Here is a 57,671-nt window from a genome sequence, read left to right as displayed (position 1 = left end):
TTTTAGTTACCTCGGCAGATGCTTTGATTACTTGGGCACGTACCGGTTCTTTAATGTGGATGAGTTTTGGTTTGGCTTGTTGTGCTATCGAAATGATGCAATGCTCAATGCCTCATTATGATAATGAGCGTTTTGGATATGCACCACGAGCTTCACCCCGTCAGTCAGATGTAATGGTAGTTGCTGGTACGCTCACAAATAAGATGGCGCCTGCTTTAAGAAAAGTGTACGATCAGATGCCAGAGCCACGTTATGTGATTTCTATGGGATCATGTGCAAACGGTGGGGGATATTATCATTATTCCTATTCAGTAGTGCGGGGATGTGATCGTATCGTGCCTGTTGATATATATGTCCCAGGGTGTCCACCTACAGCAGAGGCATTATTATACGGCATATTGTTGCTACAGAAAAAAATCCGTCGTACCGGATCCATAGAGCGATAGAGAGTTTTCTTGTCATGGTGGATGAAACATTGGTTGAGCTTGCTGCTTATTTGGAAAACAAATTAAAAAATAAGCTTGAAGAGACAGTTCTTGCTTTTGGTGAATTGACCATTGTGGCACGTCTTGATGCAATTATCGATGTCTTAATGTTTGTTCGTGATGATTCTCGCTGTCAATTTGTTAATCTTACAGATATTAGTGGTGTGGATTATCCTTCTCGCGATAAGCGCTTTGATGTTTCTTACCAATTGTTATCTCCTCGTGAGAATTTACGCTTACGTGTAAAAGTTCGTACAGATGAAAATACTCCTGTTGCTTCAGCTTGTACGGTTTATCCTGGCGCAGAGTGGTATGAACGTGAAACGTATGATATGTATGGGATTTTATTTTCAGGACATCCGGATTTGAGACGGATTTTAACAGATTATGGGTTTGAAGGATATCCTTTACGCAAAGACTTTCCTGTGACAGGATTTGTTGAATGCCGTTATGATAATGAAGCAAAGAGGGTGATTTATGAGCCTGTTGTTTTGCGCCAAGAGATGCGTAATTTTGATTTTCTTTCTCCTTGGGAAGGAGGGCAGTATACTTTGCCATGTGATGGGAAAGCAGATGAAAAAAAATAATATTGGTTTTGATGAGGCGTTATATTAGAGTATTGTATTTCTTAAGTAATTAAATATTTTTTAGCGTGATAGATTTTTTGATATTTGATATGAAGTTTTTTAAAAAGCAAGGGGTTGATTGTGGCTGAGGTCAATGTTCGAAACTTTAATATCAATTTTGGTCCGCAGCATCCTGCCGCGCATGGGGTTTTGCGCATGGTTCTGGAGCTGGACGGTGAAGTTGTTGAGCGTGTAGATCCACATATTGGGTTGTTGCACCGCGGTACTGAAAAATTAATGGAAACAAAGACTTATCTCCAAGCTGGTCCTTATCTAGATCGTTTGGATTATGTTGCTCCTATGAATCAGGAACATGCTTTTGTTCTTGCTATTGAAAAGTTATTAGATATTAAAGTTCCTAAAAGAGGGCAATTAATACGTGTTTTGTTTTCTGAAATTGGGCGTATTCTTAATCATTTGCTTAATGTAACGACACAGGCAATGGATGTTGGCGCTTTAACACCACCGCTTTGGGGGTTTGAGCAACGTGAAAGGTTGATGATTTTTTATGAGCGTGCTTGCGGTGCTCGTCTTCATGCAAATTATTTTCGTCCCGGTGGCGTGCATCAAGATTTACCAGAATCTTTAGTTGAAGATATTGGTGATTTTATTGATCCATTTCTTGTTTCTCTCGGAAAACTTGATGCGCTTGTGACCCCAAATCGGATTTTTAAGCAGCGTAATGTGGATATTGGCGTTGTAAGTATTGATGAAGCTTGGGTACGCGGTTTTTCTGGGGTTATGATTCGTGGAGCTGGTGTTCCGTGGGATTTGCGTAAAAGTCAGCCTTATGAATGTTACGATGAAATGGAATTCGATATTCCTGTAGGTAAAAATAGCGATTGTTATGATCGCTATCTTATTCGTATGGAAGAAATGCGTCAATCAGCGAAAATCATGCGCCAATGTGTGGAGCGTTTACTGAGTACTGAAAAAAATGGACCGGTTTCGAGCTTGGATCGCAAAATTGTACCACCGAAGCGGAGCGAAATGAAAAGCTCGATGGAAGCACTGATTCATCACTTTAAACTCTATACGGAAGGTTTTCATACACCTCCTGGAGAAGTATATGTTGCTGTGGAAGCTCCGAAGGGTGAGTTTGGTGTTTATCTTGTTTCTGATGGAACCAATAAGCCTTATCGTGTCAAGTTGCGTGCTCCTGGGTTTGCTCATCTCCAAGCTATGGATTTTTTAACCAGAGGTCATATGTTGGCGGATGCTACAGCTATTTTGGGTTCGATTGATATTGTTTTTGGGGAGGTTGATCGCTAATGTCCGTACGCCGTCTTGCAGATGATGTTTATCAGCCTGCTGAGTTTTCTTTTACAAAAGAAAATCAGATATGGGTAAAAAATACTATAAAAAAATATCCTGTCGGGCGTGAGCAATCGGCTGTAATTCCATTATTAATGCGTGCTCAAGAACAAGATGGTTGGGTGACACGTGCTGCGATTGAGCATATTGCTCAGATTCTTTCCATGGCTTATATTCGTGTTCTGGAAGTTGCTACTTTTTATACTCAGTTTCAGCTTAAGCCTGTTGGAACAAAAGCGCATATTCAAGTTTGTGGTACAACGCCTTGTATGTTACGTGGTTCTGATGAATTGATTAAAGTTTGTCAGAAAAAAATTCATCATGAACCTTTTGCGACCAATCAGGATGGAACCTTATCATGGGAAGAGGTGGAGTGTCTTGGTGCTTGTGTTAATGCTCCGATGGTTATGATTTTTAAAGATACTTATGAAGATCTTACGGCTGAACGGCTTGAAGAAATTATTGATGCATTTGAAGCAGGTAAAGGTTCTAAGATAGCGGTTGGTCCGCAAAATAGTCGTAAATCGTCGGAACCGATTAGTGGTTTAACTTCTCTTATTGATGATGAGAAAGAAAAAAAGATCTCTCAAGTCTTCACCAAAAAAGGATAAGGAAAGAATGGGAACATAATTAAGTATTTTTCTTGAAAAAATATTTCATTATTCTACCCATGATGGCAACATTTAACGAAAAGTAAGAAGTCTTGAAAAGATATTTAAAATTTGCATTTGAGGAAAAGCGGAAAATGCTATGGGTAATAGAAAAAAAGGTGGGGTATGCTAGCTGATAAAGATCGTATCTTCACCAATATTTATGGCTTAAAAGACAAATCATTAAAGGCTGCGATGTTGCGTGGGCATTGGAATGGGCTGAAAGAGATGATTGACAAAGGTCGTGATTGGATCATTGACGAAGTGAAGGCATCGGGTTTACGCGGTCGTGGTGGTGCTGGTTTTCCTACTGGAATGAAGTGGTCCTTTATGCCAAAGCAGAATGATGGGCGTCCTCATTATTTGGTTGTCAATGCCGATGAATCTGAACCTGGAACTTGTAAAGACCGTGATATTTTACGTCATGACCCCCATACTTTGATTGAAGGATGTGCAATCGCTACTTTTGCTATGGGAGCCAATGTTGCTTTTATTTATATTCGTGGTGAATATATTCGTGAACGTGAAGCGCTTCAAGCTGCCGTTGATGAGTGCTATGATGCGGGTTTACTTGGCAAAAAAACGAAATATGGGCATGCTTGTGATATTGTTATTCATCATGGAGCTGGTGCTTATATTTGTGGTGAAGAAACGGCTCTTCTTGAAAGTCTTGAAGGAAAAAAGGGACAACCTCGGCTTAAGCCACCATTTCCTGCCAATATGGGGGTTTATGGCTGTCCAACAACAGTAAATAATGTAGAGTCTATTGCCGTTGTTCCAACGATTTTGCGGCGGGGTGCTTCGTGGTTTTCATCAATCGGACGAGCAAATAATGTTGGAACGAAATTATTTATGGTTTCAGGGCATGTTAATGCACCTTGTACATTTGAAGACGCTCTTGGTATTTCATTCCGTGAATTAATTGAAAAACATACGGGGGGGATTCGTGGTGGATGGAATAATCTTTTAGCAGTTATTCCAGGGGGGGCTTCTTGTCCAGTCGTTCGTGGTGAGGATATGATCGATGCGATCATGGATTTTGATGGGATGAGAGATGTCGGGTCTTCTTTTGGCACAGGGGGAATGATTGTTATGGATAAATCAACCGATATTATCAAGGCAATTTGGCGTATAGCTGCTTTTTTCAAGCACGAGAGTTGTGGTCAGTGTACACCGTGTCGTGAAGGGACGGGGTGGATGATGCGTCTTTTAGGGCGTATGGTTGAGGGAAGAGCGCAAAAACGCGAGATTGATCTTTTGTTTGAAGTGTCTAAACAGGTTGAAGGACACACTATTTGTGCGCTTGGTGATGCTGCAGCATGGCCTGTACAGGGGTTGATACGTAATTTTCGTCCGGAAATCGAGCGTAGAATTGATGAATACACGCGAAATGTCGTCCAAAGCAAAAATATTGCTTTAGAAGCGGTTTAATAAAGGATTTTGTTCTAAGAGCAACCGAATGCAAATTTAAAGTGGTTTATCCGCAGGTTGGATGGGTGATGATAAATATCAAAGTTGATGGCAAAGAGATTGAAGTTCCTGATTACTATACGCTGCTTCAGGCAGCTGAGGCGGCTGGGGCAGAAGTTCCACGTTTTTGTTTTCATGAATCTTTGTCAATTGCTGGAAATTGTCGTATGTGTTTGGTTGAGGTTAAGGGCGGTCCTCCAAAACCTCAGGCTTCTTGTGCTATGGGGGTTCGTGATTTACGATTAGGTCCTAACGGTGAAGCACCTGAAATTTTTACCAATACGGCGATGGTAAAAAAAGCACGTGAAGGTGTTATGGAATTTCTTCTCATTAATCATCCTTTGGATTGTCCAGTGTGTGATCAAGGGGGAGAGTGTGATCTTCAAGATCAAGCAATGCTTTATGGACGAGATTGTTCTCGTTATACAGAAAATAAACGTGCCGTAGAAGATAAATATATTGGACCACTTGTCAAAACTGTTATGACACGGTGTATTCATTGTACACGGTGTGTTCGTTTTACAACGGAAGTTGCAGGTATTTCTGAGCTTGGTTTGATCGGTCGTGGTGAAGATGCTGAAATTACGACGTATCTTGAAAAATCTATGACATCTGAATTACAGGGAAATGTTATTGATCTTTGTCCAGTGGGAGCTTTAACTTCAAAACCTTATGCGTTTCATGCCCGTCCGTGGGAATTGGTCAAAACAGAATCGATTGATGTGATGGATGCGCTTGGTAGTGCTATCCGTATTGATAGCCGCGGTCGTGAAGTTATGCGGATTATGCCGCGTACGAATGAAGATGTAAATGAGGAATGGATTTCTGATAAAACGCGTTTTATTTGGGATGGATTACGGACCCAGCGGCTTGATAGACCCTATGTACGTAAAGACGGAAGACTTCAACCTACCAGTTGGACAGAAGCTTTTGCAAAAATTAAAATGGTGATCTCTAAAATTTTGCCAGAAAAAATTGGAGCAATTGCGGGGGATCTTGCTTCTGTTGAAGAAATGTATGCCCTTAAAGCATTGCTGAGCTCGTTGGGTTCAACGCTTTTTGATTGTCGTCAAAGAGGGGGTGCTTTATCGCCTGAGTTTGGGCGTTCGAGTTATATTTTTAATCCTACAATTGCGGGTATTGAACAGGCTGATGCTCTGCTTATTGTGGGATCTAATCCACGTCATGAAGCTGCTGTTTTAAATGCGCGTATTTTAAAGCGTCAACGGATGGGAAATTTTCCTATTGCATTAATTGGGGAAAAAGTCGATTTACGTTATCCTTATTCTTATCTTGGATCTGATAGCGATACATTAACGACACTTATTCGTGGAGAGAATGTTTTTTTTAATGTCTTAAAAGAAGCAAAGAGGCCCCTTATTCTTATTGGAGAGGGAGCAATTTCAGGAAATGAAGGTTTATCTGTTTTAAAAAACCTTGCTAAATTAGCGGATGATATTGGTGCTCTTAGTGAGACATGGAATGGATTTGGGGTTCTTCATAATGCTGCTTCGACTGTTGGAGGACTGGACATAGGCTTTACTTCTAAACTTGGGGTTGCCAATATACTTAAAACCTGTGAAGTTTTATTTTTACTTGGTGCTGATGAAGTAGAATTAGCCGATACAAAAGCTTTTACAGTTTATATTGGGAGCCATGGTGATAATGGTGCGCATGCTGCTGATGTTATTTTGCCTGCATCTGCTTATACTGAAAAATCAGGGCTTTATGTGAATACAGAAGGGCGTGTTCAAATGACAAATCGGGCTGGTTTTGCTCCAGGGGAAGCAAAAGAAGATTGGGCTATTTTGCGGGCTTTATCAGATATTTTAGGACAAAGGCTTCCTTTTGATTCTCTTTCTCAATTAAGACAATGCTTGTTTAATGATTATCCACATCTTTGTGCCGTTGATGATATACTACCTTCTGATATAAGTGATCTTAAGGCGCTTGGTTCAAAAATGGTTTCTCTCGAGAGTCAAACATTTACTTCTATGGTTAAAGACTTTTATTTGACAAATCCGATAGCACGTGCTTCTGCCGTTATGGCTGAATGTTCGTCTCTTGCAAAAAACCGTGTTATGCAAACTATAGAGTAAGGGCAAAGGAAAAGGAATAATGATGTATGATTTCTTTATGACTTGGCTGTTGCCATTACTTATTATCGTTGGAAAAACACTGCTTCTTTTAGTCGTTCTTTTGATCTTAGTTGCTTATCTTCTTTACGCAGATAGAAAGATTTGGGCTGCGGTACAATTGCGTCGTGGACCAAATGTTGTTGGTCCATGGGGATTGCTACAGTCTTTTGCGGATTTAATTAAATTTGTTGTGAAAGAACCTATTATCCCTGCAGGTGCAAATAAGGGTGTTTTTCTTTTGGCTCCTTTTGTTTCAGCGACACTTGCTTTATCAACTTGGGCTGTTATTCCTGTCAATGAGGGTTGGGAGGTTGCGAAGATTAATGTTGGCTTGCTTTATATTTTAGCCATTTCATCTCTTGAAGTTTATGGTGTTATTATGGGGGGATGGGCATCAAATTCAAAATATCCTTTCTTAGGAGCTCTTCGTTCGGCAGCGCAGATGGTTTCTTATGAAGTTTCCATTGGTTTTGTACTTGTGACCGTTATTTTAGTGAGTGGTTCGTTGGATCTTACAACAATTGTTCTTAAACAAAGTCATGGTTTTGGTACAACTCTTGGTCTTCCTTTTAACAGTTTTCTCGATTGGAATTGGTTGGTCCTTTTTCCAATGTTTATTATATTTTTTATTTCTGCGCTTGCAGAGACAAACCGTCCTCCATTCGATTTGGTGGAAGCAGAATCTGAACTTGTGGCTGGTCATATGGTAGAATATTCTTCAACACCTTACATGCTCTTCTTTCTTGGTGAATATGTTGCTATTGTTTTAATGTGCGCATTAACAACCATTTTATTTTTAGGCGGTTGGCTTCCTCCCTTAGATGTTTGGTGGCTTAATTGGGTTCCTGGTATCATTTGGTTTGTTTTAAAAGTCTGTTTTGTATTTTTTTGGTTTGCTATGGTTAAAGCATTTGTTCCACGTTATCGCTACGATCAGCTCATGCGGCTTGGTTGGAAGGTTTTTCTTCCTCTCTCACTAGCAATGGTTGTGATAACTGCTGCTTTTTTAAAGTTTATGGATTTCGTTTAAGAGGAGATTTTACGATGTCAGGTTTCATTCAGGCGGCAAAATCACTTCTTCTATTGGAATTTGTGAGTGCTTTTTTCTTAGCTATGCGTCAATTTTTTTCACCAAAGCCCACGATTAATTATCCTTATGAAAAAGGTTTTGTATCTCAGCGTTTTCGCGGTGAGCACGCATTGCGTCGCTATCCAAATGGTGAAGAACGGTGTATTGCTTGTAAATTATGTGAAGCGATTTGTCCTGCTCAAGCAATTACAATTGAAGCTGGACCACGGCGCAATGATGGTACACGTAGAACTGTCCGTTATGATATAGACATGGTTAAATGTATTTATTGTGGTTTTTGTCAAGAAGCCTGTCCGGTTGAGGCTATTGTAGAAGGTCCAAATTTTGAGTTTGCGACGGAAACACGTGAAGAACTTTATTATGATAAAGAAAAGCTTTTATTGAATGGAGATCGCTGGGAGCGAGAAATTGCTCGAAATATATTGATGGATGCGCCTTATCGTTAAGTGTATCGTTAAATGAGGTGTCGGATATTTTTCCGATAAATTGTAATCTGGTATGAAGTTTATACCAATTGTTTGAATAATTAAGGAGAAGCCTATGCTAACAGATCTAGCGGCGGCATTTTTCTATTTGTTTGCTTTTATTATGCTAACAAGTGCAGTTATTGTTATTACAGCACGCAATCCAGTGCATTCTGTTTTGTTTTTAATCCTCGCATTTTTTAATGCAGCAGCTTTGTTTTTACTTGCAGGAGCAGAGTTTTTGGGGCTTATTCTGCTTGTTGTTTATGTTGGAGCTGTCGCTGTTTTATTTTTATTTGTCGTTATGATGCTTGATGTTGATTTTGCTGAGTTAAAGAGTGGAACTCTTCGGTATGCTCCGATTGGAGCTCTTATTGGCATTATTATCGCTATAGAATTGATTGTTGTTTTTATGAGTAGCTATTTTTCTCCAGTCTTGAGAACGCATGTTGCGCAACCTATGCCAGATTTAGCGCAGCGAACAAATACACAAGCATTAGGTGATATTCTCTATACGGATTATGTTTTCTATTTTCAAATTGCTGGAATGATTTTATTGGTTGCAATGATTGGAGCTATTGTTTTAACACTTCGTCATAAATTAGGAGTAAAGCGGCAATCTATTGCGGAACAAGTTTCTAGAACGGTAGAAAGTGCCATTGAAATCAAACAAGTTGAATCAGGCAAAGGTATTTAAGGGGGGCTATGTAGATGTATATTGATATTACTCATTATCTCACTGTTTCTGCTTTGATGTTTACAATTGGTATTGCTGGAATTTTTCTCAACAGAAAAAACGTGATTATTATCTTGATGTCCATTGAGCTTATGTTGCTTTCAGTTAATCTCAATTTTGTTGCATTTTCAGCTTTTCTTCATGATCTCGTTGGTCAGGTATTCGCTTTATTTGTCTTAACTGTAGCAGCTGCTGAAGCTGCCATTGGTTTAGCAATTCTTGTCGTTTTTTTCCGTAATCGTGGTTCCATTGCGGTTGAAGATGTTAATGTAATGAAAGGCTAACCAGTGATGTATTATACGATTGTATTTCTTCCTCTTTTGGGTTTTCTCATTGCTGCATTAGGTGGGAAAACGATAGGAGATCGTGCGAGTGAATTGATAACATGTAGCTTTATGGTGATTGTTGCCATATTGTCGTGGGTAGCCTTTTTCAGAATTGCACTTGGTCATATTCCAGCGATTGATATATTGGTATTACATTGGATAACTGTTGGTGACTTAAGCTTTAACTGGGCTTTACATGTTGATACATTAACAGCTGTCATGCTTATTGTTGTAAACAGTGTTTCGGCATTGGTGCATATTTATTCAATTGGTTATATGCACCATGATCCTTCAAGGTCCCGTTTTTTTTCTTATCTTTCTTTGTTTACATTTATGATGCTTATGTTGGTGACCTCCAATAATTTGATCCAAATGTTTTTTGGATGGGAAGGTGTAGGACTTGCTTCTTATCTCTTAATTGGTTTTTGGTTTCAGCGCGATTCTGCTAATAAGGCTGCAATGAAAGCTTTTGTGGTCAATCGTGTTGGAGATTTTGGTTTTCTCTTAGGAATCTTTAGTATTTTTGTTTTGTTTCAATCGGTTGATTTTGCCTCTATTTTTGCAAAAGCTGCAAACAATAGCTTTATACAAAATATGACATTTTTAGGTTGGCAGTTTGATGGGCAGACGGCAATTACCATTACATGTCTGTTATTATTTATTGGTGCGATGGGAAAATCGGCACAATTTCTTTTACACACTTGGCTGCCTGATGCAATGGAAGGGCCAACCCCTGTATCAGCGCTTATTCATGCCGCCACAATGGTAACGGCTGGTGTTTTTATGGTTGCGCGTATGTCGCCAATTTTTGAACTTTCTTCGTTAGCTTTGACCGTGATTATTATTGTTGGAGCAACAACGGCGTTTTTTGCCGCAACTGTGGGGTTGGTGCAGAATGATATTAAGCGCGTTATTGCTTATTCTACATGCTCTCAACTTGGTTATATGTTTGTTGCATTAGGCGTTGGAGCTTATGGCGCTGCTGTCTTTCATCTTTTTACGCATGCTTTTTTTAAAGCCTTATTGTTTCTTGGTGCGGGCTCTGTCATTCATGCTGTATCTGATGAACAAGATATGCGAAAAATGGGCGGGTTACGCAAACATATAAAAGTCACCTATTGGATGATGATGGTAGGAACAATTGCATTAACCGGTGTTGGAATTCCAGGAACATTTTTCGGGACTGCTGGTTTTTTCTCAAAAGATGCGATTATAGAGTCTGCTTTTGCATCCCATAATATTGCTTCAGGGTATGCTTTTTATCTTCTGGTTTTTGCAGCCTTATTAACAAGCTTTTATTCATGGCGACTTATCTTTATGACATTTCATGGTAAGCCGCGGGCAACTGTTGATGTTATGCATCATGTACACGAATCGCCTCCAGTGATGTTAATTCCTCTCTTTATTTTATCTATTGGAGCAATGTTTGCTGGTGTTATTTTCCAACCTTATTTTTTTGGTGATTTATACGATACTTTTTGGAAGGGAGCATTGTTTACAAGCAGCCACAATCACATTCTTCATGATGCCCACCATGTTTTTAATTGGGTAAAATGGTCGCCTTTTGTAGCAATGGTTCTTGGATTTATGTTGGCCTATTTATTCTATATTGTGGCTCCTTCTCTTCCCAAGAAAATGGCGCGTATTATGCCAAGAGTGTATCACTTTCTTTACCAAAAATGGTATTTCGATCAATTATATAACTTTTTATTTGTTCGTCCTACCTTTAGAATTGGTTCTTTTCTTTGGAAAATAGGAGACGGTAAAATTATTGATGGTCTAGGTCCGAATGGTATTGCAGCACGTGTTGTTGATATTACAAATAGAGTTGTTCGAATACAGACAGGCTATCTTTATCACTATGCATTTGCGATGCTTATAGGTGTTGCATTGCTCATTACATGGATGATGATTGGGGGCGTAAACCAATGATCGATTGGCCTATTCTTTCTACGGTTACATTTTTGCCGCTTGTTGGTGTGCTTCTGATTTTATTTATCAAAGATGATAGTGAAGCAGCTCGCAATAATATACGTAATGTTGCATTTTTTACGACTATATTTGTTTTTATTATTTCTTTAATTATTTGGATAGGATTTGATTCTACCAACCCAAATTTTCAAATGGTTGAAAAGTTCAATTGGTTAGGGAATGGTATTAGCTATCATATGGGGGTTGATGGCATTTCTATTCTTTTTGTTGTTCTCTCGGCTTTTCTTTTGCCTTTTTGTATTTTAGCAAGTTGGGTGAATGTTAAGGAGAGATTAAAAGCCTATATGATTGCTTTTCTGCTTCTTGAAGTTGCGATTATTGGAGTCTTTTGTGCTCTTGACGCAATATTATTTTATGTTTTTTTTGAAGGCAGCCTTATTCCAATGTTTATCATTATCGGTGTGTGGGGTGGAGCACGTCGTGTTTATGCAAGTATTAAGTTTTTCTTATACACTTTACTTGGTTCAGTGCTTATGTTGGTTGCTCTTATGGCTATGTACTGGGAGGCTGGAACACTTGATATACCGACTTTACTAAATTATCAGTTTCCTGCTCATATGCAAATATGGTTATGGCTTGCATTTTTTGCTTCTTTTGCTGTTAAAATGCCGATGTGGCCAGTTCATACATGGCTTCCTGATGCTCACGTAGAAGCACCGACAGCGGGTTCTGTTATTTTAGCGGGTGTCTTACTCAAATTAGGTGGGTATGGTTTTCTTCGTTTTTCTTTACCAATGTTTCCTATAGCTTCAGCAGATTTTGCACCTTTGGTTTTCATATTATCGCTTATTGCTATTATTTATACGTCGTTGGTTGCACTTGTTCAAAGTGACATCAAAAAACTTATTGCTTATTCTTCAATAGCGCATATGGGGTATGTGACAATGGGCATTTTTGCTGCGAATGAGCAAGGGATACAAGGGGCTATTTATCAGATGCTCTCACATGGAATTGTTTCAGCAGCTTTATTTCTTTGTGTTGGGGTTATCTATGATCGTTTGCATACACGTGAAATTGCAGCTTTTGGTGGTTTAGTGAATAACATGCCCAAATATGCTGTTGTTTTTTTGATCTTCACTATGGCGAATGTTGGTTTACCCGGGAGTTCAGGGTTTTTGGGTGAATTTTTAACCTTAATAGGTGTTTTTCAAGTAAATAAATTGGTTGTTGTTTTAGCAACAACGGGTGTTATTTTATCGGCAGCCTATGCCCTTTATCTTTATCGGCGTGTGGTTTTTGGTTCCTTGGATAAAGAGAATTTAAAAGTATTAATAGATCTTTCTTTAAGAGAAAAATTCCTCCTTTATCCAATGGTTATTCTTACAATATTCTTTGGTATCTATCCAACGCCTATTCTTAAGGCAATGGCGTTTTCCGTAGAAACCCTCATCCATAAACTGCACTAGATAAGGGAAGAATGCACATGCAAACTGAAATAATAGCGCAATTAGTCTTAATTCTTCCAGAGCTTTTAATTGCATTAGGAGCTGTCGTGCTGCTTATGATTGGTGTTTATTCCAATACACGTGCTTCTTTAACAGTGACAGGTTTAACCATAGCACTTCTTGTGGCAACCATTATTATCCTTATAGTTTTTCCGAAAAATGGTTCATTTCAAACCAATGCGCTCGTTATCGATTCCTTTAGTCGTTATATGAAAATTTTAATGCTTATTGGTGCACTCTTTTCTCTTATCATGTCTGTTAGTTTTGCAAATGCACAAAAGTTGGATATATTTGAATTTCCAGTGCTTGTTCTTTTCGCAACTCTTGGAATGATGTTTATGATTTCAGCGGGTAATATGCTGTCGCTTTATATGGGCTTAGAACTGCAATCTTTAGCTTTATATGTTTTAGCAGCGATTAATCGTAATAATGTAAAATCTTCTGAAGCTGGTATAAAATACTTTGTTTTAGGAGCATTATCTTCAGGGTTGCTGCTTTATGGTATTTCTTTACTTTATGGTTTTACCGGTCAAATTGGTTTTCACGAAATTGCTCTTGCTTTAAAAGGTAAAAATGTACAATTGGGGGTCATTTTTGGAATTGTCTTTATTTTAGCTGGTTTGGCTTTCAAAATTTCTGCTGTTCCATTTCATATGTGGACACCGGATGTTTATGAAGGAGCACCAACACCGATTACAGCATTTTTTGCTGGTGCCCCTAAAGTTGCAGCAATGGCTTTAATCATCCGTATTATTGTGGTGACCTTTATTCCCCTAGGGCATGTTGATAACGTGATGCCTGCATGGCAACAAATTTTGGTCTTCATGGCGATTGCATCAATGATACTTGGTGCATTTGCTGCAATTGGTCAAAATAATATTAAGCGCTTAATGGCTTATTCGTCGATCAGTCATATGGGCTATGCACTTGTTGGTTTATCTGCTGGAGATATGCTAGGAATAAAAAGTGTTATTCTTTATATGACGATTTATCTTGGAATGACGATTGGCTCATTTGCTTTTATTCTTGGAATGCGCTCTCAGAATGGCAATGTTGAAAATATTTACGATCTTTCAGGGTTAGCAAAGACAAATCCGTTTATGGCTATTGTTATGACAATACAGCTTTTCTCTTTAGCCAGTATACCACCTATGGCTGGTTTTTTTGGGAAGTGGTATACATTTTCTGCTGCTGTCCATGCTGGTCTGACGTCACTTGCAGTCGTTGGGATGATAGCATCTGTCGTTGGAGCTTTTTACTATTTACGAGTCATTAAAATTATGTGGTTTGATGATGCAAAAGTGCATTTTGTTGCTTTATCGAAAGAGCTTCAATTTTGTCTTGGTCTTTCTGCATTCTTTATTTTATTTTACGCGCTTTTTGGGGTTTGGTTCGTTGAGTTAGCAGAAAAAGCAGCAGCAGCATTGTTTTAATGAATATGGTTTATACTTTATCAGATTTTGCACAAAAACAGGGATATACTGTTGAAGCGTACGATAGTGTTGATTCAACAAATCTCATTGCGCAACGAAAAGCGCAAACTGGTCATCAAGGTAATCTTTGGATTGTTGCACAAGAACAATCACTGGGAAGAGCGAGAAGAGGGAGGACTTGGTCTAGTCCAAAAGGGAACCTTTATTCTAGTCTTTTATTAATTGATGGTATTGTTCATCAAACTGCGGCTCAACTTGGTTTTGTTGCTGGAGTAAGTGTGGCAGAGGCAATAAAACAATTGATAAAAGAGGAAAAGCAGACAAACAATATTGTGAGCTTAAAATGGCCAAACGATATTTTGCTCAGAGGAGAAAAAAGCTCTGGAGTTTTGCTTGAGATTTTACAATTATCATCACAACAATATGCCTTGGTTATTGGTATTGGAATAAATGTGAAATATAATTATGAAGATGCACCTTATTCCACTTCAAGCTTAAAGAATATCGGTTTGCATATTGATGCAGAACAATTATTTACGGTTTTGACGGAGTGTTTTTCTAAAAATTACCTTCTTTGGAAACAATTAGGAGGATGTGAAATAATCCGAAAAAAATGGCTTTTATATTCCGCTCACCTTGGGAAACATGTCAAAGTGGTGAATGATGAAAAAGTCATTGAGGGTATTTTTGATGGTCTTGATAGTGATTTTAACTGCATCATAAAGCAAAAAGACGGTCAGACAGCCATTATAACAGCTGGGGATGTTCATTTTGGTTTGGCTGATTCTGTTAATGCAGGCCGTTATTGAAGAATTATTTTATCATCAAATACCTTAATGATTTGGGAGATGTTTATGGTTGCAGCCAATAGATGTGAATTTGTTTTTTTACCTTTAGGAGGTGTAGGTGAAATAGGGATGAATCTCGCTGCTTATGGATTTGGTCCCCAAAATCTTCGTGAGTGGCTGCTTGTTGATATGGGAGTTAGTTTTGCTGGTTCTGAATTACCAGGTGTCGATCTTGTTTTGCCTGATATTCGTTTTCTAGAAAGTGAAAAACATAATATACGGGGTCTTGTTTTAACACATGCACATGAAGATCATTATGGAGCCGTTCTTGATTTATGGCCAAAGTTACAAGTTCCAATTTACTGTACGCCTTTTACGGCAGGATTATTAGAAAGTAAAAGGCAAGCAGATTTTGAATTTCATAAAATTTCATGTAATATTTTTCAAGCTGGTGATTGTTTTCAGGTAGGTTCCTTTGCTGTAGAGGCTATAGCCGTTAACCATTCAATACCAGAATCTGTCTCTTTGGCAATTACAACGTCTTTAGGGACCGTAATCCATACGGGTGATTGGAAAATTGATCATACCCCTTCACTCGGGGCTCTAACCGATGAAAAAAGGTTTCGTGCTTTAGGCAAAAAAGGTGTTTTAGCATTACTTTGTGATTCCACAAATGCGTGTCGGGATGGTATATCTCCATCAGAGCAGCAGGTTCAAACCAGTCTTTCTGAGATTATTTTAAAAGCTGAAGGGCGCGTTGCGATAGCGACTTTTGCTTCTAATATTGGTCGGATACGTTCTATTGCTCTTGCCGCTGAAGCTTCTGGGCGTAAGGTACTCGTCATTGGGCGTTCCCTTAAGCGAAGTATTATGGTTGCACAAGAGCTTGGTTATATGAATGGTTTAGCACCATTTGTAACGGAAGATGATTATGGCTACATCTCGCGAAAAGATCTTGTTTTAATTGTCACAGGGAGCCAAGGTGAGCCATGTGCTGCTTTGGCTAAACTGTCACGTGATGGAATGAAAAATATTGCACTTTCCACTGGTGATACCGTTATTTATTCATCACGAAGTATTCCAGGAAATGAAAAAGCGATTATTGAGGTACAAAATCGTTTCATTGATTTGGGTATTAAAATTATTACGAATGAAGATGCACTTGTTCATGTTTCAGGCCATCCCCGTCGTTCAGAACTTTTACAGATGTATGATTGGATAAAGCCACAAATACTTGTCCCTGTACATGGGGAAGCAATGCATCTTAAGGCTCAGGCAACTTTAGCACGTCAAGCAGGTATTAAAACTGTTATAGATATCAGAAATGGCCATATGTTACGTCTTGCACCAGAGCCTGTAGAAGTTATTGATCAAGTTCCTGTTGGCCGCATCTATAAGGATGGTTGCCTAATTGGAGATGAAGATGAATTAGGGATTCGTGAACGCCGCAAACTAAGTTATGCTGGTCATGTTACTATTTCTCTCCATATAAATAGTAAGCATGAATTATTAGGGGATATCGGTCTAACAACATTCGGGTTACCTGAAAGTAATGGAAAGGGGGAAAGTTTAAAAGATATTCTTTTAGATATCGTAGAAAATACAGTTTATAATATCCCACGCATGAAACAGAAAAATAATGAACTTATTCGAGAGGCAACACGACGTGCAGTAAGAGCGGCTGTTCATGAAATTTGGCAAAAAAAACCTATCTGTACAGTTTTTTTACATCGGTCAAAATAAAAGAACTTTCCTATTACGTTATTTAAAAAGAGAAGAGCATTTTTATTTTATTGCTAAATAAGAAAAATAGAGAATAAAGCACAATAAATTTTTAAATGATAAGATCGTTATATTTGCAAGTATTCAGAATGCGGCTATAGATGAATAGAGGGTGTGATAAATTGTTCCGATATGATAGGTCTGATTAGGAGTTAATTATTTCAATGCGTCTTTCTCAATATTTCCTTCCACTTTTAAAAGAGAATCCTAAAGAAGCAGAAATTGTTTCTCATCGCTTCATGTTGCGCGCTGGAATGATTCGACAACAAACATCAGGGATTTATTCTTGGCTTCCTTTGGGAAAAAAAGTGCTTGATAAAGTTTGTAAAATTATTCGTGAAGAGCAAGAACGTGCGGGTGCAATAGAAATATTGATGCCTACAATTCAGTCTGCTGATCTTTGGCGTGAAAGCGGTCGTTATGATGATTATGGTTTGGAAATGCTCCGCATTAAAGATCGTCAAAAGCGTGATTTACTTTATGGTCCAACCAATGAAGAGATGGTAACAGATATTTTTCGCTCATATGTTCGTTCTTATAAAGATCTTCCGCTTAATTTGTATCATATTCAATGGAAATTTCGTGATGAAATTCGTCCACGTTTTGGTGTGATGCGAGCACGAGAATTTTTAATGAAAGATGCTTATTCTTTTGATCTTGATTATGAAGGCTCTAAAACATCTTATAATCGTATGTTTGTTGCTTATTTACGCACTTTTTCTCGCCTTGGCTTAAAAGCAATTCCTATGCGTGCAGATACAGGTCCAATAGGGGGGGAACTCAGTCATGAATTTATCATTTTGGCTGAAACAGGAGAGAGTGCTATCTTCTGTGATAAACAATTTCTTGAACTTACCGTTCCTGATAGTTCAATCGATTTTAGTGATAAAGCTGTTTTAGATGATATTGTTAAGCAATGGACATCTTTTTATGCAGCAACGGAAGAAATGCATAATGAAGAGGAGTGGGCTAAAGTTTCTGATCATAATCGTCTTTCAGCGCGCGGTATTGAAGTAGGGCATATTTTCCACTTTGGTACTAAATATTCTGCTCCAATGGGAGCAAAAGTTATGGGACAAGATGGAAAAGAGCATGTGGTCTCTATGGGATCTTATGGTATTGGGCCTTCGCGTCTTGTTGCGGCCGCTATTGAGGCTTCTCATGATGAAAATGGTATTATTTGGCCAAAGTCGATGGCACCGTTTGATTTTGGGATTATCAATATGAAGCCCGATGATGAAAAATGCACACAGGCATGTGAGTTTCTCTATCAGGGATTAAAGAAGGTTGGTTTTGATCCGTTATTAGATGATAGAAATGAACGCCCTGGATCAAAATTTGCAACAATGGATTTGATTGGTTTGCCAACGCAAATTATTGTTGGTCCTAACAGCATTGCACAAAATGAAGTTGAAATTAAAGATCGAAAAACAGGAATAAAAAAATCTCTAAAGGTTGAAGATGTGCTCAGCCAACTTTCTATAATTTAATAGGAAATGTTATGAAGAGGCTGAAAAATAAAGGTTTTTCATCTTATGAGTGGATGATCGCTTTTCGTTATATGATTCCCAATAAAAAACATGTCGTTGCCTCTGTTATTTCAATTATTTCTCTTATTGGGATTATGTTGGGCGTATTTGCTCTGGTCGTTGTTATGGCGGTGATGAATGGCTTTCGTACAGAACTTCTCAATCGTATTCTTGGTATGAATGGGCATCTTATTATTCAAACAGTTGATTCTGGTTTTGCTGATTATAAGACTCTTATTTCTTCTTTAGAAACTACAAATGGTGTGAAGTTTGCTTTACCTGTTATTGAAGGTCAAGCGCTTGTTCAAGGTGAAGTTCAAGGTGGCTCTGGCGCGTTAGTTCGTGGTATGCGCAAACAAGATCTAGATAAGCTTAAAACAGTCTCTCAAAATATTAAATTAGGATCGATTTCTCGGTTTGATCAAGAAGAAGGTGTTGCAATTGGAAGTGGCTTAGCAGAAAAATTAGGATTAACAGTTGGAAGAGATATTCGTATCATTACTCCAGATGGTGATGAGACTCCTTTTGGCGTTACGCCACGAGTGAAAGCTTATAAAGTCGTTGCTATTTTTGAAGTTGGTATGTCTGAATACGATTCAATATTTGTCTTTATGCCTCTTCATGAAGCACAAATGTTTTTTAATTTAGGCGATAAGGTTCAGTCTTTAGAGTTATTTTTAAATGATCCTGATGCAGTTGATCAAATAAAACCCGTTGTAGAAAAAGCAGTTGATCAACAGGTTTATTTAATTGATTGGCGTACACGTAATCAGGCTTTTTTTTCAGCTTTACAGATTGAACGAAATGTTATGTTTTTCATTCTTTCTCTGATCGTTCTTGTTGCTGCTTTAAATATTATTTCAGGACTGATTATGCTTGTAAAAGATAAAAGTCATGATATTGCAATTTTACGCACGATGGGTGCTCAACAAAGTGCGATTTTGCGTATATTTATCATTACAGGAATGATGATTGGTTTTATTGGAACGATATTGGGCTTAATTTTAGGTGTTATCGCGACCGCGAATATTAATCATATCCAAGACTTTATCTCTTGGTTATTTAATGTCGACGTTTTTAATCCTCAACTTTATTTTTTAACAAAATTGCCTGCACAAATTGAGTGGAAACAGACCGTCTTGGTTGCTGTGATGGCTTTATTCTTGTCATTTCTTGCTGCTCTCATTCCGGCATGGCGTGCTGCTAAGCTAGATCCCGTACAAGCTTTGAGGTATGAATAATGACAGCTATTTTAGAGCTTGTAGAGATTGAAAGACGCTTTTTCGAGGGTCATAAGCCGCTCATTGTTTTAGATAAAGCGAATTTTACTCTTAATCGTGGAGAGCTTGTTGCACTTGTTGCACCATCTGGTGCTGGAAAATCAACACTTCTTCATATTGCTGGATTATTAGAAAAACCAACCGCTGGTGATGTGATGTTACGAGGTGTTTCTTGTGCAAAGCGTTCTGATAGTGAGCGAACAGCTATAAGACGAAATGATATTGGTTTTGTTTATCAATTTCATCATTTACTTCCAGAGTTTACGGCGTTAGAAAATGTTATGATACCGCAAATGATAGCAGGATTAAAAAAATCCATAGCAGAAGATCGTGCGCGCAAATTATTAACGTATCTGCGTATTTCTCATCGTGCGAACCATCGTCCCTCAGAGTTATCGGGAGGAGAACAACAACGTGTTGCTATTGCACGTGCAGTCGCAAATGGCCCTTCAGTTCTTTTGGCTGATGAACCTACAGGAAATCTTGATCCCGTAACTTCAGCTTATGTTTTTCAAGCTTTATCTATCCTTGTTCGTCAGTCTGGTCTTTCTGCTCTTATTGCAACACATAATTACGCTTTGGCTAAGCAAATGCATCGTCGAATTACACTTAAAGAACAAAAGATTATAGAACTTCCTTAAAGCAAGGTACAAATTTTATACGACTAATTGAATAGTTTATATTACTTTATTCAAGGAGATTTTTTATGACAGTTTTTGTCGTTGACAAAAATCAATTGGATGCGCGTCGTCGCCGGTTGATTTTTCGTGCATGGCATCGCGGTATTCGTGAAATGGATCTCATTTTTGGGCATTATGTTGATGCTCATATCACTGAGATGAATGATAAAACGCTCTCTGAGCTTGAGTATATTATGTCTTTTGACGACCGTGATTTACTTACATGGATGACTGGAGAAATTTCCCCCCCCTCTGAAGTTGATAGTCCACTTTTTCGTGATATTGCTAATTATCGTTTTTGCTTAAGTTATTGATTCAAATGCCTATATTTAAAAAAATTATTATTCCAAAAAATAGTCCTGTTCGTATGATTTTTGATGGCGTTACTGATGGATTTGAAGCCTTTGCGCTTGCTAAGTTAAGTTCAGAAATTGGACAAGGCAAACCGCTCATCTATGTTGTTCATGACGGAACAAAAATTGCGCATTTACAACAAGTTTTAAATTTTATTGAACCCAATTTGCCCGTACTTCAATTTCCTGCATGGGATTGTTTGCCTTATGATCGCGTATCACCAGGAATTGCTGTCATGTCCCGTCGACTATCAGCTTTGGCACGCATAGCAAATTTACGTCAAAACCCACATCCTGCAATTATATTAACTACAGCAAATGCAATTATGCAAAAGTTGCCTCCTCGTGAAATGATAGAAGCTCAGCTTATTCACTTACATGTTGGCCAACGCAATAACATGGGAAATCTAATTCAATTCTTAGAAACCAACGGTTTTGAACGCGTTACGGTTGTCCGTGATGTTGGTGAGTTTGCTGTAAGAGGAGGAATACTTGATATCTTTTCTCCTATGGATGTTGAACCTTTACGCCTTGATTTTTTTGGAGATACCCTAGAAAGCATCCGCGTATTTGATCCAGAAAGTCAAAGGACAACACGTCAAAAAACTGAACTTTTATTACAGGCAATGAGTGAGGTTGTTCTTACACCAGAACGCATCAGCCGATTTAAAAGCAATTATACCCGTACATTTGGTGTATTACAAAAAAATAACATGCTTTATGAAGCAATTGCTCAAGGTCGGCGTTTTGCCGGTATGGAACATTGGCTTCCATTTTTTTATGAAGAGCTTGACACTTTTTTTGACCATTGTGGCAACCTACCGCTTGTTTTTGAGCATCTTATAGAAGAAGTTTTCATTGAGCGCTATCGCCTTATTGAAGACTATTATAACGCGCGTAAAGAGCGCGAAAATGATAAAGAAAATTCTACTTCTTATCATCCAATAGACCCTAGTCTTCTCTATTTAACGCCAGAGCGTGTTTTGGAATGTGTGCAACAATCTTCACAGCGTATTGATTTTTCGCCTTTTAATATTCCACAAAGTTTGGAACAAACTGTTATTCACGCACATGTTAAACAGGGATATGATTTTGTAAAAGAGCGTAATGCGCAGGAAAAAAATGTTTTTTCAAGTGTTATTGATCACATCGCATCTTTACGCGCTGCGGGCAAAAAAGTACTTTTAGCGTGTTGGAGTGAAGGATCTCTCAATCGTTTAGTACAAGTTCTCGACGAGCATGGATTAAAAAAAATAGATGTTGTAAAATCCTTGCAAACTGTCAAAGCAACACCACGAGATCATATATTAGCAGCCGTTATCATGATAGAACATGGTTTTGAGGCTGAAGATTTAGCTATTATAGCAGAGCAGGATATCCTAGGTGATCGCTTCATCAGATCACCAAAGCGTCGTAAGAATAATACAAATTTTATTTCTGAAATTTCTGCTTTAAATTCTGGTGATATTGTTGTGCATATCGACCACGGTATTGGTCAATTTGTTGGTCTTAAAACCATCACAACCACTGGAATTTTACGAGATTGCCTTGAAATTAAATATGCTGGAGGTGATCTCCTCTTTTTACCTGTTGAAAATATTGAGCTTCTCTCACGTTATGGCTCAGAAGGAACAGAGGTAACGTTAGATAAATTAGGAGGTGTTGCTTGGCAAGCACGTAAAGCTCGGCTTAAAAAACATTTATTGGAAATGGCAGGGCAATTAATCCGTATAGCTGCAGAGCGTATGACTCGTGCTGCGCCTGCTTTACTTCCACCAATTGGACCATTTGATGAGTTTGTTGCTTGCTTTCCCTATGAAGAAACGGAAGATCAAATGAATGCAATTGATGCTGTTTTGGACGATCTAGCCTCAGGTAAGCCGATGGATCGCTTGATATGCGGTGATGTTGGTTTTGGAAAAACTGAAGTAGCCATTCGAAGTGCTTTTGTTGCAGCATTAAATGGATATCAGGTTGCGGTTGTTGTACCAACAACTTTGCTTTCACGTCAACATTACAAAACATTTATTTCGCGTTTTCAAGGATTACCAGTTAAAATTGGACATGCTTCGAGGCTTGTAAAAGCGAAAGAACTTGCACGCGTAAAAAAAGGTGTTTCAGATGGTACAATCGATATTGTCATTGGAACCCATGCATTATTAAGTGGTGCAGTTAATTTTTTACGGTTAGGCCTTCTTATCATTGATGAGGAACAGCATTTTGGTGTCAAACACAAAGAGCGTTTAAAAGAGCTTAAAAGTGATATTCATGTTCTCACACTTTCAGCAACTCCCATACCACGCACTTTAGGGTTAGCATTATCAGGTGTACGTGAACTTTCATTGATAACAACCCCCCCCATTGATAGAATGGCGGTTCGTACTTTTATTTCACCCTTTGATGCACTTGTTATACGAGAGACTCTGCTTCGGGAATATTATCGTGGTGGACAAAGTTTCTATGTTTGTCCTCGTATTTCTGATCTGGCTTTTGTAGAAGAATATCTTAAAACACATGTGCCAGAACTGAAATTCGTTGTGGCTCATGGACAAATGCCAGCTGGACAACTTGATGATATTATGAATGCATTTTACGATGGGCAATATGATGTTTTACTATCGACAACCATTATTGAATCTGGTCTTGATATTCCAGCAGCCAATACATTAATTGTGCATCGCGCTGAGATGTTTGGCCTTTCTGCCCTTTATCAGTTACGTGGTAGGGTAGGGCGTTCAAAACAACGTGCTTATGCTCTCTTTACATTTCCTGCTGGTAAAGTTTTAACAGCTGCTGCCGATCGCCGTCTTAAAGTTTTACAATCTCTTGATACCTTAGGGGCTGGGTTTCAATTGGCAAGCCATGACATGGATATCCGCGGTTCAGGCAATTTTTTAGGTGAAGAGCAGTCGGGGCATATCAAAGAAGTTGGATTTGAACTCTATCAAAAAATGCTTGAAGAAGCTGTTGCTGAATTAAAAGATGGAGAGCTAAATGAAGATAAGCAATGGTCTCCTCAAATTTCACTTGGTACAACAGTGATGATACCAGAGAGTTTCGTGCCTGACTTATCGTTACGTATGGGACTTTATCGTCGTTTAACAGAACTTGATGATTTAGAACAAATTGATGAATTTGCAGCGGAGTTAATTGATCGCTTTGGTCCTTTACCCATTGAGGTTCAACACCTTCTTAAAGTCTTTTATATCAAAACATTGTGTCGAAAAGCGCATGTAGAAAAATTAGATACAGGACCAAAAGGGATTGTTATACAGTTTCGTAATAACTATTTCGCAAATAGTGTTGCTCTTGTTCAGTGGGTTGGGAAACAAGGTTCAATGGCAAAAATCCGACCAGATCAAAGTATTGCTCTTATTCGTGATTGGTCCACAGCGGATGAAAGGCTTGTTGGAGCAGCGAATATTATGACACAGCTTGTCGAAATGGCAGAACAACATTCTGTTTAAAAAATATCTTTATTATTTTAGAATTGTTACTCATTTATTATAAAATAATTCTATAAAAACAAACAGTTATTGATTTTGTATAAGAATAAAATTTAAGTTTATAATAAAGAGCCATTATATATTTATTGGGTTTTTATTATATACGCATTGATACAATGAAGGAAATAGATTAGACGGTTTAACAGCAATAAATAGCACTTTCAATATAATAAGCTAATAAGCTCCTGTAAATTTTTTAGAAATAATTTAGGTAAAGATAGCATGCTTTCTTCATTACAAAAGTGTCTAACTATCGTTTTTTTGTTACTCACTTTAATACATGGCGTAAAAAACGCTTATGCTGAGTTATCTTCTGATGAACAATACCAACATTTAAAAAACAAAAGAAAGAATATTAAAGAGAGCATACAATTTATTGAAGAAAGTATATCTCATTTGTGGATATTTGGGAAAAAAATATTTCTAAAGCAGAATACTATGAGCGTTTACAGGAACGGAATAAGTTATATAAAAAACTGAAAACTCTGAAGGATGAATATTATAATCTTGGTTCGAAATTACAGGATCTAGCTGAAAAAAAACAAAAAATTATCTCTAGAATACATATAGCGAGAGAGTATGAAGTAGGGGAGTATGAAGAAAAGTTGATTAAAGCAAAAGACTATTAAAAAAAAACTCAAACGTTTAATGAATGGGGAATGAATGAGAAAAGTGGAGGTGATGATGAGATAATGAAAAATTATCTCATATTTATTATTGCTTGCAATACGTTAGCGGATATATTGCAAAGTGATATAGGTGCTATTTTGCGCAAAGATTTTGATTGGAAAGATAAAGATTTTAGTTGGGCTAAAGGCGCAAATAATTCAATAAGTCCTAGTTTAGTCAGGGATATTAAAGAATTACTAACAGATGGCTCTTATAGTTATGAAAAACAAATATTTGACGATATAAAAAATAGTCTTACAGAAGATAATTGGTTTGTAAAAAGTGCACCTAAGCTTTGTAATACCATTAAAGAAGTACATAATATAATGCTTCCAAACAAGAAAAAGAATATTATAGATCGTATGCGTTTTCATGTTGAAGAATTATTCAATTAAAAATTATTTATTTGATTTATGTTGAATTATATTCAAAATAGAAAAATACTTAATTTTTCGTAACATTATAGTTTAGAAAATTCATAAAAAATAATGCTATGAGAATATCCAATTAAAAATTTACTTATACAAATACAGAGAAATTAAGATAATATACTAAATAATAGTTAAAATATATTTTAATTTTTTGTTTTTAATCATTATTTATAATAAAGTAATTTTATACACATAAGATAGTATATATTGTTCTTATCATATAATATTTATTATATATATATTAAATAATAAACTTATATATATTTTTTGTGTTTGTAGTTTTTTTATTTTTATCTGATTAATTATTTTAATGACGATACAACTCATATCATAAATCTTGTTTTATTAATACGATAAGAGAGATATTTTATAGCTCTAAGTTGTGTTATATAGAGAAACAAAATGATATTTTTTATTCACGTTATAAAACTGAGAGATGATATTTGTACAGAAGTGCAATAATAGATGTTTAATATATGAGCATAAATTTATTATGGCTTTGGGCACATGAGATGATTCATAGGGGGGGTATTCCTTTGTTCAGTAGTTTTATCTATAAAACTAACTCCGCTTGTGATGTGCAAGTGGATAAATTTTATTGATTCAATATAAGAGAGGTTTGCGCTATTAGGATCTTTCATACAATATAGAAAAAAGATAAATTATTATTATAAATTAATATGTTATTATATTTTAAGAAAGTTTATTATAAATAAAATATTTTCAGCAGTTATAGATTTTCTCTCTAAGAAAATGTGTTGTTTAATTAAGAAAAAAGCACTTCTTTAGTAACGTATTTTTAAACTAAACTTTTTAGTTAAACGCTATGGAATATAAAATTTTTATTACAAAAGCGTATCACTATTATTTTGTAAACAAGGGCAGAAAATTGTTCATTAGGAAAAAGTTCTCTTACAATTATGCAGAAATTTTAGACAATCAGTGATTTTAATTCATTAAATGTTTCAATAATATCGTAGATGATTTTGTTTTTGTGTATCACACGAGGCACATAAGGAAAACAGTAAAATTTATCTGATATTTTGGAGCTTCATGCATTGCAACAACCTGTTGCTAAGGCTCTATAAGCTTAACATGAAGAGTAATAAATGTAAAAAGTTTAATTAGTAAGTTTTTTAGAGTAGTATCAGAGTTTATTTTAATTAATATTGCAATATTGATTCGTTTGTGTAATCTTAGTTTAAATGCACAGAGGTATTTTATAGATAGATTGTATCCAATACCAATGTGATGAAGAGGGGAATTATATGAGTGTATAAAAATTAGAATGGCTCGTTGTATTTTTTCTCTAAATTTGACTTTTTTTTATATATTGAAGTAAAAATAGTAAAATTAATTGTTATTTCATTATAATTTAATAAATTTAAGTTGGAATTATATTTAATATTTTTTTGAAGTTACTTAAGAGCGCGTTGAAAGGATTAACTTAATCATGTCGCATAAAAATGTTTATTCTGCTGTTTCAGTATTAGTTGGAGCCGCTGCCCTTTTTCTTATAGCTGGTATTTCTGCAAATGCGCAAACTTTATCACAAGGTTGGTACAAAGTTTGCAGTAAGCAGCATGATGTTGATATTTGTAATACAATGAATACTGTATTATCGAATACGGGACAACCTTTAACGGCTTTTAATCTTGTTGAAATAAAAGGAAAGCAAAATGAGAAACGTATAGGTATTCAAGTACCTACAGGTCGTTTTTTGCCAGAAGGTGTTCACATTAAAATCGGTGACGAGTTCTCTAAAAAAATTCCTTATATTATTTGTAATGGACCAAGTTGTATTGCTAATGATGTCTTAGATGATAAGCTTATAGCAGCTATGAAAAGTGGTACAAAAATGGTTGTAACCACAGTTAATTTCCGTGGTTCAGCTAATCCTATTGAATTTTCTCTTAATGGGTTTACAGCAGCCTATACCGGTCCTGGTATGGAGGAAAAAGATTTCCAACAAGAACAAATAAAGCTGCAGCAAGCCATTCAATCAAAGCAAAAAGAAATTGAAGAGCGTATGCGGGCTGAGCAAGAAAAAGCAAAACAAAAATAATAAACCCCCACCATAGAATTGGTCGAAACGTTTTCTATAATTGTTTATTTGAGCCGCCACAGTTTTCTGTGGCGGTTTTTAAAATCCTTAATTTTCCGAAACAATTCTGCGTTTCCACCACCCAATACGTTCAGTTTTGGAAGAATCATTAGGCGTTGATGAAATAACAACGGGTTGATTAATTGTTTCTTCGATTTGGGAAGGAGAGGTTTCAACAACTTCCTCCATCTCGATTACAGTTTCTTTCTCTAATATTTTTTGTATTTGCGTTATCTCTTTAGAAGATGATTTTTTACGTGTTCCACGTGTTGATTTTTTACTCTTTTCAAGAGTTTTATCTTCTACCTCATGAATAGCTTTATCTGCTTTTTTTGTTTTAGTTTTACGCATAAAACTGGTTGTAGGTTTTTCTTCAGGAGATTTTTGTTCTGCAATATTTTGGTCATTCTCTAAAGGAAGTTGATTTTCTACTACTTTTGAAGAACGTGTTTTACGTTTTTTAGGTTTAATACTTTTATCAATTTTTTCAGATTCACTCTGTTGTTGTATATCTAGAGCTTGTGTATTATTTTTCGTTTCTTCAAGTTCAAAAGATTTAGCAGGTGAAACACGACGTTTGCGATGCGCTGCTTTAATTTCTGCTAAAGCTTGCTTAGCAAAATCTCCCACTGGTTCTGCATAAGGAACGCGAATCTGATGAAAACTATTATCTTGATTGCGTCGACCACCACGACGTCCTCGACGGCGTCCTCGACGATAAGAATCATCATTCAAGGTATCTTCTTTTTTATGAACGTTGGAGAGAGAATGATCAGTAATTTCACCGTGACGATTTTTGCGCCGACGCTTTTGGTTTGTTTCAATGGGAGAAGGATTTTCAATAGATTCACTTTTTATGAAAACAGAATCTTCAATTTCTTGCTTATTGTCATCTTCCAATGAAGATTGAGAAGTTCTCTCTGCTATTGAGCCTTTAGAAATAACAAGATGTTGTGTTCCAATACTATCATCTGCTTCAATACTAATATTAAGCTTAAAGCGAGCTTCTAAATTAACAAGAATGTTGCGTTTATGATTTAATACATAAAGTGCTGTTGCTACGGGGGTGCGCACGATAATATTATGTTGCGAATTATGAAGAAGATATTCTTCAATTGAGCGCATGACATGCAACGCAATTGATGATTCAGAACGTATATTTCCTGTTCCTGCGCAATGTGGGCAGGGCTGTGTTGTACTTTCTAAAACCGATATGCGAATACGTTGACGACTCATTTCTAAAAGGCCGAAGTGTGAAATATGACCTACTTGAATACGAGCACGATCGTTTTTTAAACAATCTTTTAATTTTTTTTCGACCAGCTTCACATTGCGTTCTTCAAGCATATCAATAAAATCAATCACAATTAAACCAGCAAGGTCACGCAAGCGTAATTGACGCGCAACTTCTTCAGCAGCTTCAAGGTTAGTTTGTAAGGCTGTTTTTTCGACAGAGAATTCTTTCGTAGAGCGGCCAGAATTTACGTCAATAGCAACAAGTGCTTCTGTTTGATTAATAACAAGATAACCACCAGATTTTAAAGAAACCTGTGGTTGCAACATTTTATCAAGTTGAATTTCAATATTATTTCGTGCAAAAATGGGCGTAGGATCACGGTAAGGTTGCACAACTTTTGCATGACTTGGCATGAGCATACGCATAAAGTCTTTCGCTTCACGATATCCTTGGTCTCCAGAGACAAGAATTTCACTAATGTTCTTATTGTAAAGATCTCGTATAGAACGCTTGATGAGATTACTCTCTTCATGGACAAGGCATGGCGCCGTTGACTCGAGTGTCAAAGTGCGAATAGTATCCCATAACCGCATAAGATATTCATAATCACGTTTAATTTCAGCTTTTGTTCTATTGGCACCAGCAGTTCGTAAGATAACGCCCATACCTTTTGGAACGGCTAATTCTTTTACGATTTCTTTAAGACGCTTACGGTCTTGTACGTTCGTAATTTTTCGTGAAATACCACCACCACGTGCTGTGTTGGGCATTAGAACAGAGTAACGACCAGCTAGAGATAGATATGTTGTAAGGGCAGCACCTTTATTACCACGCTCTTCTTTGATGACTTGTACCAACAAAATTTGACGTCGTTTAATCACTTCTTGAATTTTATACTGGCGCCCTTGTTTTCTTTGATAAATTGGAAGCTCTTCACGGATGTCCTCAGCACCGACCATTTCGATCTCATCATCAGAGATATCGGCATTTAATGCTTCTTCTGTATTATCAATTATTGTCGCTTCAGATGTGATGTCACTTTCAATATCGGCTGCTATGACATTGTTTTTTCCATTTTTTTTTGTTCTTCTGGAGCGTTTTTTATTTTTAGTTGCTTCTTCCGTAAAGCTATCTACAGAATTTTCTCCTACAGCTGCTTTTTCCTCTTCTTCAAGAAGAGCAAGGCGATCAGCAATAGGAATTTGATAATAATCAGGATGAATTTCAGAAAATGTTAAAAAACCATGGCGGTTTCCACCATATTCAACAAAAGCTGCTTGGAGAGACGGTTCCACACGCGTAATCCGTGCGAGATAAATATTCCCCTTGAGCTGTTTTCTATGTTCTGATTCAAAATCAAGTTCTTCAATTTTGTTGCCGTGAACAACAACAACACGAGTTTCCTCCGGATGGGAGGCATCTATAAGCATTTTGTTTGACATAAGTTAATATCCTGAAGGCGACATGCACAATTTTATTCAAACGAACGCTATAACTATTCGTAAACATAAAAGGCTGTCTGCCATAAAAGGGAGGTACCAGAAAAACAGGACGGAACACCACGTGCAGAGGCATGACTGCATTTACACCATTTCTCATCATTATTTCCATCTGTTTTTTATGACTCATATTTCTTAAAAGTCTCCGGTAAAATAATCTTTAAAACAGTTCGGATATCCGAACCAACGAATCTTAAGTAATGCAATCCTAATGTTATAACATAGAAATTTTTCATCCATAAAAAAGTCTCAACGCATAATAGGCAAAAAAACTCTAAAGACAACTTAATATGAGTTACAGATAATTTAGATGACTATTATCAGCTAGGAAGCATAAATATTCTTTTATGTTGATATCATGCGTTTGGCAAGTAACAATGTAAATCATGTATAATTATAATATCTTTATGACTTTAATTTCGTTTTTGGGTGTTTATTTAGCTTTTCTTGAAAAATAGAGAATAAATTGGTGTATCATTTTATATAACCAAGATAAATTATTACAAAGGTAGTGTAGAGTATTTTGCTTATGATAAGAGTTTTTTTTACCAAAAAGCTGAAAACAGCTTATGGGGATGTTATTGTGTTCATCACATACTTTTTATTATCTTTTTTGCTACTCCAAACCAGTGTTCAAGCCGCAGATCCTCTAAGACTTATTAATTTTAGAACCATTGGTGATAGTGTTCATACGCGTATTATTGCGGTTTTTAATTTAAAACCAAATGTTCGTTTACAGATTTTGGATAGGCCGGCACGTTTGGTGATCAATTTACCTACAATTGATTTTTCAATGCAAAATACACCTTTAAAGAAACAGAATACATTATCCATTATGCTTTCAGATGTGCGTTATGCTTTTTCTGACATACAGACTTCACGCATTATTTTGACAAGTAAAACGGCTTTTGTGGTTGAAAAAAATGTCGTAAAAAAATTAAATAATGGTTTATGGCAGTTGCTGATTGATATTCGTAAAAGTACACAAGAAAAATTTGATGAGATATTAAAAAAACAGCAAAGAAGCAATTTTGATACAAAAACACAGCTAATGCCAGCATATAATTTCCGTGTTGTTCTTGATCCTGGTCATGGTGGTATTGATGGTGGTGCACAGGGTGTTACTGGAATTTTAGAAAAAGATGTGACTTTAGACTTTGCGCGTGCATTGCGAGACGAATTACAAAAGGATTCTCATATTACCGTTTCTTTAACACGAGATTCCAATATTTTTTTAAGACTAAGTGAAAGAGTTAAAAAAGCGCAAGAGTTTGATGCTGATCTTTTTATATCTATTCATGCAGATACGATTGATCTACATTCTCTTCGCGGTGCCACAGTGTATACCATATCAGATAAAGCCTCTGATGCCATTGCAAAATCTTTAGCTGAAAATGAAAATAAAGTTGATTTGCTTGATGGTTTGCCTGCAGATGAAACGCTCGAAGTTACAGATATTTTGATGGATCTTACACGACGTGAAACACATACATTTTCGGTTAATTTTGCAAATAGTGTTATTTCAAGTTTATCAAAGAATCATATTAACTTGATTAATAACCCACATCGGTATGCTAATTTTCAAGTTTTAAGAGCTTCAGATATACCCTCAGTCTTGATAGAGATAGGTTATTTATCCAATAAAGAGGATGAAAAGTTATTAAATGATCCTCATTGGAGAAAACAAATGGCAGCCTCTATTGCTCATTCTATTCGTCAATTTGCTGATTATAGACAGAAAATGATACAGCCTCTTTAAATTTGTGAGAAAATAGAGTATCAATATGGGCTTCTAGTGTACCCTAGTATAAATAAAAGATAGAAAACAATTTCTCTTGATCTCAATCTTGTGGTGATATCCACTTGGTGTGTTTGAAGTAACGTATTTTTTTCTTTAATTAATTCTTAAGAAAGCGATAACCGTTTTTATGATGATTTTTTTAAGATACCTTCTTCGTTTTTGTATTGCTGTTGGACTTTGTGGTGCAATAACGTGGGGTGTTATGACCAGTGGTCAAGCAAATGCACTCCCTGATTATGAAGTTCTTTCACTTTATGAACCGCCAGTAATGACCCGCGTCCATGCTTCTGATGGCCGTCTTATGGCAGAGTTTGCAACAAAACATCGCCTCTATTTACCGATTCAATCAATACCAAAGCTTGTTATAAATGCTTTCATTTCGGCTGAAGACAAAAACTTTTATCATCATTTTGGTTTAGATCCTGAAGGACTTTCTCGCGCTTTGATCAATAATATTCGTAATATTGGTTCTGGAAGACGTCCAGAGGGTGCATCAACTATAACGCAACAAGTCGCTAAAAACTTCCTTTTAAGTTCAGAAACAACGTTAGAACGTAAATTTAAGGAAGCTATTTTAGCAATGCGTATTGAGAAAACTTATTCAAAAGATCATATTCTCGAGCTTTATCTCAATGAAATTTATCTGGGTCGTGGCACTTATGGTATAGCAGCTGCTTCTTTGACTTATTTCAATAAATCCGTCAATGATCTGACGCTAGAACAATGTGCTTATTTGGCTGCTCTTCCAAAAGGACCAGCAAATTATGATCCATTTAAGAATACACAACGTGCTATTGATCGGCGTAATTGGGTTATAGACCGGATGATTGCAAATGGATATGTAACGCGTGAACAAGGTGAAAAAGCGAAAGCTAAACCTTTAGGAGCGACAATCCGTGGGAGTGATAGCTATGTTTTTGCAGCTGATTATTTTACTGAAGAAGTGCGGCGTCGTTTAATACATCGCTATGGGGCTAAAACACTTTATGAAGGTGGGCTTTCCATTCGTACAACGCTTGATCCGCATTTACAACTTATTGCGCGACGTGCTTTGCACGATGGATTAATTAGATTTGATCATGCGCAAGGATGGCGTGGAGCTTATGCGCATATTGATGAGAAAGGTGATTGGGGGACAGAACTTGCAGATATCACAGGGCTAAGTGATGTTCCTGAATGGCGTTTAGCTGTTGTTCTTTCTACTAATCCCAACAAAGTAGAGATTGGTTTACAACCACAGCGCGAAGCTTCAGGTATATTATCAAAAAAACGGGAAATTGCTGTTTTATCTGAAGCTGATTCAAAATGGGCACTCCATATTGTAAAAGAAAATGGTTATCGAAAAACTGTTCAGAATTTATCTCATGTTCTGCAAGTCGGGGATGTCATTTTTGTTGAAAAACTATCCAATACAAACAACACTTATCGTTTACAACAAATTCCAAAGGTTGAAGGTGCAATTGTTGCTATGGAACCTCATACGGGGCGTGTTCTTGCGATGGTGGGAGGATTTTCTTTTGCCGCATCTGAATTCAATCGTGCAACCCAAGCTTATCGCCAACCGGGATCTGCTTTTAAGCCTTTTGTTTATGCAGCAGCTCTTGATAACGGATATACACCAGCATCCGTTGTTTTAGATGGCCCCATTGAAGTTCGTCAATATAATGGTGAAGTTTGGCAACCCAAAAATTATGGAGGTACCTTTGCAGGACCTTCAACATTGCGTTATGGTATTGAGCGTTCTCGTAATCTTATGACAATACGGCTTGCCAATGATATGGGAATGCCTCTTGTCGCTGAATATGCAGAACGTTTTGGGATCGTAGATAAATTGCAGCCTTATCTTCCCATGGCTTTAGGGGCTGGCGAAACAACAGTATTACGGATGGTTACAGCTTATTCCGTTATTGCCAATGGCGGACGCTCTATTAAGCCTTCTCTGATAGACAGAATTCAAGATCGTTATGGGAAGACAATTTATCGTCATGATGATCGTATTTGCGAAAATTGTAATACGAATTCATGGAATAATCAAAGTGAACCCACATTGATTGATGAAAGAGATCAAGTTCTTGACCCTATGACGGCTTATCAAATTACATCGATGATGGAAGGGGTTGTTCAGCGTGGTACTGCGGCACGTTTACGTTATCTTAATCGACATATTGCCGCTAAAACAGGAACAACCAATGACTCTAAGGATGTCTGGTTTATGGGATTTACTCCTGATATTGTCGTTGGTATTTTTGTTGGGTACGATCAACCAGCTCCGTTAGGATATAATGGAACAGGAAGTTCATTAGCTGCGCCTATTTTTGGTGATTTTATGGCAGATGCTCTTAAAGGGAAGCCAGATGTTCCCTTTAAGATGCCAAAGGGCATGATTTTAATGCCAATTAATCGAAAAACAGGAATGCTTGCCGAAAGAGGAGATCAAGATGTTATTATAGAAGCATTTAAACCAGGGACTGGTCCTGCTGATATCTATCAAGTCATTGGAAGTACAAATTCTTTTCAAGAAGGTGTTCCTGCAGTAACGACTTCTCCACAAGTCAATAAAGCTCTTGAAAGTGGGACAGGTGGGCTGTATTAATCGACAAAATCTCCTTTTGCCATGAGACATGGTTTTTATCTCTTTTTTTACAATGTCGGTTCTGTAAATAGAGTGATAGAACTGTAGCATTTTCTGATAGCAGCTATTAAATTTGTATAAAAGGCTAAGAGACACAACCAAAAAGAGTTTTTAAAAATACGGTGTTAAATTATGCGAGCAGAAATAGAAACATTAGTTGATGAAATCCAGAAAGCAATACAATTGCTAAGGGGGCATCTTTGACTGGGATCAATCACTAAAGCGTCTTGAATATCTTAATCAAAAAGCGGAAGATCCATCATTATGGGATGATGCACAACGGGCACAGGATATGATGCGTGAGCGTCAACGTCTTGATGATTCAATCAATGGTCTTTTATCATTTACAAAAACACTTGAAGAATGCATTGAGCTTATTGCGATGGGCGAAGAAGAAAGTGATGTTGAAATTATCGCTGATGCAGAAAATTCAATACGTAATCTTAAAAATGAGATAGATAAAAGGCAAATTGATGTACTTCTTTCAGGAGAGGCAGATCCGAATGATAGCTATTTAGAAGTTCATGCTGGAGCAGGGGGAACAGAAAGCCAAGATTGGGCTTCTATGCTCTTACGTATGTATATGCGATGGGCTGAACAGCATGAAATGAAGGTTGAAATTTTAGAAATTCATGATGGAGAAGAAGCAGGAATAAAGTCAGCGACTATTCTTGTAAAAGGGCATAATGCTTATGGACTGTTAAAAACAGAATCAGGCGTTCATCGTTTGGTGCGGATTTCCCCATTTGATTCGAATGCAAAGCGCCATACTTCTTTTGCGAGCATTTGGGTCTATCCAGTTATTGATGACAATATTGAAGTTGATGTTTCAGAGGCAGATGTGCGTATTGATACATATCGTGCATCTGGAGCAGGAGGACAACATGTTAACACAACAGATTCTGCTGTTCGCATCACACATATAAAAACGGGTATTGTTGTTCAATGTCAAACAGAGCGTTCTCAACATAAAAATCGCGCTACGGCTTGGTCGATGTTGCGTGCACGGCTTTATGAAGAAGAGCTTAAAAAAAGAGAAGAAGAAACCAATGCTGCTGAATCTTCTAAAACAGAAATCGGATGGGGACATCAAATTAGATCTTATGTTCTTCAACCCTATCAGCTTGTCAAAGATTTGCGTACAGGAATTGAAAATACGGATCCACAATCCGTACTTAATGGTAATTTAGATGCATTTATAGAGGCAGCACTCGCACGGCGTATTTATGGACAAGACAAAGAAATTGAGGATATTCGTTAATTATATATCCTTCCTTCAAGCCATGTAGATTTTTTCTTAAGCTGTTCATTTTATTGATGTTGTGATGTTACGATAGTCCTTGATACTTTAAAGGTTCAAAGAGGGATTTTTTGTTTCTTTCTTCATTTTTTTTCTCACACGCCAATTCTGCTTATGATATTGCAAGTGATAGGAAGAATCTGAAATAAGAAAAATTTTGGATATTCGGGGGACTAATATAAATGTAAAACAATTCATTATCCTTATCAATCAATATATTATAAAAATTGAATCCGTGGAAAAACTAAAATCAATTAAGGAGGATAACTTTTGCTTTTTAAGGCAAATCAAACACTCAATTTACAAGTTACCATTATGATATAAAAGTGTTGCAGTAGCTAAAACATTTTCAGCGTGCCCAGATACGCTTACTTTACGCCATTCTTCTGCTATTATTCCATTTGCATCAATTAAAAAAGTGCTCCGTTCAACTCCCATATATTTGCGTCCATACATGCTTTTCTCAACCCAAACACCATAAGCTTCGAGGGTTGTTTTTTCTTCATCAGAAACTAAGATGACATCAAGTTCATGTTTTACTTTAAATTTATCATGTTTTTTTACATTATCTGGAGAGATTCCAATAACAGAAACACCGATTTCATCAAATTTCATCTTTAATTTTGTGAAATCAAGTGCTTCGCTTGTGCAACCACTGGTGTCATCTTTTGGATAAAAATATAAAACAACAGACTTTCCTTTAAAGTCAGAAAGACATACCATCTCTCCTCCATCGCGCGGCAAATTAAAATCAGGAGCAAGAGCACCTTTCATTGGTCTTGTCATTGTTTTCATCTTTCTTTTTTGTGTAACAGGTATAAAATATCAGAGTACACAGAAGAAAAGAACTATTCAACTCTCTAGAATTTTATCGTTTTGAAGAGACTTTTATTTCCCTAACAAAATTCGCCCTATCACAACGATTGAATTGAAAGAACAAGCTCGACGTGAACAACATAAACAAAACAGCAAAAGATTATACTGGTTTCATCACAACATGTTTTTTCTTACCAAAAGAAAGTTTAATGGTTCCTTCTGCACTGACATCCCCTTCAATAATAAGATGTGTTTCATCCTCAATAATTTGATCATTTACACGGACACCTCCACCTTGAACGTGTCGGCGTGCCTCACTATTAGATCTAGCGAGTCCTGCTTGTACTAAAAGAGTGAGCAATCCAACACCTTTTTTTAATTCTGAGGCATTAATTTCAACAGTTGGAAGATTTTCTCCCAGAGTTTTTTCTTCAAACGTCTTGCGAGCCGTTTCTGCTGCTGCATCAGCAAGAACACGTCCATGCAACATTGCTGTAATTTCTGTTGCAAGAATTTTTTTTGCTTCGTTAATTTCAGTTCCTTGTAATAGAGAAAGTTTAAGAATCTCATCCATCGGCAATGGAGTATAGAGCTTTAGAAATCGTGTTACATCAGCATCTTCTGTATTGCGCCAGTATTGCCAAAATTGATAAGGTGAAAGTTTATCCGCATTTAGCCATACAGCCCCATTCAATGATTTACCCATTTTGGCACCGGAAGAGGTTGTCAGCAATGGTGATGTTAACGCATATAATTGCGGTGTTCCTAAACGATGCCCTAATTCGATTCCGTTAATAATGTTGCCCCACTGATCAGAGCCCCCCATTTGCATACGCAATCCATAACGTTTATAAAGTTCAACAAAGTCATAAGCTTGCAGAATCATATAATTAAACTCTAAGAATGACAAAGAGTGCTCACGCTCAAGTCTGAGTCTGACAGAATCAAATGACAACATACGGTTGACAGAAAAATGCTTTCCTACATCACGCAAAAATTCTAAGTAGTTTAAATTGCATAACCATTCAGCATTATTCACAATACAAGCATCGGTTTCTCGGTCACCGAATGTCAAATAGTTAGCAAATACCTTTTTAATACCATCAATATTTGCAGCAATATCATCTTGTGTCAGAAGGCGTCGCGCTTCATCTTTGAAAGAAGGATCACCAATCAATCCGGTCCCTCCGCCCATTAAAGCAATGGGGCGATGACCCGTTTTTTGTAACCAATAAAGCATCATAATCTGAAGAAGACTTCCAGCATGTAAACTCGATGCTGTTGGATCAAATCCAGTATAAGCGCTTACAGTTTCTTTTGAAAAAAGATCATCTAAGCCTTTTTCATCTGAAATTTGGTGGATAAAACCACGTTCGCTCATAATGTGTAAAAAATCAGATTTAAAGGCAAACACAGATTTAATTTCCTAATTTAAGAGTGCATTATTTTATATAATAGGCGATTATATAATGAGTTATCTATCATAACTGACACACACCTCACAAGAGAAAGAGACATATTGGTAACATAAAGATAATAATACAGGTATTATTTCCTTTTTACGCTAAAAAAGAGACTTATCAGTGATAGAAAACAGGTATGGCTGTTATTCTCATTTCTATCCTGAAATAAAATTTAGAAAAATTTTAAATGCAAACGGAAAAAATTACTTTGTTATGATCAGAAACGACTTTTGCTAATTTTTTATAAATCTATCGTATTTTCCTAAGTTAGTGAAAGTATTTCAGGAGGAGGAGCGAGAAGTTCATTGGAGATATGGTTATCCAAATAGTGGGCACATCGCTCAATAAGCTCTTCATGACATCCACTGAAAAAGTGATTAGCCTCTTCCAATATTTCTTGTGTGATGATGATACCTTTTTGTGTTTTTAATTTATCGACAAGTATTTGAACATCTTTTGGAGGGGAAACTTTATCGATACCGCCATGAATGATAAGCCCAGAGGAAGGACAAGGGGCAAGAAATGAAAAGTCATAAACATTAGGCTGAGGAGCAACTGAGATAAAGCCCTCAATTTCCGGTCGGCGCATTAAGAGCTGCATACCAATCCATGCTCCAAATGAATATCCAGCTACCCAACAATTTTTAGAATCTGGATGTTGTGTTTGCACCCAATCGAGAGCAGCAGCAGCATCTGAAAGTTCTCCTATTCCATAATCAAATTCACCCTGACTGCGACCAATACCACGAAAGTTAAAACGTAAAGTTGTAAAGCCACGTTGTTGGAACATATAAAAGAGGTCATAGACAATTTTATGATTCATAGTTCCACCAAATTGGGGATGAGGATGCAAAATGATCGCAATGGGTGCATTTTTTTGTTGTGAAGGTTGATAACGCCCTTCGAGCCGACCCGCGGGACCGTTAAAAATAATTTCTGGCATAAAATGCTCCTTAATGCAATAAAAGGCTCTCATTGACCTTGGTCGACTTTTACCATAGAATCTCTTAAATAATTATTAGATATTCTTTTTTTAGTGCACTTTTCAAGAAGATTGCGCTATTTTTTTAATCAATTCATAAGATTAATGATTGCGATGTAAAATGATTATAAAACGCCGATATTTTGATTATAATGCAACAACACCGCTCAAAAAAGTGGCACGGATAGCGTTGCTAGAGTCTTTAGAGATATTTGGTAATCCATCATCGGTTCATAAAGAAGGGCGTGCCGCTAAAACTTTGTTGCAAAAGTCCCGTCGGCAAATCGCTGAACATCTTAAAACAGATCCAGATCACGTGGTATTCACCTCTGGTGCGAGTGAAGCAGCAATGACTTTGTTAACACCCTTTTACAATATGGGGAATGCAAAAGTTAAATTTTCTCGTCTTTACCTTGGAGCGACTGAACATCCCTCTGTGGCAGAGGGAGGACGTTTTTCTAAAGAGTTGATAAGCGTCATTGCTGTTGATCAAGATGGGCTCATACAACAAGATAAATTAACATCACTCTTAACGGTTCACGATAAAACAAAAGGTTTACCTCTTGTTGCTATTCAAGCTGCAAATAGTGAAACGGGTGTTATTCAACCATTAACAGAAATCGCTGCTATTGTTCGGGATTTAGGAGGCACTCTTATAGTTGATTTGACACAATATGTAGATAAAAATTTTGTGGACATTCATCAGCTAGGAGGAGACTTTTTTATATTGTCTGCACATAAAGTTGGCGGTCCTAAAGGAATCGGTGCTTTTGTTTCATGTGGTAATCTTCTCATGCCACACCCTCTTATTATTGGGGGAGGACAAGAAAAAGGTCTCCGTGGAGGAACAGAAGCATTGCCCCTTATTGCTGCTTTTGGGGCAGCAATGACTGATTGCTTCACACAGGAGGAAATAAAACAGTTAATATATTTACGCAATAAATTAGAAGATGGACTACAAAAAATAAGTAAAAATGTTGAGATTTTTGGCAAAAGAGTTCAACGTTTGCCAAATACAACTTACTTTACCGTGAAAAATATAAAAGCTGAAACGATGCAAATTGCTTTTGATTTAGAAGGGTTTTCTGTATCAGCTGGCTCTGCTTGTTCTTCTGGAAAAGTAAAACAAAGCAGAGTTTTGGAGGCAATGGGATATCATGTTCCAAATGGTGCTATTCGCATTTCAATAGGACGTGATACAACTTCTGAAGATATAGATGACTTTCTATTGTTTTTTTCTCAAATTATAAGCAGAAAAAAAGAGGAAGATTTATCATCAGAAAGTTATAAAAATTAGAATTATTTTAAAGATAAAATAACTTTGATTGAAATTTTTGCACTTTACCTATAGCCTAGGAAATAATTTGCTTACTTTAATTTTGTAAAAAATAAGACTTTTAGTTACCGGTTTTTGACGCCAAAAATGGAGAAAATTGATGCCGGCAGTACAAGAAACAATACGCCAAGTCCGTGAAATAGATGTTGACCAATATAAATATGGTTTTGAAACCAATATTGAAACCGATAAAGCTCCAAAAGGCTTAAATGAGGATATTATAAAATTTATTTCCGCTAAAAAACATGAGCCTGAATGGATGTTAACATGGCGCTTAAAAGCGTACCGCCGTTGGCTGACAATGCAAGAGCCTCATTGGGCGCGTCTTGAATATCCTAAAATTGATTTTCAGGAGCTTTATTATTATGCTGCTCCCAAAAATCATACAGGACCAAAATCTTTGGATGAAGTGGATCCTGAGTTATTAGCAACGTACGAAAAACTTGGCATTCCCCTTAAAGAACAAGAGATTTTGGCAGGAGTAAGAAAACAGTCTGATCCCTCCACTTTTGATGACAGTATGTCTGTATCGGGGCAGGTAGCTGTTGATGCGGTCTTTGATTCTGTTTCTGTTGTGACAACATTTAAAAAAGAATTGGCACGTGCTGGTGTGATTTTTTGCTCTATTTCAGAGGCCATTATTGAGCATCCTGAGCTTATTAAAGAGTATTTAGGAACAGTTGTACCTATAAGTGATAATTATTATGCTGCCTTAAATGCAGCTGTCTTTACAGATGGTTCATTTGTTTATATTCCCAAAGGAATTCGTTGTCCTATGGAGCTTTCAACTTATTTTAGGATTAATGAACGCAATACAGGTCAGTTTGAACGAACATTAATTATTGCAGCTGAGGATTCCTATGTTTCTTATCTTGAAGGGTGCACAGCACCCCAACGTGATGAAAACCAACTCCATGCTGCTGTTGTTGAGCTTATTGCCCTTGAAAATGCAGAGATTAAATATTCTACAGTACAAAACTGGTATCCTGGCGATAAAGATGGAAAGGGTGGTATTTATAATTTTGTGACGAAGCGTGGAGATTGTCGAGGTGATAACTCTAAGATTTCATGGACACAAGTTGAGACCGGTTCTGCGATTACTTGGAAATATCCATCCTGCTTACTGCGTGGTGAGAACGCGCGTGGAGAGTTTTATTCTATTGCTGTTGCAAACGGTCATCAACAAATTGATTCCGGTACAAAAATGATTCATTTAGGAAAAAATACATCCAGTCGTATTATTTCCAAAGGTATTTCTGCTGGTTTTTCAAATAACACGTATCGAGGACAAGTCACGGCGCATCGAAAAGCACAAAATGCTCGTAACTTTACGCAATGTGATAGTTTATTAATCGGGAATGAATGTGGTGCGCATACAGTTCCTTATATTGAAGCAAAAAATGCAACAGCTCAGTTTGAACATGAAGCCACAACATCCAAAATTTCCGATGACCAACTTTTTTATGTTATGCAAAGAGGAATTCCCGAAGAAGAAGCTATCGCATTAATTGTAAATGGTTTTGTAAAAGAGGTCATTCAAAAACTTCCCATGGAATTTGCTGTCGAAGCACAAAAGCTTATTAGTATTAGCCTTGAAGGTAGTGTTGGATAATTTTATTTAATGAGATAAATAGAAGACTTTATGTAAAAAGGCTGTAACGGTAGCACATAATGCTAAAAATGACCTCTATGGTAATTACAAAAGTAGATGGATGCTAAGGCGAAAGAACACAGCATTGGTATCTGAAAAAACAGCCAAAACAGGATTAAATGATGTTAGAGATCAAAAATTTGCACGCCCGTATTGCTAAAACCGATACAGAAATTATTCGTGGTTTAAACTTGACAGTCCAAGATGGAGAAGTTGCCGCTATCATGGGACAAAATGGAGCCGGAAAATCAACTTTATCTTATTTGCTTGCTGGTCGTGATGATTATGAAATAACAGAAGGAGATATTCTCTATAATGGACAATCACTTTTAGAAATGGATCCAGCAGAACGTGCTGCATATGGTGTTTTTCTTGCATTTCAATATCCAATGGAAATACCAGGGGTAGCAACAATGGAATTTTTAAAAGTTGCGATGAATTCTCAACGCAAAGCGCGAGGTGGCGAAGAACTTAAAATTCCTGAATTTATAAAATGTGTTAAAGAAGTTTCAGCCAAACTTGAAATAGATATGGATATGCTAAAGCGTCCATTAAATGTAGGTTTTTCAGGTGGGGAAAAAAAACGCGCTGAAATTTTACAAATGGCACTTCTTGAACCTAAACTTTGCATTTTAGATGAGACAGATTCTGGTTTAGATATTGATGCATTAAAAATTGTTGCAGATGGTGTTAATAAACTTCGGGATTCAAAACGTTCATTTTTGGTGATTACCCATTATCAACGGCTGCTTAATTATATTATTCCTGATACGGTACATGTTCTTTATAAAGGACGAATTATCAAAAGCGGAGACAAATCCTTGGCGCTTTATTTAGAGCAAAATGGTTATGCTGATCTTATCAAAGAAGCGGTTTGAGGTTATTAAATATGAATGCACAGCAAAACTTATTAGCGGTTGAAGAAGATATACTCAATAATTTCAATCAGTATGCAAACGACTTACCTGGTAATAAAGCCGTGCAGGAAATTCGCAAGAAAGCTATTGAACGATTTCAAACGACACGGCTTCCTTCCCGTAAAATCGAAAGTTGGCACTATACCAATCTGCGCACATTACTAAAGTCTGTTAGTAATTTTTCAAAAGTCCAAGACAATCAATCGGTTGAGGCATTACTTTCAGAAAGCGCTGTTTTTTCTATGAACAATGGAAAAACATCGACACAGTCCAAGGTAGACAATATTACAGTAAAACGCCTTTCAGAAGCATTAGAAGATAATTCTGTACAGATAAGTCAAAACATTTCTGATGAGGATTTTATTGGACAGTTAAATACAGCTTTTGTTACGGATGGTTGGCTTTTTCACATTCCTGAAAATACAAAGTTAAATATACCCATTGAACTACAAAATATACAAATGGGCGGACAATCTCATATTTTTTCTGATATAAAAGTTGATAAAAATAGTCAGGTTGTGTTTATTGAACATCAGGTTGGCAATGATAAAGATACCTTTGTCAGTTCAATATTTTCATTAAATATTGCTGCTGAGAGTGATGTTACGTGGATTCTTATTCGCAATCGTGATTTTAATTCTACACAGTTTGGTCAATTTCGTGCTATTCTTGATCAAGGAGCGAAATTATCACTTTATGTCATTAATATAGGGAGTCAACTAAATCGCCAGGAAGTCGATGTTAAGTTACAGGGAGAAGAATCTGATTTTCAATTACGCGTTATAAATTTATTATCAGGGCAAACACATAGTGATCTTACAATGACTGTTTGTCACCTTGACGAAAGATCAACCTCAACGGAAATTATACGCAATGTGGTTGCAGATAAGGCTGTAGGTGTTTTTCAAGGGATAATACGTGTTGCTCAAAAAGCGCAAAAAACAGATGCACGTATGGCCTGTAATAGCCTTATCCTTTCAGATAAGGCAGAATTTAATGCAAAACCTGAATTAGAGATTTTTGCTGATGATGTTGCATGCGGTCATGGTGCAACAGTTGCTAATATTAATCATGATTATCTTTTTTATCTCATGGCGCGCGGTATTCCATTTAAAACGGCTCGTGCACTTTTGATTAAAGGATTTATCTCTGAACTTATTGATGACATCAAGCAAGATCATATTCAAACTGTTTTAGAGAATATCATTGGTAAATGGCTTGAAAAAAATGTTTAAGGGAGGAGAAATGGAAAATAACGTACAAACATTGACTTATAATGTCGAAGAAATTCGGCGTGATTTTCCTATTTTGCACCATCAAGTTTATGGAAAGCGATTAGCATATCTTGATAGTGGTGCTTCTGCCCAAAAGCCACAATCAGTACTCAATGCAATGAATAATTATTATCACTATAGTTATGCTAATGTGCATAGAGGAATGTATTTTTTAGCCAATATGGCAACACAATCCTATGAAAATTCTCGTAAAACCGTTCGTGTTTTTCTAAATGCTCAAAAAGCAGAGGAAATTGTTTTTACGAAAAATGCAACGGAAGCTATTAATACTGTTGCTTATGGTTGGGCTATGCCCAAACTCAAAGAAGGTGATGAGATTGTTCTAACGATTATGGAACATCATTCAAATATTATTCCTTGGCATTTCCTCCGAGAACAAAAAGGTGTTAAACTTGTTTTTGTTCCTGTTGATGAGAATGGTGTTCTGCATATTGAAGATTTCCAAAAGGCTTTAAGCGAAAAAACACGGCTTGTTGCTATAACGCATATGTCCAATATATTAGGAACGGTGCCTCCTGTTAAAGAAATTATTAAGCGAGCACATCAAAATTCTATTCCTGTTCTTGTTGATGGCTCTCAAGGAGCAATACATTTAACTGTTGATGTGCAAGATCTCGATTGTGATTGGTATGTCTTTACAGGTCATAAGCTGTATGGTCCCACCGGTATTGGTGTTCTTTATGGGAAGGAACATAGATTAGAGGAAATGCGTCCTTTTCAAGGGGGAGGGGAAATGATCGAGGAAGTAACAACCGATAAGGTTCTTTATAATGCTCCTCCTTATCGTTTTGAAGCAGGTACTCCTCCTATTGTTGAAGCTATTGGATTGGCTGCGGCTATTGATTATATACAAGAGAAAGGTCGGAGTAAGATTCATGCTCATGAAATGTCCCTTTTAGCTTATGCGCATGAAAAACTTAAAACAGTTGATTCATTGCGTATTTATGGTCATTCTCCCAATAAAGGAGCTATTATATCATTTGCAATTGAAGGGATTCATGCCCATGATATCGCTATGTTTATTGATAGAAAAGGGATTGCGATACGTGCGGGAACCCATTGTGCACAGCCTTTATTACAGCGCTTTGGTCTAACATCTATTTGCCGCGCATCGTTAGCCATGTATAACACTCAAGAAGATATAGATCAATTGGTAGAAGCATTGCAAGAAACAAGGACATTTTTTAATGGCTGAATTAATTGAAGAGCGTCATTCTCCAGAATCTGTTGAAACTGTAAGTGAAAATAAAAAATCTTACATATCAGCAATTCCAGCAGATGAAATTGATCGTATGACGAATGATATTATTGCTGCTCTCAAAACAGTTTATGACCCAGAGATTCCTGCTGATATTTATGAGCTAGGACTGATTTATCGTATTGATATTGAAGATGATCGTTCAGTAAAAATTGAAATGACTCTTACGGCACCGGGATGTCCTGTTGCTGGTGAAATGCCGGGATGGGTAGAAAATGCGGTTAGTGCAGTTGAAGGGGTTTCGTATGTTGAAGTCACTATGACTTTTGATCCACCGTGGACACCTGATTGTATGTCAGAAGAAGCGCAAATTGCTGTCGGATGGTACTAACAATACTCCTGTTCGTGAATACATCGTTTTTCGCAAACATTTGGGTTTAAAAACGATTACATGCATCATAATAAACCAAAATTAGAACTTAACTGGATTGGAAAAGAAAAGCGCCCCAAACTAAAGCCTCATGTCTTATTAGAAAATGTTGAAAAATCTTATCATGCCTCGCGTCAAATATCATCTCAGGATATTTTTGATAATAAACTTATTTTTGGTGATAATTTACTCGCACTCAAGGCACTTGAGCAAGAATATACGGGAAAGGTAAAATGTATCTATATTGATCCACCTTATAATACAGGCAATGCCTTTGAACATTATGAAGATGGTTTGGAGCATTCCATATGGCTAAGCCTTATGAGAGACAGATTAGAATTGTTACATCGTTTACTGGCAGAAGATGGAAGTATCTGGATTTCCATTGATGATGATGAACAAGCCTATCTTAAAGTGATGATGGATGAAATTTTTGGTCGCCAAAATTTCATCAACAATATTATTTGGCAAAAGAAATATGCTCCACAAAATGATACAAAATGGCTTTCTGATAATCATGATTTTATAATGGTTTATGCCAAAGATAAAACGATTTGGCGCCCTCAATTGCTTCCTCGTTCAAACGATATGGATGCGCGCTATAAAAATCCTGATAATGATCCTCGCGGTCCTTGGAAATCTGGAGATTTATCCGTAAAAAGAGTAACATCTAAGGATATTTATGAAATCATCACACCTTCTGGACGCAAGGTAATGCCTCCTAATGGTAGAAGTTGGGCTATGAATAAAAAAAAATTCTTTGAATTATTGAATGATAATCGTATTTGGTTTGGCCCCACAGGAAGCAATGTTCCTTCTTTGAAGCGTTTTTTATCAGAAGTAAAAAATGGCATGGTTTCAATGACAATTTGGCTTTATGAGGAAGTAGGGCACAACCAAGATGCCAAAAAAGAAGTCAAAGCCTTTAATTCTGATAATGTCTTTACCACTCCCAAACCTGAGCGATTAATGGAACGCATCATTCAACTTGCCACTAACCCTGGTGATCTTGTATTGGATTCCTTTGCTGGTTCTGGTACGACCGGTGCTGTTGCTCATAAAATGGGCCGCAAGTGGATTATGATTGAACTTGGTGAACATTGCCATACGCACATTATTCCTCGTTTAAAAAAAGTAATTGATGGAACTGATCAAGGGGGAATTTCTAAAAGTGTAAATTGGCAAGGTGGCGGTGGGTTTCGTTATTATCGCCTTGCACCTTCTCTGTTGCAAAAAGATCCATGGGGACAATGGATTATTCGTCGCGAATATAATGCTACCATGCTATCAGAAGCCATGTGTAAACATATGGGATTTACCTATGCACCGGATGAAAATCATTATTGGATGCAGGGATATTCAACGGAAACAGATTATATTTATGTCACAACAAGCGCTATGACCTATGAACAACTCCGTATCATGAGTGAAGAGGTTGGCTCTCATCGCACGTTGCTGGTTTGTGGTACAGCCTTTGATACAAAATCAGCATCCTTTGAAAATCTGACACTCACTAAAATCCCCCGTGCAATATTAGAAAAATGCGAATGGGGAAGGGACGATTACAGTTTAAATGTAGCCAACCTTGAACCAGTGATTGTGGTAAAAGAAAATAACAAAAATAAAGATATTGCGCAACAAGAGTTAGATCTATTTGAATAAATATAAACGAGGCAGGTTACGAATGAGCCGTAATAAACAAAAATTAGAACTTAATTGGATTGGAAAAGAGAAACGCCCCAAACTGGAACCTCGTATATTGTTAGAAGATCTTGAAAAATCTTATCATGCTTCGCGTCAAATATCATCTCAGGATATTTTTGATAATAAACTTATTTTTGGTGATAATTTACTCGCACTCAAGGCACTTGAGCAAGAATATACGGGAAAGGTAAAATGTATCTATATTGATCCACCTTACAATACAGGCAATGCCTTTGAACATTATGAAGATGGTTTGGAGCATTCTCTATGGCTCAGTCTTATGAGAGACAGGCTAGAATTGTTACATCGCTTATTGGCAGAAGATGGAAGTATCTGGATTTCCATTGATGATAATGAACAAGCCTATCTTAAAGTAATGATGGATGAAATTTTTGGTAGAAAAAATTTTATTATTCAAAGTACAATAAAGCGTAGTGCTCCAACAGGACATAAAGCTATTAATCCAGCGCCAGTTCAAGTAGCTGATTATTTGTTAGCATATGCAAAAAGAAAAAAAAGCTGGTCTTATAAACCACAATATGCACAACGCAATTACGATTATGCGTACAATAAATACATTGATTGCTTTGAGGAAGGAATTGAAAATTGGAAAATTATTAATTTAAAAGATGCTCTTCATCGTTTAAATTTATCATTAGAACAATGTTTACAGATATTTCCAGAACGAATAATTCGGTTTGCTCAACCAAATTTCAAAGGGGTTGGGAAAGAAACTCAAGAGTTGATTTTACACTCCCAAAAATATCCTAAAAAAATTTTTATTCAAAGTAGACCTAATCACGCAGATATTTATTTATTGAGGGGAGAAAGAATTCTTTTTTATAAGGATAAATTAAAGGAGATTGATGGAAATCTTGTAACTGCTGAATTGCTGACAAATATTTGGTTAGACATTCCGTATCAAGGAATAGCTCGTGAGGGAGGGGTGGTGTTTCCCAAAAGTAAAAAACCAGAAAAGTTATTGAGGCGTATATTAAATATTGCTACTAACCCTGGTGATCTTGTATTGGATTCCTTTGCTGGTTCTGGTACGACCGGTGCTGTTGCTCATAAAATGGGCCGCAAGTGGATTATGATTGAACTTGGTGAACATTGCCATACGCACATTATTCCTCGTTTAAAAAAAGTAATTGATGGAACTGATCAAGGGGGAATTTCTAAAAGTGTAAATTGGCAAGGTGGCGGTGGGTTTCGTTATTATCGCCTTGCACCTTCTCTGTTGCAAAAAGATCCATGGGGACAATGGATTATTCGTCGCGAATATAATGCTACCATGCTATCAGAAGCCATGTGTAAACATATGGGATTTACCTATGCACCGGATGAAAATCATTATTGGATGCAGGGATATTCAACGGAAACAGATTATATTTATGTCACAACGAGCGCCATGACCTATGAACAACTCCGTATCATGAGCGAAGAGGTGGGGTCTCATCGTACTTTGCTGATTTGTTGTACAGCCTTTGATACAAAAACAGCGTCATTTGAGAATCTTACACTCACAAAAATCCCCCGTGCAGTATTGGAAAAATGCGAATGGGGAAGGGATGATTACAGTTTAAACGTAGCCAATCTTGAACCAATGATTGTGGTAAAAGAAAGCGAAAAAGATAAAGACATTGCGCAACAAGAGTTAGATCTATTTGAATAATATATAAAAAGCGGAGTTTCCCATGAACACTGTTGCAAAAAGGATTTCAGCTCGCTTATCGTTGCGTGATCCTCAACGTGAATCATTAAATATTTGGGTGAAAATTTTAGAAAATATAGAACTTTCTAAAAATACAGATTTAATTGCAGAATTAGAAATGATAAAAAGTCTCTATCCTTCTGTACAAGATTTTGAACGAAGCTTTCCCTCTTTTTGTTTTGCCTTAGCAACGGGAGTTGGAAAAACGCGACTTATGGGAGCTTTTATTAGCTATCTTTATTTAACAGGTCGTAGCCGACATTTTTTTGTTTTAGCTCCAAACTTGACTATTTATGAAAAATTAAAACAGGATTTTAGTCCTCAAAGTCCGAAGTATGTTTTCAGTGGAATAAGTGAATTCATTGCAAATATACCCATTATTATTACAGGTGAAGATTATGAAAGTGGTAAAGGTATTCGCGCTGATGAACACCACTTTCACGGACAAAAACGTTTGTTTGAAAATCGGGATACGGCCTTTATCAATATTTTTAATATTTCTAAAATTAATACAACGGATAATAAAAAAGGCGCACTAAAATCTAGTATTCCGCGAATTAAACGCTTACAAGAAACGATTGGTGAAAGTTATTTTGATTATCTCGCAAATCTTCCTGATTTAGTTTTGTTAATGGATGAAGCACATCGTTATCGAGCTTCTGCTGGTGCGGCAGCAATTAATGAGTTAAAACCTGTTTTAGGAATAGAGCTTACAGCGACACCGAAAACAATAGGTGCAAAACCTGTAGATTTTAAAAATGTTGTTTACAGTTATTCACTTGCAGAGGCTATGAGAGATGGTTTTGTAAAAGAGCCTGCTGTTGCTACACGTAAAGACTTTCAACCTCAAAATTATACATCTGAACAATTAGAACATATTAAGTTACAAGATGCAATTCATGCTCATGAAAACGTGAAAGCAGATTTAATTGCCTATGCCAAAGATTATAACAAAAAGTTTGTTAAGCCTTTTATTTTAGTTGTCGCTCAAGATACAAATCATGCACAGAAATTGCGTGATTTATTGGAATCAGATGATTTTTTTGCAGGAGCTTATAAGGGAAAAGTTATAGAGATTCATACAAAACAGTCAAATATAGAGGAAGATCAAAATATTCAAAAACTCATTGTGATTGAGAATCCTCATGAGCCAACAGAAATTGTTATTCACGTTAATAAATTAAAGGAAGGATGGGATGTTAGCAATCTTTATACTATTGTACCGTTGCGTGCATCGGCTTCAGAAATTTTAACAGAACAAACAATTGGGCGTGGATTACGTTTGCCTTATGGGCATAGAACAGGCATAGAATCTATTGATCGTTTAACAATCATTGCGCATGATCGTTTTCAAGATATTATTGATCGTGCGAACGATCCAAATTCAATTATAAAAAAGCATATTGAGATTGGAACAGGGGGTGATATATCCTCTGAAAAGTCGGATATAGTGACAGTTCCAAGTCGAGCAGAAGCTTTATTTATAAAAACGATAGTAACACGTCATTCCGATATAAATGGAACATCTGATTTACACGGTGTTATGTTATGTAATACGGATTCACCCACATTAACGTCTGAAGAACAGGAAATTGCTGCTATTGCGTGGGATATTATTAAAGAGAATGATAATTTACCGAGTTCTCAAATGCTTTGTTCTGCATCGATACAAGAAAAAATTAGCAATAAAATCATGAACATTACGCATTCATCACAAAAGTCTCTTGTGTCAAAAGTGGTTACAAATCTGACAAAACAATTACCAGAACTGATCATAGATATTCCCAATATTGTACTCATACCTTCGCGTGAGGTTACTTATGGTTTTTCTGATTTTGATTTGGAAAATCTAGAAAGTTTAAATTTGCAACCTGTTAGTAAAGAACTTTTAATTCGAGAATTGCGTACCCATAAAAGCATTTTTCTCACTTCTAAGGATAAATATATTAAAGAGCCTCATCTTGAAAATTACATCATTCGTGGTTTAATTGATAATGATTTTATCGATTATGAGAGCCATACGCCATTATTACGAAAATTGGCTTGTCAGATGGTAGAGCATTTCCGATCTTATTTACCCAATGATGTAGCTGTTGAGAACGTATTAATTCACTATCAGCATAAGATTAATACTTTTATTGTTGCGCAATTAAGAGAACATCAATGGGAAACACAAAAAGATTATGAGATTAAAGTTACACGAGGTTTTACAACTTTAACACCTATCCATTATGTTTTACCGCAAGGAACATCTCCTCTTGATTTTCGTAATATTCCTACCATTAAAAGCGATATTAAAAAACTTGTATTCAGCGGCTTTAGAAAATGCTGTTATCCTTTGCAAAAGTTTGATTCAGTAGAAGGGGAATTACGATTTGCTCAAATATTAGAGGATGATGCACAAGTATTGAAATGGATGAAACCCGCTCGAGGTTTTTTCAAGTTAGAATATGATAAAGGATCAGCCTATGAACCTGATTTTGTTGTAGAAACGAAGGATGCTAAATATCTTTGTGAGCCTAAAAAAGCCTCTGAAATGAAAAATCCTATTGTTTTAAAAAAGAGAGAAGCTGCAGTTCAATGGTGTTGTCATGCAACGCGCTATGCGGCGGTTTATGGCGGTAAAAAATGGTATTATGTTCTTATTCCCCATGATGCTATTAAAGCAAATAGTAGTTTTGAAGGTTTGTGTGCAGAGTTTACCATTTCAGAATCTATACTTGAGAGCTCTTAACTTTTTGCTTAAAAAAACACATAAGTCTTTTAACTGGCCGATGCGAGAAACAATCAAATGTTTGAATATTATTTTTAATTTTGTTCCCTGTTGCACCATTAATTTAAGAATATGAGCTAATTCTTAAATCAAAAAATTATTATTTTTTCTAACGACATTAAAATAAAAGGAAAAATGTATAGAAAAGTTACACAAGATTATACTTTTTTATAGGGATTTGTAGCACATTTCCAATTTTTTATAAAAGTACAATCTTACTTTCCTTATGTGAAAAGTTCTTTGAGTTTATAGTCACAACTTCAAAAAAATATTTTAATTTTATTGGGTAATTTTATAAATATGCTTTTTTTAAAAAACTTAAATAGTTTATTGTTCTTTCATTTAAAAATCATGAATATAATGAAATATCCAGAGGATGAAAGGGGGGAGTTTTTCATATGACTTTGAATTTAACAAACACTGTTTTTAATTTTTTAAAGAAAAACCCGACAAAAAAATTTACAGCTCGAGAAATTGCTCAATGGATATTTGAAAATTACCCAGAAAAATGTTGTCAAAAACAAAAGCATTCAACGGCAATAATTACTCCCCTTAATAGTGATGCAGCTCTTATTCAGCAAATTGTTGCTGAAATAGGATCGAAGCGCCCTCAATTACAAAAGCGTTATCCAGAAATTAAAACCACTGAAGGGCGACCGCGACAGTATTATTTTACAAAACAAACAGATAGTGCTGAAATTGATGCAGTAGAAGACAATGTAAATAGTAGGGTAGAAGATGGCTCTGTTAAAGAGCATGATCTTTATCCATTATTATCTAAATTTTTATGGTCAGAGCTTTCTGTTTATAGCAAGCGCATTTAATGAGAAATGTTCTCGTAATAAACATGGTGCAGGCGGAAATAAATGGCTTTATCCAGATCTCGTAGGGATGCAAGATTTAAGCAAGGAATGGAATCGTGAAATCAAAGACTGTGTTTTGCAATATTTTGATAAAAAGACAAAGCTTTGGTCTTTTGAAGTAAAAATTCTCATCAATCGTTCAAATTTACGAAAAGCATTTTTTCAAACAGTAAGCAATTCTTCATGGGCTAATTTGAGTTATTTAGTCGCTAGTGAAATTGAAGGTGTTGATACATTAAAAGAGCTCCGGATGCTTTCAAGTTTGCATGGAATTGGATTTATAAGGCTTGATAAGGAAAACTCTTCTGAGAGTGAGATCATAATTCCAGCTAAAGAACGTAGTGATATTGATTGGGATACTGCTAATAGATTAGTGGAGGAAAACAAAGATTTTCTTGATTATATTAAGCTCATTCGTCAATTTTATCAAACTGGTGAGATGCGTCCTCTAGATTGGGATCATGTGCAAACGGTGGGGGATATTTTTAAAAAGACTCTATTGTTTAAAAGCCCTTTCTCAGAGTGATAAAAAATTACTCTCACTGTTTTATTTGATGATTATATTTAGTTAATATATTGATTTATAATGATAATTAGTCTTTTTACTTAATGAGAAGTTTGAATATCGTAGCATTAAATCATTTTGAATTAAACCATCTTATATTGATGTTGAATCAATCAAAATTATTTGTGTGCACTCTCACGAGAGGGGGGGAGGAGGGGAGCGTGAAAATTCCCTGTTGGGGGCTTTTTATTTTGTGCAAGAGATGTTATCCCATTAGATACTAGATTTAATGGTTATAATTTATTACACATTTTATATTGTAGAGAGTAAATTTAAACTTTGTTGTTTCTTGTTTAACATTAATCATTGAAAATATCGCTTCCTCATATTGAAGTTTTTTTACAAAGAATTTATTCTAATATTTCCTCATTTTCGACTGCTGTTCGTTCTGATTATTGTTAGTTCTTTGTTAAAATATTCAAAAAAAACATCAATTCTATAAAATGTTCACATAGTTTATTTAATTTCTTGAAATAGATTTTAAAAATAAATTTCTATCATATCTTGTGATCAGGGGAGTGTATATTGTCATAGTTTACCACAATATTCTATTTATTATTCAATAATACCGCACGCCAAACGTGCCCCCCCTCCGCCAAGCGGTAATGGTTTATCTGATTGATTATCAGCTCCTAAATGAATGACTAAAGAGCGCCCTTTAATTTCAGAGATTTTTTTTAATCGTGGAGCAAGAACGCTCATTATGGCATATCCCTGCTTATCAACATAAAGTGCTGGTAAATCACCAAGATGACCATTGACATTATAAGGTCCTAAATGTTTTCCGGTATGTTCCGGATCATAATGTCCACCTGCGCTTCCACCAATTATGCCATCTTTTGTATCACATGAAGGATTTACATGTACATGAAAACCATGCATCCCTTCTGATAAATTAGATAAATTAGGGATGAAAATCAAACCGTATGTGGTTTCTTCAATTTTAATGCTACCAATAGCCTTTTTGAAATTGTTGTCTTCTAATTTATAAATATTTACTTGTGTTGATAGTGCTAATGCAGAATTTTTATGAATTAAAAATGCCATAAAAAATAATAATGATAATAATATTTTTTTCATAAAATACCTTTATACTTATCTTTAAATATATTATTATCTATAATTAATAATATATTTATATAAATGTCTTAAATTAAACTTTAAAAAAATAATTTAAATAGAAATATTAGTTTTTAGAAAGAGCAAATAATTTAAAGTATGTTTATATATATTTCTGAACATAACTTTTATTTTTTGATCTATAAAAAATGTAGCTTCCATAGACTGATAATTATATCTCGCTTACATTTCTTCAAGAGATGCTTTAAAAAGCTACTTTTTTGATGTTTAATAAAGAATTAAGTAAATAGTTTTAATAAGTTAGATGTTATTTCATTTATACTATGATAATCGCTTCATCAAAAAAGAACATATAATTTGTTGATGATTTAAATGTTTTCATAGAAAAAATGACGAGAATTTCTATTCATTATGAAATTTATAAGAGAAAGAATTATTATGATTCATATAAATTTCCCATAAAATACAGCATATACCGACACTCCCTCCCATTCCTGATCCTATCAGTGCTCCTATTATTATTCCGGTAGAAAGGGCTACTCCTATACCCATTGCGATAACTGGACCAAATCCTGGAAGAGCAATATAACCATAAGCTGCAAGAGTTGCCGCGATAGCTCCTGATATGCTCCCATTTAAACCGCCAATGAAAGCAAATTCTTTAATAGAATGGCAACACTTTTTTAAATTTTTTTTCTTACAGTTATAAAAAGAAATGTTGCTGTAAATTTTAAAATCAATCATATTTTTCTCCTTCATTTTGAATGCTAACTGTTCCTGAATAGTCAAGGGATACGAAAAAATGGGACTTTTTTAATTTTACTAAAGCACGCCAAATGCCATTGTCATCTAAACGCAATCGTTTAATATTCTCAAAACCATTTTGCATAAGACAATTTTTAACTTGTGAAGCAGTAAATGAGTTCTGACCTATTTTAGTGACATTTTGAGTAGGGCTATAGGTAAAGGTTTGACAATAAGGAAGGTGAAAAACTTCACTTATTGAAGTACTGATTATCAGCGAGACACATACAATCATTATAAAAAAAGTACTTAATTTCAAAAATTTATTGAGTGTCATCTTGTTACCATTTGTTAAAACAACACTTCATTAACCTCTGTGTTACCAACAGGTTCCCAAGATGATTTTATTTTTAATATTATACTTAATAATAAAAATCTTTTAAAATTTATTGATTAAATAAAACTGTTTTTTATTATTTGATTTATAGTAAAAAATTTAACAGATGTGATTGGCAAGATATCTTTACAATTTAATCTTGAAACTATAATTCAGTTTTATCTTATCTCATATCAATATACTAAATATATATAATAGTTTTTAATAAAAAAATGATGTATAGTAATATTAATTATAGATATTCTTATTATAAATAACAAATTATTCTTAATATCAGTAATAGATATGATTCAAAATGCAATATAAAACCATAGAGATGATTATATCGTTTATTTTTCTCATTGATAACACATAGATTTATAATGGTTTCTCATTGTTTTATATATTAAATAAGCATTCAAAATATCGTATAATTCTTTCATTTCAAATCTGTTTATTTTAAATTAATTAAAATCATTCGTACATCATAAAAGGAGCTGGTGTATGATAAAAGGAATAAATAATGCCTCTTAGAAAGACTCCCCAATATAAGGGGTGTCTAAACATTAAAGGATGATAAATATAATAATGGCGCCAGCTTGTTTCTTCATAAGCGTAAAAATGATAGTGCCTAATAGCTTTCCGTTTATACCACTAACAGAATGTTATTGTGAAACGGGTTTAGGTTCCAGATCTTACTTTAAAACAAGCACATAAATTAATAGAATGAACAGTCTAGTATAATTTTTTACAAAAAATGTTAAAGATACTCTGAATTATATTAATTCTTAAAAAACTAAACAATTCCTTTTTGTTATACATAAGATCAAATTCTAAAACATTCTTAAATATTTATATCAGAAAATGTATGGTAGAGTATTGTATTTTTACTGAATAAATTTATTTTCAAAACGCATTATTCAAAATAATTATTTCTTTGCTTATTGATAACTTATACACTTATTATTATTTACTTTACGTTATTGTCCATTATTGCTTAGTAGAGTTGTTTAGATGATTTTGTTGGAAATATTTGCATAATTTCCTTGAATCCATAACCGGGATACATTCCTTCGCGCATAAATAAATTACGTAATGGCGGGAAACTATGTAACAAACCAAGCCCAATGCTTCGTATGATATGAACAGGCAACATATGAGAAAGTAGAGCAGAGTTCAGTGTATGAACAGCTCCACTTCGGATTAATATATCTGGTTTGCGGCATTTGTTATAATGTGCAACAATCATTTCAGAGTTAGAATTGGATATTTTATTGGGTAAAATATCAATTAAAGTTTGGACATCACGGAATCCTAAATTCAATCCCTGTGCTCCAATAGGGGGAAAAACATGAGCGGCTTCACCGACTAAAATTGTTCGGTTAGCAGCAAAATGATGAGAAAGAAGTCCGAAAAGCGGCCATGCTTGAATTGATGTTTCTAAGCTTAGCTTTCCAAGCATTGATTGCATTTTGTTTTCAATCATTTTTGCAATTTTTTTTGGTTCTATATTCAATAATTCTTCAGCACGGGAAGGATGAACAACCCATACAAGACTAGATCTTCGTCCTGGTAGTGGAACTTGTGTAAATGGACCGTGTTCTGTATGAAATTCAGTTGATGTATTTTGATGAGAAAACTCATGAGAAAAGTTGAGAACAAGTGCTTTTTGTGGATAATTCCACTGTTTGACACTTATTCCTGCTGCGGCACGTGTAAGAGAGTGACGTCCATCAGCTGCAATAACAAGTGGTGCTTGAATGACTCTACAATCAGAAAGAGTAATAAATACATGGTTTTTTGTATGATGAACAGATTTGGCTGCAGAAACAAATCTTGTAATATTAGGCGTATGTGTAACAGCATCGACTAAAGCACTGTTTAATTTTACGTTAGGTATATTATAGCCAAAAGCTTTTTCACCAATTTCAGCAGAAGAAAAATGCACCGTAGGAGCATGCACAATTCTAGAAGTTATATCTATAATTCTCATGGACGATAAAG

The 57,671-nt window shown here is 36.0% G+C and carries 44 protein-coding genes and 1 pseudogene (2 of these 45 cut by a window edge); 37 read left to right on the top strand and 8 right to left on the bottom strand.

The genetic code is table 11. The annotated features are described in order from the left end of the window. The 23 genes and pseudogenes from ACFILW_RS03870 to ACFILW_RS03760 all read left to right on the top strand — a co-directional run. Positions 1-446 carry the 3' portion of an NADH-quinone oxidoreductase subunit B family protein gene (locus ACFILW_RS03870; RefSeq protein WP_039758600.1) on the top strand. Its footprint begins 136 nt before the window's first position, so 446 of the gene's 582 nt are visible here — the last part of the coding sequence; the start codon falls outside the window, past its left edge; its stop codon occupies positions 444-446. 14 nt (positions 447-460) lie between these two features. After that, the gene (locus tag ACFILW_RS03865) at positions 461-1,072 is read left to right on the top strand and encodes an NADH-quinone oxidoreductase subunit C (RefSeq protein ID WP_375646052.1); all 612 of its coding nucleotides are present in this window, start codon (positions 461-463) and stop codon (positions 1,070-1,072) included. Positions 1,073-1,192: 120 nt separating this feature from the next. After that, positions 1,193-2,383 carry an NADH-quinone oxidoreductase subunit D gene (locus ACFILW_RS03860; protein ID WP_375623282.1) on the top strand — a complete coding sequence of 397 codons (1,191 nt, stop codon included), beginning with the start codon at positions 1,193-1,195 and terminating at the stop codon, positions 2,381-2,383. Beyond that, positions 2,383-3,055, top strand: a pseudogene (gene nuoE, locus ACFILW_RS03855) (NADH-quinone oxidoreductase subunit NuoE). The gene ACFILW_RS03860 and the pseudogene nuoE overlap by 1 nt, the downstream one beginning before the upstream one ends. A gap of 146 nt (positions 3,056-3,201) precedes the next feature. After that, complete coding sequence (gene nuoF, locus ACFILW_RS03850) at positions 3,202-4,506, top strand: NADH-quinone oxidoreductase subunit NuoF (RefSeq protein ID WP_375623280.1); 1,305 nt, start codon at positions 3,202-3,204, stop codon at positions 4,504-4,506. 68 nt (positions 4,507-4,574) lie between these two features. Next, on the top strand, positions 4,575-6,644 hold the full coding sequence (gene nuoG, locus ACFILW_RS03845) for an NADH-quinone oxidoreductase subunit NuoG (RefSeq protein WP_375623278.1): 2,070 nt from the start codon (positions 4,575-4,577) through the stop codon (positions 6,642-6,644). Positions 6,645-6,666: 22 nt separating this feature from the next. Continuing rightward, positions 6,667-7,713: an NADH-quinone oxidoreductase subunit NuoH gene (gene nuoH, locus ACFILW_RS03840; RefSeq protein WP_375623295.1), complete on the top strand. Its 1,047-nt coding sequence runs from the start codon at positions 6,667-6,669 to the stop codon at positions 7,711-7,713. Positions 7,714-7,727: 14 nt separating this feature from the next. Further along, positions 7,728-8,219 (top strand): NADH-quinone oxidoreductase subunit NuoI, encoded by a 492-nt coding sequence (gene nuoI, locus ACFILW_RS03835; protein ID WP_273723184.1) that lies wholly within the window; start codon positions 7,728-7,730, stop codon positions 8,217-8,219. 94 nt (positions 8,220-8,313) lie between these two features. Continuing rightward, positions 8,314-8,934, top strand: a complete 621-nt coding sequence (locus ACFILW_RS03830; protein ID WP_375665541.1) for an NADH-quinone oxidoreductase subunit J — start codon at positions 8,314-8,316, stop codon at positions 8,932-8,934. Between the two features lie 14 nt (positions 8,935-8,948). Continuing rightward, positions 8,949-9,257, top strand: coding sequence for an NADH-quinone oxidoreductase subunit NuoK (gene nuoK, locus ACFILW_RS03825; RefSeq protein WP_375623273.1), 309 nt, complete (start codon positions 8,949-8,951; stop codon positions 9,255-9,257). A gap of 6 nt (positions 9,258-9,263) precedes the next feature. Further along, complete coding sequence (gene nuoL, locus ACFILW_RS03820; RefSeq protein ID WP_375623293.1) at positions 9,264-11,231, top strand: NADH-quinone oxidoreductase subunit L; 1,968 nt, start codon at positions 9,264-9,266, stop codon at positions 11,229-11,231. Then, entirely contained in the window at positions 11,228-12,697 is a 1,470-nt protein-coding gene (locus ACFILW_RS03815) for an NADH-quinone oxidoreductase subunit M (protein WP_375623291.1), read from the top strand. The genes nuoL and ACFILW_RS03815 overlap by 4 nt, the downstream gene beginning before the upstream one ends. Before the next feature lie 17 nt (positions 12,698-12,714). After that, positions 12,715-14,169 (top strand): NADH-quinone oxidoreductase subunit NuoN, encoded by a 1,455-nt coding sequence (nuoN, locus tag ACFILW_RS03810; protein WP_375685204.1) that lies wholly within the window; start codon positions 12,715-12,717, stop codon positions 14,167-14,169. Further along, positions 14,169-14,978, top strand: coding sequence for a biotin--[acetyl-CoA-carboxylase] ligase (locus ACFILW_RS03805; RefSeq protein WP_375623269.1), 810 nt, complete (start codon positions 14,169-14,171; stop codon positions 14,976-14,978). The genes nuoN and ACFILW_RS03805 overlap by 1 nt, the downstream gene beginning before the upstream one ends. A 45-nt stretch (positions 14,979-15,023) precedes the next feature. Beyond that, positions 15,024-16,700, top strand: a complete 1,677-nt coding sequence (locus ACFILW_RS03800) for a ribonuclease J (RefSeq protein WP_375685203.1) — start codon at positions 15,024-15,026, stop codon at positions 16,698-16,700. A 203-nt stretch (positions 16,701-16,903) separates the two neighbouring features. Continuing rightward, on the top strand, positions 16,904-18,229 hold the full coding sequence (gene proS / locus ACFILW_RS03795; RefSeq protein ID WP_375623265.1) for a proline--tRNA ligase: 1,326 nt from the start codon (positions 16,904-16,906) through the stop codon (positions 18,227-18,229). 11 nt (positions 18,230-18,240) lie between these two features. Further along, positions 18,241-19,509, top strand: a complete 1,269-nt coding sequence (locus ACFILW_RS03790) for a lipoprotein-releasing ABC transporter permease subunit (protein WP_375623263.1) — start codon at positions 18,241-18,243, stop codon at positions 19,507-19,509. Next, positions 19,509-20,189, top strand: a complete 681-nt coding sequence (locus ACFILW_RS03785; protein WP_375611886.1) for an ABC transporter ATP-binding protein — start codon at positions 19,509-19,511, stop codon at positions 20,187-20,189. The genes ACFILW_RS03790 and ACFILW_RS03785 overlap by 1 nt, the downstream gene beginning before the upstream one ends. A 65-nt stretch (positions 20,190-20,254) precedes the next feature. Further along, complete coding sequence (locus ACFILW_RS03780) at positions 20,255-20,542, top strand: succinate dehydrogenase assembly factor 2 (RefSeq protein WP_375629793.1); 288 nt, start codon at positions 20,255-20,257, stop codon at positions 20,540-20,542. 5 nt (positions 20,543-20,547) lie between these two features. Next, positions 20,548-24,048: a transcription-repair coupling factor gene (gene mfd, locus ACFILW_RS03775; RefSeq protein WP_375685202.1), complete on the top strand. Its 3,501-nt coding sequence runs from the start codon at positions 20,548-20,550 to the stop codon at positions 24,046-24,048. Between the two features lie 437 nt (positions 24,049-24,485). Next, positions 24,486-24,716: a hypothetical protein gene (locus ACFILW_RS03770; protein ID WP_375685201.1), complete on the top strand. Its 231-nt coding sequence runs from the start codon at positions 24,486-24,488 to the stop codon at positions 24,714-24,716. A 30-nt stretch (positions 24,717-24,746) separates the two neighbouring features. Beyond that, positions 24,747-25,151 (top strand): hypothetical protein, encoded by a 405-nt coding sequence (locus tag ACFILW_RS03765; protein ID WP_375685200.1) that lies wholly within the window; start codon positions 24,747-24,749, stop codon positions 25,149-25,151. Between the two features lie 1,489 nt (positions 25,152-26,640). Next, the gene (locus tag ACFILW_RS03760; protein ID WP_273791265.1) at positions 26,641-27,252 is read left to right on the top strand and encodes an invasion associated locus B family protein; all 612 of its coding nucleotides are present in this window, start codon (positions 26,641-26,643) and stop codon (positions 27,250-27,252) included. An 87-nt stretch (positions 27,253-27,339) separates the two neighbouring features. Here the strand turns inward: ACFILW_RS03760 and ACFILW_RS03755 are convergent, their stop codons facing one another. After that, positions 27,340-29,970: a ribonuclease E/G gene (locus ACFILW_RS03755; protein ID WP_375623252.1), complete on the bottom strand. Its 2,631-nt coding sequence runs from the start codon at positions 29,968-29,970 to the stop codon at positions 27,340-27,342. Between the two features lie 586 nt (positions 29,971-30,556). Between ACFILW_RS03755 and ACFILW_RS03750 the strand changes: the two genes are divergently transcribed. The 3 genes from ACFILW_RS03750 (at position 30,557) to prfB (ending at position 35,721) form a co-directional block, all read left to right on the top strand. Next, on the top strand, positions 30,557-31,786 hold the full coding sequence (locus ACFILW_RS03750; protein WP_375623250.1) for an N-acetylmuramoyl-L-alanine amidase: 1,230 nt from the start codon (positions 30,557-30,559) through the stop codon (positions 31,784-31,786). 169 nt (positions 31,787-31,955) lie between these two features. Further along, the gene (locus ACFILW_RS03745; RefSeq protein WP_375623248.1) at positions 31,956-34,421 is read left to right on the top strand and encodes a penicillin-binding protein 1A; all 2,466 of its coding nucleotides are present in this window, start codon (positions 31,956-31,958) and stop codon (positions 34,419-34,421) included. A gap of 171 nt (positions 34,422-34,592) precedes the next feature. Beyond that, positions 34,593-35,721 (top strand): peptide chain release factor 2 gene (prfB, locus tag ACFILW_RS03740; RefSeq protein ID WP_375685199.1). Its coding sequence is split into 2 segments (ribosomal slippage): positions 34,593-34,661 and positions 34,663-35,721, totalling 1,128 coding nucleotides; the frame shifts between segments, so codons are not numbered across the junction. Between the two features lie 339 nt (positions 35,722-36,060). On the opposite strand, the gene ACFILW_RS03735 is transcribed toward prfB, so the two are convergent. The 3 genes from ACFILW_RS03735 to ACFILW_RS03725 form a co-directional block, all read right to left on the bottom strand. Continuing rightward, positions 36,061-36,546 (bottom strand): peroxiredoxin, encoded by a 486-nt coding sequence (locus ACFILW_RS03735; RefSeq protein ID WP_273791260.1) that lies wholly within the window; start codon positions 36,544-36,546, stop codon positions 36,061-36,063. Positions 36,547-36,736: 190 nt separating this feature from the next. Continuing rightward, positions 36,737-37,990, bottom strand: a complete 1,254-nt coding sequence (gene tyrS / locus ACFILW_RS03730; RefSeq protein WP_375613442.1) for a tyrosine--tRNA ligase — start codon at positions 37,988-37,990, stop codon at positions 36,737-36,739. 311 nt (positions 37,991-38,301) lie between these two features. Continuing rightward, the gene (locus ACFILW_RS03725; RefSeq protein ID WP_273791258.1) at positions 38,302-38,982 is read right to left on the bottom strand and encodes an alpha/beta hydrolase; all 681 of its coding nucleotides are present in this window, start codon (positions 38,980-38,982) and stop codon (positions 38,302-38,304) included. Positions 38,983-39,142: 160 nt separating this feature from the next. Between ACFILW_RS03725 and ACFILW_RS03720 the strand changes: the two genes are divergently transcribed. The 11 genes from ACFILW_RS03720 to ACFILW_RS03670 all read left to right on the top strand — a co-directional run bounded on the left by ACFILW_RS03720 (position 39,143) and on the right by ACFILW_RS03670 (position 53,428). After that, the gene (locus ACFILW_RS03720) at positions 39,143-40,318 is read left to right on the top strand and encodes a cysteine desulfurase family protein (RefSeq protein ID WP_375685198.1); all 1,176 of its coding nucleotides are present in this window, start codon (positions 39,143-39,145) and stop codon (positions 40,316-40,318) included. A gap of 139 nt (positions 40,319-40,457) precedes the next feature. Beyond that, positions 40,458-41,969, top strand: a complete 1,512-nt coding sequence (gene sufB / locus ACFILW_RS03715; RefSeq protein ID WP_375623239.1) for a Fe-S cluster assembly protein SufB — start codon at positions 40,458-40,460, stop codon at positions 41,967-41,969. A gap of 161 nt (positions 41,970-42,130) precedes the next feature. Further along, positions 42,131-42,886 (top strand): Fe-S cluster assembly ATPase SufC, encoded by a 756-nt coding sequence (gene sufC / locus ACFILW_RS03710; protein WP_375685206.1) that lies wholly within the window; start codon positions 42,131-42,133, stop codon positions 42,884-42,886. Between the two features lie 11 nt (positions 42,887-42,897). After that, a complete protein-coding gene (gene sufD / locus ACFILW_RS03705; RefSeq protein WP_375623237.1) occupies positions 42,898-44,160 on the top strand; it encodes a Fe-S cluster assembly protein SufD in 1,263 nt (420 codons plus the stop codon). A 10-nt stretch (positions 44,161-44,170) separates the two neighbouring features. After that, positions 44,171-45,415, top strand: coding sequence for a cysteine desulfurase (locus ACFILW_RS03700; protein ID WP_375623235.1), 1,245 nt, complete (start codon positions 44,171-44,173; stop codon positions 45,413-45,415). Continuing rightward, on the top strand, positions 45,408-45,809 hold the full coding sequence (locus ACFILW_RS03695) for an SUF system Fe-S cluster assembly protein (protein ID WP_375623233.1): 402 nt from the start codon (positions 45,408-45,410) through the stop codon (positions 45,807-45,809). Before ACFILW_RS03700 ends, ACFILW_RS03695 begins: the two co-directional genes overlap by 8 nt. A gap of 60 nt (positions 45,810-45,869) precedes the next feature. Beyond that, entirely contained in the window at positions 45,870-47,510 is a 1,641-nt protein-coding gene (locus ACFILW_RS03690) for a site-specific DNA-methyltransferase (RefSeq protein ID WP_375685197.1), read from the top strand. 22 nt (positions 47,511-47,532) lie between these two features. Continuing rightward, positions 47,533-49,227: a site-specific DNA-methyltransferase gene (locus ACFILW_RS03685; RefSeq protein ID WP_375685196.1), complete on the top strand. Its 1,695-nt coding sequence runs from the start codon at positions 47,533-47,535 to the stop codon at positions 49,225-49,227. A gap of 22 nt (positions 49,228-49,249) precedes the next feature. Further along, positions 49,250-52,000, top strand: coding sequence for a DEAD/DEAH box helicase (locus tag ACFILW_RS03680; RefSeq protein ID WP_375685195.1), 2,751 nt, complete (start codon positions 49,250-49,252; stop codon positions 51,998-52,000). Between the two features lie 437 nt (positions 52,001-52,437). Then, positions 52,438-52,863, top strand: a complete 426-nt coding sequence (locus ACFILW_RS03675) for a hypothetical protein (protein ID WP_375685194.1) — start codon at positions 52,438-52,440, stop codon at positions 52,861-52,863. Beyond that, positions 52,796-53,428 carry a hypothetical protein gene (locus ACFILW_RS03670; RefSeq protein WP_375685193.1) on the top strand — a complete coding sequence of 211 codons (633 nt, stop codon included), beginning with the start codon at positions 52,796-52,798 and terminating at the stop codon, positions 53,426-53,428. The genes ACFILW_RS03675 and ACFILW_RS03670 overlap by 68 nt, the downstream gene beginning before the upstream one ends. A gap of 594 nt (positions 53,429-54,022) precedes the next feature. On the opposite strand, the gene sodC is transcribed toward ACFILW_RS03670, so the two are convergent. The 4 genes from sodC to ACFILW_RS03650 form a co-directional block, all read right to left on the bottom strand. Then, a complete protein-coding gene (gene sodC, locus ACFILW_RS03665; protein ID WP_375665562.1) occupies positions 54,023-54,547 on the bottom strand; it encodes a superoxide dismutase [Cu-Zn] SodC in 525 nt (174 codons plus the stop codon). Between the two features lie 402 nt (positions 54,548-54,949). Continuing rightward, positions 54,950-55,306 carry a hypothetical protein gene (locus ACFILW_RS03660; protein WP_375623219.1) on the bottom strand — a complete coding sequence of 119 codons (357 nt, stop codon included), beginning with the start codon at positions 55,304-55,306 and terminating at the stop codon, positions 54,950-54,952. Beyond that, a complete protein-coding gene (locus ACFILW_RS03655; protein WP_375623217.1) occupies positions 55,284-55,628 on the bottom strand; it encodes a hypothetical protein in 345 nt (114 codons plus the stop codon). The genes ACFILW_RS03660 and ACFILW_RS03655 overlap by 23 nt, the downstream gene beginning before the upstream one ends. A gap of 1,036 nt (positions 55,629-56,664) precedes the next feature. Further along, positions 56,665-57,671, bottom strand: partial view of a UbiH/UbiF family hydroxylase gene (locus ACFILW_RS03650; RefSeq protein ID WP_375685192.1) — the 3' portion only. It continues 220 nt past the right edge of the window; the window shows 1,007 of its 1,227 coding nt (coding positions 221-1,227); its start codon lies beyond the right edge, outside the window — the gene reads right to left on this strand; it ends in the stop codon at positions 56,665-56,667.

The organism is Bartonella sp. TT110JLCBS (genome assembly GCF_042193405.1).
GTDB lineage: Bacteria > Pseudomonadota > Alphaproteobacteria > Rhizobiales > Rhizobiaceae > Bartonella.
This window is presented reverse-complemented; position numbering and strand designations above follow the sequence as displayed.

What these genes read in the sequence shown, in the direction of transcription:
- ACFILW_RS03695 (WP_375623233.1), top strand. Translation starts at nt 45,408, where the DNA reads ATGGCTGAATTAATTGAAGAGCGTCATTCTCCAGAATCTGTTGAAACT.
- ACFILW_RS03655 (WP_375623217.1), bottom strand. Translation starts at nt 55,628, where the DNA reads ATGACACTCAATAAATTTTTGAAATTAAGTACTTTTTTTATAATGATT.
- nuoF (WP_375623280.1), top strand. Translation starts at nt 3,202, where the DNA reads ATGCTAGCTGATAAAGATCGTATCTTCACCAATATTTATGGCTTAAAA.
- ACFILW_RS03815 (WP_375623291.1), top strand. Translation starts at nt 11,228, where the DNA reads ATGATCGATTGGCCTATTCTTTCTACGGTTACATTTTTGCCGCTTGTT.
- ACFILW_RS03750 (WP_375623250.1), top strand. Translation starts at nt 30,557, where the DNA reads ATGATAAGAGTTTTTTTTACCAAAAAGCTGAAAACAGCTTATGGGGAT.
- proS (WP_375623265.1), top strand. Translation starts at nt 16,904, where the DNA reads ATGCGTCTTTCTCAATATTTCCTTCCACTTTTAAAAGAGAATCCTAAA.
- ACFILW_RS03755 (WP_375623252.1), bottom strand. Translation starts at nt 29,970, where the DNA reads ATGTCAAACAAAATGCTTATAGATGCCTCCCATCCGGAGGAAACTCGT.
- ACFILW_RS03790 (WP_375623263.1), top strand. Translation starts at nt 18,241, where the DNA reads ATGAAGAGGCTGAAAAATAAAGGTTTTTCATCTTATGAGTGGATGATC.
- ACFILW_RS03725 (WP_273791258.1), bottom strand. Translation starts at nt 38,982, where the DNA reads ATGCCAGAAATTATTTTTAACGGTCCCGCGGGTCGGCTCGAAGGGCGT.
- ACFILW_RS03865 (WP_375646052.1), top strand. Translation starts at nt 461, where the DNA reads ATGGTGGATGAAACATTGGTTGAGCTTGCTGCTTATTTGGAAAACAAA.
- ACFILW_RS03780 (WP_375629793.1), top strand. Translation starts at nt 20,255, where the DNA reads ATGACAGTTTTTGTCGTTGACAAAAATCAATTGGATGCGCGTCGTCGC.
- nuoL (WP_375623293.1), top strand. Translation starts at nt 9,264, where the DNA reads ATGTATTATACGATTGTATTTCTTCCTCTTTTGGGTTTTCTCATTGCT.
- ACFILW_RS03735 (WP_273791260.1), bottom strand. Translation starts at nt 36,546, where the DNA reads ATGACAAGACCAATGAAAGGTGCTCTTGCTCCTGATTTTAATTTGCCG.
- ACFILW_RS03720 (WP_375685198.1), top strand. Translation starts at nt 39,143, where the DNA reads ATGATTATAAAACGCCGATATTTTGATTATAATGCAACAACACCGCTC.
- sufC (WP_375685206.1), top strand. Translation starts at nt 42,131, where the DNA reads ATGTTAGAGATCAAAAATTTGCACGCCCGTATTGCTAAAACCGATACA.
- ACFILW_RS03675 (WP_375685194.1), top strand. Translation starts at nt 52,438, where the DNA reads ATGACTTTGAATTTAACAAACACTGTTTTTAATTTTTTAAAGAAAAAC.
- nuoH (WP_375623295.1), top strand. Translation starts at nt 6,667, where the DNA reads ATGTATGATTTCTTTATGACTTGGCTGTTGCCATTACTTATTATCGTT.
- ACFILW_RS03660 (WP_375623219.1), bottom strand. Translation starts at nt 55,306, where the DNA reads ATGAAGGAGAAAAATATGATTGATTTTAAAATTTACAGCAACATTTCT.
- ACFILW_RS03670 (WP_375685193.1), top strand. Translation starts at nt 52,796, where the DNA reads ATGATCTTTATCCATTATTATCTAAATTTTTATGGTCAGAGCTTTCTG.
- ACFILW_RS03800 (WP_375685203.1), top strand. Translation starts at nt 15,024, where the DNA reads ATGGTTGCAGCCAATAGATGTGAATTTGTTTTTTTACCTTTAGGAGGT.
- nuoN (WP_375685204.1), top strand. Translation starts at nt 12,715, where the DNA reads ATGCAAACTGAAATAATAGCGCAATTAGTCTTAATTCTTCCAGAGCTT.
- ACFILW_RS03805 (WP_375623269.1), top strand. Translation starts at nt 14,169, where the DNA reads ATGAATATGGTTTATACTTTATCAGATTTTGCACAAAAACAGGGATAT.
- nuoK (WP_375623273.1), top strand. Translation starts at nt 8,949, where the DNA reads ATGTATATTGATATTACTCATTATCTCACTGTTTCTGCTTTGATGTTT.
- sufB (WP_375623239.1), top strand. Translation starts at nt 40,458, where the DNA reads ATGCCGGCAGTACAAGAAACAATACGCCAAGTCCGTGAAATAGATGTT.
- nuoG (WP_375623278.1), top strand. Translation starts at nt 4,575, where the DNA reads ATGATAAATATCAAAGTTGATGGCAAAGAGATTGAAGTTCCTGATTAC.
- sodC (WP_375665562.1), bottom strand. Translation starts at nt 54,547, where the DNA reads ATGAAAAAAATATTATTATCATTATTATTTTTTATGGCATTTTTAATT.
- ACFILW_RS03680 (WP_375685195.1), top strand. Translation starts at nt 49,250, where the DNA reads ATGAACACTGTTGCAAAAAGGATTTCAGCTCGCTTATCGTTGCGTGAT.
- mfd (WP_375685202.1), top strand. Translation starts at nt 20,548, where the DNA reads ATGCCTATATTTAAAAAAATTATTATTCCAAAAAATAGTCCTGTTCGT.
- ACFILW_RS03700 (WP_375623235.1), top strand. Translation starts at nt 44,171, where the DNA reads ATGGAAAATAACGTACAAACATTGACTTATAATGTCGAAGAAATTCGG.
- ACFILW_RS03785 (WP_375611886.1), top strand. Translation starts at nt 19,509, where the DNA reads ATGACAGCTATTTTAGAGCTTGTAGAGATTGAAAGACGCTTTTTCGAG.
- ACFILW_RS03745 (WP_375623248.1), top strand. Translation starts at nt 31,956, where the DNA reads ATGATGATTTTTTTAAGATACCTTCTTCGTTTTTGTATTGCTGTTGGA.
- ACFILW_RS03765 (WP_375685200.1), top strand. Translation starts at nt 24,747, where the DNA reads ATGAATGAGAAAAGTGGAGGTGATGATGAGATAATGAAAAATTATCTC.
- ACFILW_RS03690 (WP_375685197.1), top strand. Translation starts at nt 45,870, where the DNA reads ATGCATCATAATAAACCAAAATTAGAACTTAACTGGATTGGAAAAGAA.
- ACFILW_RS03830 (WP_375665541.1), top strand. Translation starts at nt 8,314, where the DNA reads ATGCTAACAGATCTAGCGGCGGCATTTTTCTATTTGTTTGCTTTTATT.
- ACFILW_RS03760 (WP_273791265.1), top strand. Translation starts at nt 26,641, where the DNA reads ATGTCGCATAAAAATGTTTATTCTGCTGTTTCAGTATTAGTTGGAGCC.
- nuoI (WP_273723184.1), top strand. Translation starts at nt 7,728, where the DNA reads ATGTCAGGTTTCATTCAGGCGGCAAAATCACTTCTTCTATTGGAATTT.
- sufD (WP_375623237.1), top strand. Translation starts at nt 42,898, where the DNA reads ATGAATGCACAGCAAAACTTATTAGCGGTTGAAGAAGATATACTCAAT.
- ACFILW_RS03685 (WP_375685196.1), top strand. Translation starts at nt 47,533, where the DNA reads ATGAGCCGTAATAAACAAAAATTAGAACTTAATTGGATTGGAAAAGAG.